44 protein-coding genes (2 of these 44 cut by a window edge) are annotated in these 57671 nt (G+C 45.1%); 11 read left to right on the top strand and 33 right to left on the bottom strand.

Annotated elements, in window-relative coordinates:
* Positions 1–673, bottom strand: partial view of a helix-turn-helix transcriptional regulator gene (locus ASD40_RS26185; protein WP_057306054.1) — the 5' portion only. The gene continues 173 nt to the left of window position 1, outside the view; 673 of the gene's 846 nt are visible here — the first part of the coding sequence; its start codon is at positions 671–673; the stop codon falls past the left edge of the window.
* 133 nt (positions 674–806) lie between these two features.
* Here ASD40_RS26185 and ASD40_RS26190 point away from each other — a divergent pair, with 133 nt between their 5' ends.
* The 3 genes from ASD40_RS26190 to ASD40_RS26200 all read left to right on the top strand — a co-directional run bounded on the left by ASD40_RS26190 (position 807) and on the right by ASD40_RS26200 (position 5502).
* Complete coding sequence (locus ASD40_RS26190; protein WP_057306055.1) at positions 807–1808, top strand: Gfo/Idh/MocA family protein; 1002 nt, start codon at positions 807–809, stop codon at positions 1806–1808.
* A 33-nt stretch (positions 1809–1841) separates the two neighbouring features.
* A complete protein-coding gene (locus ASD40_RS26195; RefSeq protein ID WP_057306056.1) occupies positions 1842–2780 on the top strand; it encodes an aldo/keto reductase in 939 nt (312 codons plus the stop codon).
* Positions 2781–4746: 1966 nt separating this feature from the next.
* Positions 4747–5502: a DeoR/GlpR family DNA-binding transcription regulator gene (locus ASD40_RS26200; protein WP_057306057.1), complete on the top strand. Its 756-nt coding sequence runs from the start codon at positions 4747–4749 to the stop codon at positions 5500–5502.
* A 56-nt stretch (positions 5503–5558) separates the two neighbouring features.
* On the opposite strand, the gene ASD40_RS26205 is transcribed toward ASD40_RS26200, so the two are convergent.
* From ASD40_RS26205 to ASD40_RS26270, 14 genes are all read right to left on the bottom strand, one after another.
* Positions 5559–5753 (bottom strand): CstA-like transporter-associated (seleno)protein, encoded by a 195-nt coding sequence (locus tag ASD40_RS26205; RefSeq protein WP_057306058.1) that lies wholly within the window; start codon positions 5751–5753, stop codon positions 5559–5561.
* A gap of 4 nt (positions 5754–5757) precedes the next feature.
* On the bottom strand, positions 5758–7749 hold the full coding sequence (locus ASD40_RS26210) for a carbon starvation CstA family protein (RefSeq protein WP_235549417.1): 1992 nt from the start codon (positions 7747–7749) through the stop codon (positions 5758–5760).
* 199 nt (positions 7750–7948) lie between these two features.
* The gene (locus ASD40_RS26215) at positions 7949–8692 is read right to left on the bottom strand and encodes a LytR/AlgR family response regulator transcription factor (RefSeq protein WP_057306060.1); all 744 of its coding nucleotides are present in this window, start codon (positions 8690–8692) and stop codon (positions 7949–7951) included.
* Between the two features lie 6 nt (positions 8693–8698).
* Positions 8699–10303 (bottom strand): LytS/YhcK type 5TM receptor domain-containing protein, encoded by a 1605-nt coding sequence (locus ASD40_RS26220; protein ID WP_057306061.1) that lies wholly within the window; start codon positions 10301–10303, stop codon positions 8699–8701.
* Positions 10304–10562: 259 nt separating this feature from the next.
* Complete coding sequence (locus ASD40_RS26225; protein ID WP_057306062.1) at positions 10563–11819, bottom strand: MFS transporter; 1257 nt, start codon at positions 11817–11819, stop codon at positions 10563–10565.
* Positions 11820–11981: 162 nt separating this feature from the next.
* Positions 11982–13061, bottom strand: coding sequence for an ROK family protein (locus tag ASD40_RS26230; RefSeq protein ID WP_082562458.1), 1080 nt, complete (start codon positions 13059–13061; stop codon positions 11982–11984).
* On the bottom strand, positions 13061–14692 hold the full coding sequence (nagZ, locus tag ASD40_RS26235; RefSeq protein WP_057306063.1) for a beta-N-acetylhexosaminidase: 1632 nt from the start codon (positions 14690–14692) through the stop codon (positions 13061–13063). Before nagZ ends, ASD40_RS26230 begins: the two co-directional genes overlap by 1 nt.
* A 26-nt stretch (positions 14693–14718) precedes the next feature.
* A complete protein-coding gene (locus ASD40_RS26240) occupies positions 14719–15534 on the bottom strand; it encodes a carbohydrate ABC transporter permease (protein ID WP_235549385.1) in 816 nt (271 codons plus the stop codon).
* Positions 15531–16415, bottom strand: a complete 885-nt coding sequence (locus tag ASD40_RS26245) for a carbohydrate ABC transporter permease (RefSeq protein WP_057306064.1) — start codon at positions 16413–16415, stop codon at positions 15531–15533. Before ASD40_RS26245 ends, ASD40_RS26240 begins: the two co-directional genes overlap by 4 nt.
* 11 nt (positions 16416–16426) lie before the next feature.
* The gene (locus tag ASD40_RS26250) at positions 16427–17782 is read right to left on the bottom strand and encodes an extracellular solute-binding protein (protein WP_057306065.1); all 1356 of its coding nucleotides are present in this window, start codon (positions 17780–17782) and stop codon (positions 16427–16429) included.
* 94 nt (positions 17783–17876) lie between these two features.
* Positions 17877–19475 carry a response regulator gene (locus tag ASD40_RS26255; RefSeq protein WP_057306066.1) on the bottom strand — a complete coding sequence of 533 codons (1599 nt, stop codon included), beginning with the start codon at positions 19473–19475 and terminating at the stop codon, positions 17877–17879.
* Positions 19472–21286 carry a cache domain-containing sensor histidine kinase gene (locus tag ASD40_RS26260; protein WP_057306067.1) on the bottom strand — a complete coding sequence of 605 codons (1815 nt, stop codon included), beginning with the start codon at positions 21284–21286 and terminating at the stop codon, positions 19472–19474. The genes ASD40_RS26255 and ASD40_RS26260 overlap by 4 nt, the downstream gene beginning before the upstream one ends.
* 137 nt (positions 21287–21423) lie before the next feature.
* Positions 21424–21867 carry an OsmC family protein gene (locus tag ASD40_RS26265; protein ID WP_057306068.1) on the bottom strand — a complete coding sequence of 148 codons (444 nt, stop codon included), beginning with the start codon at positions 21865–21867 and terminating at the stop codon, positions 21424–21426.
* 23 nt (positions 21868–21890) lie between these two features.
* Positions 21891–22292 (bottom strand): DMT family transporter, encoded by a 402-nt coding sequence (locus ASD40_RS26270; RefSeq protein ID WP_235549386.1) that lies wholly within the window; start codon positions 22290–22292, stop codon positions 21891–21893.
* Positions 22293–23285: 993 nt separating this feature from the next.
* On the opposite strand from ASD40_RS26270, the gene ASD40_RS26275 reads away from it, so the two are divergent.
* On the top strand, positions 23286–23972 hold the full coding sequence (locus ASD40_RS26275; protein WP_235549387.1) for a DUF559 domain-containing protein: 687 nt from the start codon (positions 23286–23288) through the stop codon (positions 23970–23972).
* 668 nt (positions 23973–24640) lie between these two features.
* Here the strand turns inward: ASD40_RS26275 and ASD40_RS26285 are convergent.
* Positions 24641–25195 carry a TetR/AcrR family transcriptional regulator gene (locus ASD40_RS26285; protein WP_057306070.1) on the bottom strand — a complete coding sequence of 185 codons (555 nt, stop codon included), beginning with the start codon at positions 25193–25195 and terminating at the stop codon, positions 24641–24643.
* Positions 25196–25382: 187 nt separating this feature from the next.
* On the opposite strand from ASD40_RS26285, the gene ASD40_RS26290 reads away from it, so the two are divergent.
* A complete protein-coding gene (locus ASD40_RS26290) occupies positions 25383–26648 on the top strand; it encodes an MFS transporter (RefSeq protein WP_057306071.1) in 1266 nt (421 codons plus the stop codon).
* Between the two features lie 223 nt (positions 26649–26871).
* Here the strand turns inward: ASD40_RS26290 and ASD40_RS26295 are convergent, their stop codons facing one another.
* Positions 26872–28644, bottom strand: a complete 1773-nt coding sequence (locus ASD40_RS26295; RefSeq protein ID WP_057306072.1) for a methyl-accepting chemotaxis protein — start codon at positions 28642–28644, stop codon at positions 26872–26874.
* A 202-nt stretch (positions 28645–28846) separates the two neighbouring features.
* On the opposite strand from ASD40_RS26295, the gene ASD40_RS26300 reads away from it, so the two are divergent.
* Complete coding sequence (locus ASD40_RS26300; protein WP_057306073.1) at positions 28847–29782, top strand: diacylglycerol/lipid kinase family protein; 936 nt, start codon at positions 28847–28849, stop codon at positions 29780–29782.
* On the opposite strand, the gene lplT is transcribed toward ASD40_RS26300, so the two are convergent.
* From lplT to ASD40_RS26320, 4 genes are all read right to left on the bottom strand, one after another.
* Positions 29783–30952: a lysophospholipid transporter LplT gene (gene lplT, locus ASD40_RS26305; RefSeq protein WP_235549388.1), complete on the bottom strand. Its 1170-nt coding sequence runs from the start codon at positions 30950–30952 to the stop codon at positions 29783–29785. It abuts the gene before it with no gap.
* Between the two features lie 15 nt (positions 30953–30967).
* Complete coding sequence (locus tag ASD40_RS26310; RefSeq protein WP_057306075.1) at positions 30968–33127, bottom strand: AMP-binding protein; 2160 nt, start codon at positions 33125–33127, stop codon at positions 30968–30970.
* A gap of 752 nt (positions 33128–33879) precedes the next feature.
* Positions 33880–34263 (bottom strand): VOC family protein, encoded by a 384-nt coding sequence (locus ASD40_RS26315; protein ID WP_057306076.1) that lies wholly within the window; start codon positions 34261–34263, stop codon positions 33880–33882.
* Positions 34264–34304: 41 nt separating this feature from the next.
* Positions 34305–35036 carry a glycerophosphodiester phosphodiesterase gene (locus tag ASD40_RS26320; RefSeq protein WP_057306077.1) on the bottom strand — a complete coding sequence of 244 codons (732 nt, stop codon included), beginning with the start codon at positions 35034–35036 and terminating at the stop codon, positions 34305–34307.
* A 209-nt stretch (positions 35037–35245) separates the two neighbouring features.
* Here ASD40_RS26320 and ASD40_RS26325 point away from each other — a divergent pair, with 209 nt between their 5' ends.
* From ASD40_RS26325 to ASD40_RS26335, 3 genes are all read left to right on the top strand, one after another.
* A complete protein-coding gene (locus tag ASD40_RS26325) occupies positions 35246–36202 on the top strand; it encodes a carbohydrate ABC transporter permease (RefSeq protein WP_057306078.1) in 957 nt (318 codons plus the stop codon).
* Entirely contained in the window at positions 36199–37020 is an 822-nt protein-coding gene (locus ASD40_RS26330) for a carbohydrate ABC transporter permease (protein WP_057306079.1), read from the top strand. The genes ASD40_RS26325 and ASD40_RS26330 overlap by 4 nt, the downstream gene beginning before the upstream one ends.
* A gap of 95 nt (positions 37021–37115) precedes the next feature.
* Entirely contained in the window at positions 37116–38507 is a 1392-nt protein-coding gene (locus ASD40_RS26335; RefSeq protein WP_057306080.1) for an ABC transporter substrate-binding protein, read from the top strand.
* A 536-nt stretch (positions 38508–39043) separates the two neighbouring features.
* Here the strand turns inward: ASD40_RS26335 and ASD40_RS26340 are convergent.
* The 8 genes from ASD40_RS26340 to ASD40_RS26375 all read right to left on the bottom strand — a co-directional run bounded on the left by ASD40_RS26340 (position 39044) and on the right by ASD40_RS26375 (position 50476).
* Positions 39044–40744, bottom strand: coding sequence for a methyl-accepting chemotaxis protein (locus tag ASD40_RS26340; protein WP_057306081.1), 1701 nt, complete (start codon positions 40742–40744; stop codon positions 39044–39046).
* Positions 40745–40779: 35 nt separating this feature from the next.
* On the bottom strand, positions 40780–41637 hold the full coding sequence (locus tag ASD40_RS26345; RefSeq protein ID WP_057306082.1) for a protein phosphatase 2C domain-containing protein: 858 nt from the start codon (positions 41635–41637) through the stop codon (positions 40780–40782).
* Between the two features lie 41 nt (positions 41638–41678).
* On the bottom strand, positions 41679–42917 hold the full coding sequence (locus tag ASD40_RS26350) for an extracellular solute-binding protein (RefSeq protein WP_057306083.1): 1239 nt from the start codon (positions 42915–42917) through the stop codon (positions 41679–41681).
* 102 nt (positions 42918–43019) lie between these two features.
* Positions 43020–44687: an ABC transporter permease gene (locus ASD40_RS26355; RefSeq protein ID WP_235549389.1), complete on the bottom strand. Its 1668-nt coding sequence runs from the start codon at positions 44685–44687 to the stop codon at positions 43020–43022.
* On the bottom strand, positions 44674–45774 hold the full coding sequence (locus ASD40_RS26360; RefSeq protein WP_057306085.1) for an ABC transporter ATP-binding protein: 1101 nt from the start codon (positions 45772–45774) through the stop codon (positions 44674–44676). Before ASD40_RS26360 ends, ASD40_RS26355 begins: the two co-directional genes overlap by 14 nt.
* Positions 45775–45848: 74 nt before the next feature.
* Positions 45849–46910 (bottom strand): ABC transporter substrate-binding protein, encoded by a 1062-nt coding sequence (locus ASD40_RS26365; protein ID WP_057306086.1) that lies wholly within the window; start codon positions 46908–46910, stop codon positions 45849–45851.
* Positions 46911–47067: 157 nt separating this feature from the next.
* Positions 47068–48669: a helix-turn-helix domain-containing protein gene (locus ASD40_RS26370; RefSeq protein ID WP_057306087.1), complete on the bottom strand. Its 1602-nt coding sequence runs from the start codon at positions 48667–48669 to the stop codon at positions 47068–47070.
* Positions 48662–50476, bottom strand: a complete 1815-nt coding sequence (locus tag ASD40_RS26375; RefSeq protein WP_057306088.1) for a sensor histidine kinase — start codon at positions 50474–50476, stop codon at positions 48662–48664. Before ASD40_RS26375 ends, ASD40_RS26370 begins: the two co-directional genes overlap by 8 nt.
* A 501-nt stretch (positions 50477–50977) precedes the next feature.
* Here ASD40_RS26375 and serC point away from each other — a divergent pair.
* On the top strand, positions 50978–52066 hold the full coding sequence (gene serC / locus ASD40_RS26380) for a 3-phosphoserine/phosphohydroxythreonine transaminase (RefSeq protein ID WP_057306089.1): 1089 nt from the start codon (positions 50978–50980) through the stop codon (positions 52064–52066).
* A gap of 24 nt (positions 52067–52090) precedes the next feature.
* On the top strand, positions 52091–52759 hold the full coding sequence (locus ASD40_RS37990; protein WP_063860409.1) for a YdeI/OmpD-associated family protein: 669 nt from the start codon (positions 52091–52093) through the stop codon (positions 52757–52759).
* 82 nt (positions 52760–52841) lie between these two features.
* Here the strand turns inward: ASD40_RS37990 and lpdA are convergent, their stop codons facing one another.
* From lpdA to pdhA, 4 genes are all read right to left on the bottom strand, one after another.
* A complete protein-coding gene (gene lpdA, locus ASD40_RS26390) occupies positions 52842–54257 on the bottom strand; it encodes a dihydrolipoyl dehydrogenase (protein ID WP_057306090.1) in 1416 nt (471 codons plus the stop codon).
* A 4-nt stretch (positions 54258–54261) separates the two neighbouring features.
* Positions 54262–55602 (bottom strand): dihydrolipoamide acetyltransferase family protein, encoded by a 1341-nt coding sequence (locus ASD40_RS26395; RefSeq protein ID WP_057306091.1) that lies wholly within the window; start codon positions 55600–55602, stop codon positions 54262–54264.
* Positions 55603–55633: 31 nt separating this feature from the next.
* Positions 55634–56614, bottom strand: coding sequence for an alpha-ketoacid dehydrogenase subunit beta (locus tag ASD40_RS26400; protein ID WP_057306092.1), 981 nt, complete (start codon positions 56612–56614; stop codon positions 55634–55636).
* A 96-nt stretch (positions 56615–56710) separates the two neighbouring features.
* A protein-coding gene (gene pdhA / locus ASD40_RS26405) for a pyruvate dehydrogenase (acetyl-transferring) E1 component subunit alpha (protein ID WP_057306093.1) crosses the window boundary here: on the bottom strand, positions 56711–57671 show its 3' portion. The gene runs 122 nt beyond the window's last position; the window shows 961 of its 1083 coding nt (coding positions 123–1083); its start codon lies off the right edge, out of view — the gene reads right to left on this strand; it ends in the stop codon at positions 56711–56713.

Here is a 57671-nt window from a genome sequence, read left to right on the forward strand (position 1 = left end):
GGCAAAGTGTAATGAAGGAGAGTGGCGTCATAGACATGGCTTTACGAAACAATTTGCAGAAATAGTACGTACTTACGCCTGTGAGCTCCGCCCATTCTTCCAAGATGAACGGTTCACAGGCTTTTTGCTGCATGGAGGGAAGTAAGGCGAGAATGCGATCCACGGATTCCATCCCGCGATTTCCCGTTAAAGGCGCCGCATAGCTTATGAATTCGCACAATATCTTATACGTCAGCGTCGAGAGATTCGTTGTCCGAAGAATGCTATTCGTCTCTGCCTCCAGCAGCAGCTCGTGAAACGCTTCTTCAAGCTCATTCCAACGCTTTAACGTCCACAAGGTACGTAGAAATCCTCGTTCCAGCATAAACTCCTTGATATGATTTCCATAAAAATGAAACCACCGGACATCCCAAGGATCTTCCTTCGAGCTGTAGTATTTTTGTTCTTGGTACGGAAAATACAGAAAAGCATCCCCTTTTTGAATAGGATACTGTTCCCCCTCAATTTCGACGTACCCTTTACCTGAAACGATGAAATGCAAGCTAAATGTCTCGCACAACCCTTCGGGTCGATAGACAGAATGATTGGAGAGATCCTGATACCAGCCAACAGATTCTGGAAAAATGAAATGAGAAGATTGCTGCAATCTTGGCAGCATGACATGCCTTTGCATCTTTACGCCTCCTCTTCTAAATGACAATATTCCGATACTGGGTGCAATATATTATCATATTCATTTTAAATAACTCGTTTTATAATAACAATATACCGTTATCAAATATTTTACAAAAAGGAGAAGTGCTGTAATGACAAAGCTTCGTTGGGGAATTTTAGGTTGCGCCAATATAGCCATAAGGGCTTGTATTCCTGGTATCAAGCAGTCTCAAACTGGAATTGTAAGCGCTATTGCCAGCCGCAATTTACAGAAGTCACAGGAAACTGCGGCTAAGCTTGATATTCCTAAGGCTTATGGCAGTTATGAAGAATTGATCGAGGATCCAGATATTGATGCCTTGTACATACCGCTTCCGAACCATCTGCACAAAGAGTGGACGATTCGCGCTGCCCAGGCTGGAAAGCATGTACTTTGCGAGAAGCCAGCTTCTCTTACTTCAGATGATGTTCAAGAAATGGTCACGGCATGCGAACAAGCAGGGGTGCTTTTTGCCGAAGCCTTCATGTATAGACACCACCCGCGGTACGAGCGGATCAAAGCTATTATGGACTCCGGTGAAATCGGTGATATTCGCGGCATTCATGGAGTTTTTACCTTCAGTAATCCGGGAGATAGCAAAAATGTTCGCTTCGTACGCGAATGGGGAGGCGGCGCGCTCTATGACGTAGGCTGTTACCCATTAAGTGCAGCTAGAATGCTGTTAGGCAGAGAACCTGAGGCTGTAACCACCCATGCTTTCTTCTCACCTGAGCATGATAACGTCGATATGATGATGTCCGGCTTAGTTGAATTTAGCGGCAATGTCGCGCTAACCTTTGACTGCGGGATGTGGGCGGCTTTCAGAAATAATATTGAAGTGCTAGGCACACTGGGGCGCATTGAAATCCCTTCGGCTTTTATAACGCCAACTGAAGAATCTGGTCACTTTAAAGTATTTGTTGGAAATGAACAACGTGATGAAGAGGTTCCGTTCCTGAACCAATATTCCCTGCAAGCTGACGACATGGCTTATACTGCTTGGGGTGAGAAAGCTCCTCGCTTCCCAGCGAGTGATGCTGTTAGCAATATGAAAGTGATTGATGCGTGTCTGAAGTCAGCTAGAGAGCGTTCTAGAATTGTGATTAATCAATAATCATTCATACAAAGAAAGCAGGGATGATGTCATATGAAGCACATTCAAATTAAAGGATTAGATAAACCCGTATCTAAACTGATCATGGGATCGGACTTTTTTAGACTGGACAATGGTCAAGAAGTCAACGATATCCTTGGACATTATTTATCTATTGGCGGAAACACGATTGACACTGCCTTCATCTATTGCGGCGGCCAGAGCGAGCAAGCGCTTGGGATTTGGCTGGATGAAATGGGCAATCGCGATGATATCAATATCTTTACCAAGGGTGCACATCATGATGCTAACGGGCCCCGAGTGAATCCGGAAGCGATTCGCAGTGACCTGTTCACAAGTCTTGAGAGACTGCGCACTGACTATATTGATCTCTATGCGCTTCATCGCGATGACCCGGCAACACCTGTCGGCGTTATCCTCGAAGCACTGAATGAACATGTGGAAGCTGGAAGAATCCGCGCCTTTGGCGGGTCCAACTGGACACATGAACGTCTGCAAGAAGCTGCAGATTATGCCGAGCAGCACGGTCTGATTGGCTTCAGCTTTAGCAGCCCTAACCTGAGCCTCGCCAAAGCGAACGAGCCATTCTGGGCCGGCTGCGTCTCAACCGATGAAGAGGCGCTGCGCTGGCACGAAGCCAAGCAGTTTCCGCTGCTGTCCTGGTCTTCGCAGGCACGCGGATTTTTCACTGGACGGTTCACACCGGAGAACCGCGAAAACGCCGACCTCGTCCGTGTCTTCTACAGCGACGAGAACTGGACGCGGCTGCGCCGCGCCGAACAGCTGGCACAGGAAAAAGGCGTCAGCGCTATCCAAATCGCGCTCGCCTATGTGCTGAGCCAGCCGTTCCCGGCCTGCGCGCTCATTGGCCCGCGCAGCGAAGCCGAAATGCACTCATGCCGTGACGGCGCGCAGCTTGTGCTGACTCCGCAGGAGCTGGCATGGCTTGATCTGACCGCAGCTACTGTGTAGCAGCTGCGCACCTTTGCGGCACCGTTTGTGTGCCGCTTGAAACCCTCTCCCCCGGCCGATATATGGCCGGGGGAGAGGGTTTTATGTATGTACCCACATAATGGATATCAGCCGCTCGCCCTTCCAAACTCTCAAACTATTCACTTTCCACTTCCGCCTCCCACTCACTTTAGCGATGTAAATCATCGTTAACACAACCCATGACAATCAAACTACCCACTGCACGCTACTTTAACGCTATAAATCATCGCTACCGCAGCAAATTTCGCACTCCCACTCGCTTTAGCGATGTAAATCATCGTTAACACAACCCATGACAATCAAACTATCCACTGCAAGCTACTTTAACGCTATAAATCATCGCTACCACAGCAAATTTCGCACTCCCACTCACTTTAGCGATGTAAATCATCGTTAACACAACCCATAACAATCAAACTATCCACTGCAAGCTACTTTAACGCTATAAATCATCGCTACCGCAGCAAATTTCGTACTCCCACTTACTTTAGCGATGTAAATCATCGTTAAAGTAACCCATGATAACCAAACTACCCACTGCAAGCTACTTTAACACTATAAATCATCGCTACCGCAGCAAATTTCGCACTCCCACTCACTTTAGCGATGTAAATCATCGCTAAAGTAACACATGACAACCAAACTACCCACTGCTAGCTACTTTAACGCTATAAATCATCGCTACCGCAGCATATTTCGCACTCCCACTCACTTTAGCGATGTAAATCAACGTTAAAGCAACCCATGATAACCAAACTACCCACTGCAAGCTACTTTAACGCTGTAAATCATCACTACCGCAGCAAATTTCGCACTCCCACCCACTTTAGCGATGTAAATCATCGTTAAAGAAACCCATGATAACCAAACTACCCACTGCAAGTTACTTTAACACTATAAATCATCGCTATCGCAGCAAATTTCGCACTCCCACTCACTTTAGCGATGTAAATCAACGTTAAAGCAACCCATGATAACCAAACTACCCACTGCAAGCTACTTTAACACTATAAATCATCGCTATCGCAGCAAATTTCGCACTCCCACCCACTTTAGCGATGTAAATCATCGTTAACACAACCCATGACAATCAAACTACCCACTGCAAGCTACTTTAACGCTATAAATCATCGCTACCGCAGCAAATTTCGCACTCCCACTCACTTTAGCGATGTAAATCATCGCTAAAGTAACACATGACAAAACAACTACTCAAATAAGAGTCTCGGGGACTCTTATTTGAGTAGATTGAGCTTAAATTGGATTAAATCTGAGCAAATAAGAGCCTCTAGAGACTGCTATTTTTGCTTTTCTGGCACATTCCACTCAAATAAGAGTCTCTGAAAACTCTTATTTAGCAAATTGAGCTCAAATTGGATTAATTCTGAGCAGATAAGAGCCTCTAGAGACTGCTATTATTGCAATTCTGGCACTTTCCACTCAAATAAGAGTCTCTGAAGACTCTTATTTAGCAGATTGAGCTTAAATTGGATTAATTCTGAGCAGATATGAGCCTCTAGAGACTGCTATTATTGCAATTCTGGCACTTTCCACTCAAATAAGAGTCTCTGAAAACTCTTATTTAGCAAATTGAGCTCAAATTGGATTGAATCCGAGCAAATAAGAGCCTCTAGAGACTGCTAATTTTGCTATTCTGGCACTTTCCAATCAAATAAGAGTCTCTGAAAACTCTTATTTAGCAAATTGAGCTCAAATTGGATTAATTCTGAGCAGATAAGAGCCTCTAGAGACTGCTATTATTACAATTCTGGCACTTTCTACTCAAATATGAGCCTCTAGAGACTGCTATTAATGCTGTTCTGGCGCATTACGCTCCGCGCCTCCAATCTTCGACGCCATCCGATGGACGGCTTATCCATTGAATGATAAGATATAAGTAAGCGTTATCTACAGGAAGAATAAGGATCTGCTTTTAGGAGGTACCATGGGAAAGACAGACATTCGCCGCGATGCGATTATGCAAGCCATTAAAGATAAAGGCTCCATTGCCTTGACCGATATCGTCAAGCAGTTTGCTGTATCGGAAGCAACGGCTAGACGGGATCTTGAGATACTCGAACAAGAAAAGCGCTGCATCCGCACCTTTGGAGGCGCCGTGCTTGAAAGCTTGAAGGTCGAAGTCCCTTTTTTCAACAAAATGGACCTCTACACGGATGAGAAAAAAGAAATCGCCGACAAGGCGCTGCGCTATATTGAAGATGGCGATATTATCGGTTTAACCGGTGGAACGACAACGACATTTATCGCTAAAAAACTTAACCAATTCAAGAACCTAACCGTTATCACGAATGCGGTGAATATCGCCTATGAACTGATCGGAACGCCAGGGCTTCAGCTCATTCTAACGGGTGGAGTGATTCGCACCCAAACCTTCGAGCTGTCGGGACCACTCGCCAATGCAACGTTAGAAAATCTCAGCATTCGCAAAACTTTCATGGGTGTGGATGGTGTCTCGCTATCCCGCGGTATGATGATTTATAATGAGCTGGAAGCCGAGACCAATCGGCGCATGATGAAGCAGTCCATGGAAACTTACCTCGTTGCCGATCATTCCAAGTTCAGCAGAAGCTCCCTATTTGTGATAGGAGAAGTCCAAGAGACCATTGGGATTATAAGCGATTCAGCTATAACACCAGAAATGAAGCTTGCTTTCAAAGAAGCCGGAGCGCCATTTCTATAAAGAAATAAAAACGGAGCATCTTGGGATCATTCCTCCCGTAATGCTCCGTTTCTCTTTTAACAGCAGCGATTAATTTTGCCGCTTTCATAACGTTCATGAAGGGAAAGCATGTAAAACTCCTTTTCCGTCAATGGTGTCTCATTGGGATGATGATCCTGTTGATGCTTCAAGTATCTTTCATAGTCCGGGATATTGAAAATGACCTTGATTGTGGTGCTGACCTTGTTTGTAAAGCTTGTTATTTTTTTCATGGCATCAGGCTCCAAATGTGGATTGTACAAAAGGCGCTTCATTCAAGTGAGGTTTCTGCTTTTGAATCAAGATATTGTACCAAACCCGTAAAGAGATGATGATCATTAGAATGACTACAATACCGAAGAAGATCGTCAGCCCTGCATCGATATAGTTATTCGTCACAATCTGATGCATGACATCCATGTTCTTAGCAGGTGCGATGATTTGACCTTTGTCAATTCCTGCTTGGTATTTCTTCGCTGCCGCTATAAATCCTATTGCTGCATTATCCGAGAAAGCTTTTTGGAAGCCGGCGGTCAATGTCGTCACGGAGAGGAACGCAAAGGGAAGGATACCTACCCAAGCGTACCGGGCTTTGCCCATTTTAACTATAATCGTTACGGCTACGGCTAAGGCGATGGCAGCTAGCATTTGATTCGCGATTCCAAATAAAGCCCATAAGGAATTGATACCTCCGAACGGATCAATCGCCCCTTGATACAAGAAGTATCCCCAAGCCGAGCAAACAAGCAGCGAAGCAATGAAATTGTATTTGAAATCTTTCGTTTGGCCAAATGGCTTGTAGAAGTTACCTATCAAATCCTGCAGCATAAAACGTCCAACGCGCGTTCCAGCATCCACAGCTGTTAAGATAAAGACAGCTTCAAATAATATAGCGAAATGGTACCAGAATGCTTTGGCTCCATTTAGGAATGTTGAAAAAATCTCAGCCATACCTACGGCAAGCGTTGGTGCCCCGCCTGTTCTCGAAAGAATCGTTTTTTCACCGATTGCTTTTGCTGTGCTTGTAATCTGATCAGGAGTCAACGTGAAGCCCCATGATGAGATTTTGGCCGCGACGGCAGCCGGATCTGTTCCAATCGCAGCAGGTGAAGAGTTCATCGCGAAGTAAATTCCGGGCTCTAAGGAGCACGCAGCGATCAGTGCCATAACAGCGACGAAGGATTCTGCAGCCATACCAGCAAATCCGATAAAAGGGGCATGACTTTCTCTATCGATCATTTTCGGAGTCGTACCGGAAGAAATCAAAGAATGGAATCCGGAAACTGCGCCGCAAGCTATCGTAATGAATAAGAACGGGAATAAATTGCCGGAAAATACAGGACCTGTTCCATCAATAAATTTGGTCACAGCCGGCATTTTTAGATCCGGTAAAAGGACCATGATGCCGCCAGCAAGTAAGATGATAACACCGATTTTCAGAAAAGAGCTCAAATAGTCACGCGGTGCAAGAAGGACCCAAACCGGCAAAATGGAAGCTATTAGGCCATAAACGACCATTAAAATGGCGATTTGCGGAGCTGTGAAGGTAAACATTTGGGACAGCATGGGACTCTCCGCTACATACTGTCCTGACCATAAAGCAATCATCAATAAGACAAAACCAATGATGGAGCCCTCGATTACTTTACCAGGTCGAATATAACGCATATAAAAGCCCATAAATATGGCAATCGGCATGGTCATGGCAATCGTAAACAAGCCCCATGGTGATTCTGCTAGCGCTTTCACTACGACGAGCCCAAGAACAGCAACGATAATAATGAGGATCGCTAACGTTGCAATGGACGCTAACGTACCGCTGAATCGACCGACTTCGTCTTTGGCCATTTGACCCAGTGACTTTCCATCCCGACGCATGGATCCGACAAGGGTCACAAAGTCTTGTACGCAGCCAGCAAGAACGGCCCCGATAATAATCCAGAGAATGCTGGGTAAATACCCCATTTGCGCAGCTAATATCGGACCAACTAGCGGTCCTGCTCCAGCGATGGCCGCGAAATGGTGGCCAAAGAGAACATATTTATTCGTCGGGACGAAATCTTTGGAATCGTTATGAACATGTGCTGGGGTTGCCCGTTTGTCATTTAACTCGTAAATTTTCTTAGCAATGAACCGACTGTAAAAACGATAACCAAAAGCATACGTACAGATCGCCGCAATGATTAACCACACGGCCGAAATCTTCTCGCCACTCGAAAGCGCGAGCATAGCAAAACCTGCTGCACCTAGTGCCGCAATCGCTCCCCATATCACATACGAAGTAAACTTGTTTTTCAATGCCATCACTCCTAGTAAGTGTTTTTTCTTCAATTGACTCTTGGTTGATAACGCTTACAAGGAGTATAGCTTGTTTGGATTCCGAGTGAAACATCTGGAGCGCATCATGCCATAATGGGGCCTTATGATGTTAAATTTCGAGTTTCAAACGCAGCAGTTTCACATAATTTCGACTAACAGGTATGCTGCTTCGCAGCGCATCATCCATCCTCAGATTGTAGGCTCCGTTCACCCAGGTCTTCATCTCAACAATCGATGCCAGGTTGACAAGATAGCTTTTGTGGCAGCGAAAAAAACCAAATGGCTCCAGCTTTTGTTCCAGCTCTGCTAATGTATAGGAAACGTTATAGGTTTTATCGTGAAGATGAACCTGTACATGTTTGATTTCTTTGCTAATATACGTGATGTCTTTTGGGGGCACATAGATAATGCCATCATCCAATTCTAGTGCTAGCTTTGCACTGGTCATTCCAGTAGAAGGTTGGAACAAGGCGTCCTGTCCACTCTGTATTCGAATTTTACGCAGCTCTCGGAAGACGATAGCTAAATCTTCTTCGTCGTACGGCTTGAGCATATAGTGAAAAGCACGAAGCTTAAATGCATGGACGGCATATTGATCGTACGCAGTGGAGAACACTATCTTCACCTGCGGATTGATCTCTCCTACGATTTCTGCCACTTGAAGCCCGCTAAGATCCGGCATGTTCATATCGAGAAATAAGACATCCGGCGCTTGTTCTTTTACCTTCTTAATTGCATCCATTCCGCTGGTCGCCGGTGTCACCTTTTCTACATCTTCGCATTGCTCTAAGAGATATACTAATTCTTCCCTTGCCGGCGCTTCATCATCTGCGATCACGATATTCCAACCCACCAACCATCACCTCACCCAGAATCTAATTTTTGTACCTTCACCTGGCTTGCTCTCGATTTCAAGCGGATGCTCTCTTCCGTAATGGTAATTTAGACGCTGTTCAATATTTCGCAAAGCCATACCTGCGTGTTCCCCATGACTGTGAAGCCGGACAGTTTCTAGGCCAACACCATTGTCCTCGACGGTAATCCGCGCATGCAGCTTTCCGTCGTTTAGCTCCTCCTTCACAGCAAGCTTGATAACTCCGATTCCCTTTCTATTATTGATCCCGTGAACAATGGCGTTCTCGACAAGAGGTTGAATTGTAAACGGAGGTATCTGATGATCCAGTAACCTTTCATCAATATCAGCATAAAATTCCAGTTGATCCCCAAGACGTGATTTAATCAAACTGAGGTAAGACATGACCAATTCGTATTCGTCACGTATCGTGATCATGCGTTGGTTACCATGGCTCATGTTTTTACGTAAAAATTTAGATAAATGCATCACCATCTGACGGGCTTCTTCCGGCTTAGTGCGAATAAACGATTTGACTGTATTCAGCACATTAAACAGGAAGTGAGGATTCATCTGCGCCTGCAGCGAACGAATCTCCGCATCGGCCAGCAGCTGCGACTGTCTCTCGGACTCGACAAATGCATACTGCTGAGAAAGCAGACCAGCAAGCGAGGACAACATTCGTCTGCGAGATGGATTATCATCCTGCTCTCGTTCGAAATACAAGCGAAATTGCCCAATCGGATGCTGATTCGGAATATGAATGGACAGGTCGATCCAATGCTTTGTTTTTCTTCCCTCCGCTACCCATGCCGAGCCGTTCTTGCTGAAAAATGCACCGACTGCCTTCATCTCCTCATTCAAAACCTTCGCAATTTCACGTACCGCCTTCTCGAATTCCAATCGCCAAAGCGGCATCGTCATATCCGCGATTTGCAGTGCTTTGTGAGCATGCTCTGCGCCGATGCGATCCTCTTCGCGCTCCATCGTATTGTACAGCACGAAGTAAAGGGCTACCCCAATGCTGTTAGCAAGTGTCTGAGGTAAACCTATGAGCGAAACCAGGTTTAAAGCGTCCCCCCAGGGCTTAGCGAGTGCAAGAATGAGTGCCATTTGCAGCGCTTCAGCCATGAAGCCTACAAGAAACGCGAGTTGAATGGACGCCACCTTGCGGAAACGTTTCTTGAACGCATTGCGGCAGAGTCCAGCCAAGACACCTTGCAGAATAGGCGCAATCATACAGGCTACGGCTACGAATCCACCCAAGCTGTATCGATGAAGGCCGGCCGCTACACCAACGATGAGCCCGCTTTTCACACCGCCAAGTAAGCCCGCAATGACGACGCCAACGGTTCGTGCATTGGCAATGGCCGCTGTTGGGGAAACTTCACCGATCCATGGAGCCGGTCGATACGTATAGTCGGAAACCGTCACACCAGAGTAGGTGGCGAGAATCGCATAAGCAGTGAAAAAGAAAAGAAAACGCCACTGATAGGTCCTGTTACCTTGATAGCTCATATAACTTCGCATCCAACGGCTCCGAGAAAAGGCAAATGCAAGCGCTATCAGGAATCCAACCCTTTCAATCATATCGACGAACAACTGAAGCATCGTTCACACACCTTTTAATATCTTTTAAAGTAATCCTAGCAGAAATCGGGTGTCCTTGCAGTAAATTTAAACCTTATTACCCCTACTCCAACTATTCCCACGTGTAATCCTCAACCTTTCTTAATTCATTGATTGTAAACGTAAAAAGACCCGAGAGAAACCACTTTTTTCAAAGTGTCCATCTTCCGGGTCTTTGCTCGGTTTGTAGAAAACATGGTCTTTATTCCGTGCACTCCCGAATATCGGGAGGGTTAATACATCACTCACTACTAGCTTGCGGCACCACATTTTGCTTATATTTCAACGAAGGCACCATAATGAAGACCCCAACTAAAAATAAAGCAGCACTCACTAGATAAATCGTTTCAAGCGAGAAGGAAGCCTTAATACTTCCGGCCAAACTCATCGTGATGACCATAGCTCCCATAAACAAAGGATTTAGAATACCATTCACGCGACCCACGAATGATTCCTCTGTGTTGCCAAGAATCATCGTATTGATACCAATTTGGATAGCGGGCATGACGAGACCGGACAGGAATTGCATAACAAGTGCTACCCATAACAGATGTGTCATACCAATGACTGCAAACGCCACGACACTTACGGACATCCCGAGTATAAGCAGCGCTTGCGACGACATTTTTTTGGAAAAGCCCATCGTCACGCCTCCGCCGATAATCATCGCGACACCGTTTGTGGCCATAAACCATTGTAAGTTCTCTTTAGGCAAGCCTAGATTTTCTGTAACCAGAAAGATGCCAAGCGGACTGATTAGTCCAATAGCAAGACCGGCAACGGCAAAGCAGCCTCCCAATGTGACTAGCATTTTATTCTTCAGCACATAGCGGAAGCCTTCGCCCATCTCAGCAAAAATATGCGTGGAGGGTCCTGCTGATCCTTTTTCAGCTTTACGGTCAGATGGTAGAAACGTTAGTACAAGAGCTGAAAGCAAGAAGCAAACTCCCATAATCGCTATCGCGACTTCGATTCCAAAGGTATAGTACACGAAAGTCCCCATAATTGGGCCCAAAATCATAAAGATAGCCATCATCGATTGAAACAATGACATCCCCATTTGCATTTGAGATTCGTGCACATGAACCTTGAACAGTTTCATCCCGGACGGTTGAGAGAATTGAGACAGAATGGACGACACTAATGTGGCAAAAAAGATCGCCTTCCATGAACCATAATACAGGGTAACCATAATGACAAACACCGAGGCAGCGCTGAGAATATCGCACCAGACCATCGTAAGCTTAGGTCTCCATCGATCCGCAAAGGCACCGCCAATGAAAGAGAAAATAAATATCGGTGCAAACTCGGCAACGGAAATCAAAGAAACCGAGTAAGGATCGTTATTCGTCATGTCAGTAACATAGAGGAGAATCGCGAAGTTACGAATCCAAATCCCGATTTGGAGGAAAAGACCCGATAACATAATGGACTGCACGAAACGATTGGCAAAGAAAGAACGCATCGTTGGCGCAGAATTAGATACAGCTTGTGACATAGAAAAAAACACCCCTTCGTCAATAGATTGGTCATTAAAACGTCAACTGCATTCCGACGTAACCGGAACCAAGAATGTTTCATGAACCTCATCAAATGTAACGAAAAAGGTGCCTAACGTCTAGTGCAATTTGTCATATGACCGGTCATAAATTGAAATGACTTAGCGTCCATCCCTCGACATGAGCAGTGCCGCGCCTACAGCTCCTGCGGAGGAACCAAGAGCGGATGTTACGAATCGGACCGGGCTAAGAATCGAAGGCAGGCAGCGATCCTCGATGACTTCACGCATCGGACCTAGAAGCGGCTCGCCGATGTGCGAAGCTCCGCCGCCAAGGATGACCACCTGCGGATTGAGCAGGTGGAGGATGCTCACGAGCCCGATGCCGAGGGCTCGTCCCGCTTCACGCAGGATGCCGCTCGCATCGGCATCCCCTTCCGCGGCTGCGGCCGCGACTAACCGCGCATCAACGCGGTCTGGGTCGCCTCCCGCAAGCCTCGTAAGGGCGCCGGCAGCGTCGCCGTCGCCTCCCGCAACGCGGCGCACGTGCTCAGCGCCGCGGCGGCCTATGGCAGTGCCTGACGCGTAGAGCTCCAGGCACCCCACATTCCCGCAGAGGCAGCGCGGCCCATTTCCATCTATGGAAATGTGGCCGAGCTCCCCTGCGTTATGGTTGACTCCGGCGATCAAGCGGCCGCCGGAGATGATGCCCCCGCCGATCCCCGTGGAGATCGTCACGAAGATACAGTCCGGCGCGCCCTCGCCCGCGCCGGCCAGCCATTCGCCGACCGCTGCGGCGGTGGCGTCGTTCTCGAGCCGGACCTCGCAAGCGAAGCGGTCCGACAACACGGCGGCGACGGCAACGTCGCGCCAGCCGAGATTCGTGGCGAAGGTGACGACGCCGTTCGCCGTATCAAGCGTGCCCGCGGTGGCGACGCCAATACCGCGGAGAGCGCTGCGGCTGCCGGGCACAGCCGCGAGAATCCCCTCGATCAGGTTACCCAGTCGATCGAGTACAGCTACCTCACCCTGCTGCGCAAGGGTGGGGATCTCTTCTCTTGCGATGATGCTGCCATCGTACGCAACCAAGGCGGCCAACATCTTCGTGCCTCCAAGATCTACCCCAACAAAATATTCTCGAACGAAGACATCTTGTTCTTCTCCGATGTTGCTGTTATCCTTTACAAAAACATCCTGCTTATTGTCTTGCTCCAATGTCATCTCTTTTTCCCCTTTCCCCATCAATCCAGTCTCCAACCAAGCGGATACTCCTCCGACAATGTCACAGGCAGCCTTCCAACCGCTTTCTCTTTCCCAAGAAGCACATTCGCCAGAGAAACCATCGCAAGCGGACGGTTTTCATAACAAGCATAATAAGTCTTTACCTCAGGAAATTCAAGTAAATCATAAGGATTTCTCCCGGCAGCCACGATAACATACGGCTCTTTCCTTTGAACTAATTCTTTAACCAACCTGGTTTGTCCTGCTGAGAATGTTGCATTATATGTGACAATGACAATTTGCTTGTTACCCTCACAAGCTTCCAGAACCGATGCTATCTCCGTATCCGAAGGATATAGCCCCAAGTAAACCTCCTTAATAGGCTTTCCGGCTATCTCAGATAAGACACTGCCCAGTGTCCCGCTCCGTTCCACAACTTCATCAATCTCAGTTCCCGTTTGTACTTCCGTCCAAATGACCAAGGTTGGCTCGTTCAGATCCAGCACTTTGCCTACTTCATCCTTAACCCGTGTAATACTTTTACGGCTCAATTCTTTGGCGAGCAGTTGATGCTCGGGTGTAGAGATAGGTTCGGTCGGGATGGGTTCTAACGTATCATATCGAATCTCTCGCTTATATTTATAGGTCATAATCCGCAGCACGGACTCATCAATTCGCGACTCCGGAATCCGTCCACTTTCCACCGCAGCAATAACCGCTTCAATGGCAGACACTTGACGATCCAGTGAATGACTAACCAGAATAAGATCCGAACCAGCCTCAATGGCACGAACAGCGCCTTCCGCCACACCAATCCCTTCTGAGATCGCCTTCATCTCCAGGCAGTCTGTTACAATTAACCCTTTGAAACGAAGCTTCTCACGAAGCAGCTCCGTTAAAATGCGATAAGACAACGTCGATGGAACGCCATTCTCTTCTAGTGCCGCGAAGACAACATGTGCCGTCATAATCGCGTCTACACCCCCTTCAATCGCTTTAATGAAAGGGGCTAGCTCAAGCTCCATCAATCGCTCCATACTATGCGGAACAACGGGAAGATCATGATGAGAATCCTCTGACGTATCACCGTGCCCTGGGAAATGCTTGACTGTGGCTATAACACCCATATCCTGCAAGCCTTTCACCGCATGTGTGCCCATATCACCCACTAGCGCAGCTGTTTCACCATAAGAGCGTACGCCGATAACAGGGTTTAATCGATTATTATTGATATCTAAACAAGGGGCAAAGTTCATGTTCACGCCCATTTGGCGTAGTTCTTTACCCATCACTTTTGAACTGGCATAAACACCTGCTGGCGCAAAAGCAGCCCCTAAAGCCATGTTCCCCGGCAGCAGAGTTGCTCCTTTTTCAATACGGGAAACCATACCTCCCTCTTGATCTACGGCTATGAATAACGGCTGTCCGCCGCTGCGGAGACTCATCGCTTGCAATTCGGCTGACAAATGAGCCAATTGGTGTGCATCTTTTACATTTCGACGAAAATAGATGACTCCGCCAATTCCGTATTTCTCAATTAATAGGGTAATGGACGCATTTGGTTCCAAAGATTCAAAACCGCAAATAAACATTTGACCCACTTTTTGACGCAAGGTTAAAGGATGTTGGTTATTGCGCGATGAAGATGACATGAATACACGCTCCTTGAATGAGTGAGTTAAGATTTAATGCTTTCAATGATACGTTTCTGCAAAATAAAATAGATCAGCACGACGGGAATAACACTAAACATAATTGCCGCACAGAGCGAACCGTAGTTCATATTCAATTGGTCGTAAAAGGCTACCATGCTCACAGGAAGCGTCCTAAACTTTTCCTTCGCTAGAAACAGATTGGCCATCATAAACTCATTCCAATTGCTGAGGAAATTGAGCATAAAAACCGTGACGAGTGAAGGAATCGTAATTGGCATAATGACTCGCCACAAAAGTCCATAGATCGATAATCCATCCATGATTCCCGCTTCTTCTAACTCACTCGGTATGGATTTCAAAAATGCACTAAAAATAAACACAGTCAAAGGTAAACCCATCGTTATATAGGGCAGGATTAAGGCTAGCGGTGTATTGTATAAGTGCATGCTGCGAAGCAGCATATATAAAGGAACAAGCAAGGAACCCGCGGGAACTAGCAATGCGAGCATTAATATACGCTGCAAGAACTTGCTTAATCGTGGGAATTCCATTCGAGTTATGGCGTACGCCGTTGCCGTACCAAGAAACAGAGTTGCCATGGCGGATATCACAGAAATCACCAAACTATTCGTAAAATAGTGACTTACATGGGCTCCAGTCCAGGCATTCCAATAATTCGAAAAGGAGAGTTGTTCTGGAAGGGACCACGGCGAGGCAATGATTTCTTTATTTGTTTTAAAAGAGGAGTTCAATACCCAAAGAAGAGGAAACAAAATAACGCTTATGTACAGCATGAGAACAACATGCAGGAAAACACGGCGATAGGGAATTCCCTTCAATATTGCACCTCCTCCTGCTTCCTTATGAACCAGCCAAACAAGGAAGTTAACATGCCGGTTAAAAGGAGAATAAGTACGGCAATACCGTTTGCATACCCATATTCACCAATGCGATAAGCTTTTTTATACATATACGTGGCCATCACTTCTGTAATCCCATACGGATTGCCGCCAGTCATCACAAAGACAATATCTAAAGCCTTCATAGCTCCAGTAATCGATAGCAAAATCATGACCATGATAACAGGACGCAGCATCGGAAGCGTAATCGACCAAGCCTCACGCAGGCTTGTCGCCCCATCTAACTCAGCGGCTTCCAAGATATTTTTGGGGATCCCATAGATCGCCGATAAAACCAGCACGACATAGAATCCAACCCATTGCCATGCGTTGGTAACAAGCACAGAGAGCATCGCTGTCGCTTCCTCTGCTAACCAAACGTGCTGCCAAGTTATTAACCCTACAGCTTCTAATGCTTGATTGAGCAGCCCCGCCTGTGGGTGATAGATGAACCCCCATAATACGCCGACCACAGCTGTAGAAAGAACTGTCGGGAGGAAAATCATCGTTTTGTAGAAGCTAGTCCATCGCCTAACTTTGCTTACCAGCAGGGCTAAACCGAGTATAAAGGGGATTTGCAATCCAACAGAAAAACCAATGAAATACAGATTATTCCGCACAGCCATCCAGAAATATTTGTCCTGAAAAGCAGTAACGAAATTATCCAAGCCATTAAATCTCGCCGGCGATACTCCGTTCCACTCCGTGAAACCGTAGCGCAGCGACATGATCATGGGATATAGGAAAAAGATCACGAATAGCAGCAGTGTCGGTAACGTAAAAAGCGCATAAGCAAAAGGGTTTCTTCCTATCTTATTCATGTCTCATCCTACTATTTCGTATGGGTTTCTTCCTTGTTCGAAGCCTCTTGCTGCTTCTGTATGTCTGCCATTAAGGTGGCTGGGTCAGTTCTTCCGCCTATTAATTCTTGCATACCGCGCTCCAATTTTTCTCGAACTTTCGTTTGAATGCGTGAGTCGAATGCGGGGAAAGCACCTTTACTGCTTGCAAATACATTCAAAATTTCCGTTATGAGCGGGTTTACATTGCTCGTATCCTGCAGCTTCATGGCAGGTGGCATACCTTCTTCGACAAGCTGTCTTTTTTGCATGGATTCGTTATACATTTGCCTGATAAACTCCTTGATGGCCACCAGCTGATCTGGCGTCACTTTTTTAGAGAATCCATAGGCATTAGACCATCCTCCATTGATATAACCATCTCCTGGCCCCCCCATATCTGGGAAACTCATGAAGCCTACATCCTTTACGATGGATGACTTCTCAGGGTCAAGCAGCGGCGTATTCGCCCAACTGCCATCGAACATGAATGCCGCTTCACCGCTGCTAAATTTATTTTGTTGCTCGGCATAGGCCAGTGCTAAGCTGCCTTCTTGGAGATACCCCTTTTGAATCAACGTATGATATTTCTCAAAAGCATCCACAACATCCAGATCTGTCCATCGCTTGCTTCCATCCAATAAGCCCTGAATAGAATCTGGCCCTGCCGTACGTACCCACATCGTATTGCTCATCATGTTAATGACCCATGAATCTTTAGCCGCCATTGCAAAAGGCGTTATTCTTTGAGCTTTTAGTATCGCGGCAGCAGCGAGCAGTTCCTCCCACGTTTGAGGTGGTTTTATGTGATGATCCGCCAAAATCCTTTTGTTATAGTACAAGCCCTCGACGTACCCTGCCATAGGAATGCCATAAATTTTACCGTTAACCGTAAACTCCTCGAAGCTATAAAACTTATTGATTAATCCAAGCTCATTCAGTATTGGCGTAAGATCAAGCAGCCTGCCCGCTTTGACGTAATCCTTCGTATCCGTTCCGCCAAACAAGTCGAATATTTCCGGTGGATTCCCAGCTGCCATCTCCGCTCTCAGCTTTTCGAAGCGATTGACCTTATCCTCTACTCCATCTAATGTAATCGATAAGCCTGGCACCTTCGACTCCGTTGCTTTCACTACATCCTGCAGCATTGCGAAGCGCTTCTTCTGCGTATCTTTCACCTGCGTATGACGAAGTGTCAGTAGGATTGGCTCTCCTTTGGTCCCCGCGGGGTCGGGAGTCTCGCCAGCATGAAGGTTTTGTTCATTGTTCGAAGTTAAGCTGTTGCAAGCAGACACGATGAACGTTATAGCCACTATCGCTGCTACCGAAATCAACGTTCCTTTTCTCATCTTTATTGATCTCCTTTTTGCTTGCCATCTAAGTATAAAATAATGGTTGTTTGTCCTAAAGACCCACAAATTCCTAATAAAGGGGCAAAATCCTCTACTTAGCTTCTTTGCGCTTTTCACGAAACTCCGATGGAATCTCGCCGGTAAACTTTTGAAATACTTTGGTAAAATATCGCCGTTCGATGTATCCTACTGATTTTCCGATGTCCGTAATACTTTTATCACTATGGAGCAGCATCGATTTCGCCAATTCCATCCGATGTTTCGTGACATATTCAACGAAGGTTTCTCCAAAATGCTGCTTAAATAATAAACTAAAATAACTGGAGCTAATCCCTAGGGTACTCGCTATATCCTCGATCCCGAAATCATTTGAATAGTGAGTTCTTATGTATTCCTTCGCCGCTGTCATAAGCAGCTCGCTGTTTTTCTTCTTATTCGACCCTTCCAGCCCAATTGCTACAAGCTGTACCATAACCTGAAGCAAATGTTGAATGCTCTCGCTCTTGTCCAGCTGACACCAGATCTGTTCTTCCTCCTGATAATCAAGGGAATTCATTTCTCGCAGTTCGCGGAGTAGATGAAGAATAAGGAAATGCAGCATCTGATAGGCCCTGGCAAAAGAGCTGTCAGACAAACCTTCAAGCAGTAATCTCAAGCGCTTTAAGGCATCCTCCGTTTTGAGACGGTTTAGCTGTTTAAGTCCTGTTACAATTTCTTCTACCAAATACCATAAGGAGATGTTCGCATCAGCGGGCTCTTTGGACTCTTTATACAACAGCACGGATTCCTGCTTCCCCAGATTAAGCTGCATGAATCGCTGAAGCTTCCGATAGGCCTCAGAGAGCTGACGGAGTCCAACAGCTGCCGGGAAGATGCCGACACTAATGTCTAATTTAACCGATTGGGAAACGTTATGCTGAAGTTGAGCTGCTATTTCATTTAACTTCACCAATGCGGCGCTTTCGCCCTTATCGTCCCATTGTATGATGACACACCACTCGCCTTCGCGGATCTGGAGTACCGTAAACTTCAATTTTTCATCCGCTAACGAATCTTGCAATACATTTCGTACCGCGAAATTCCATAGCTTCCGCTCCTGCTCCGTCCAAGGCAGTGATTTCTGTGAGTAATCATCGACATCGATCATCGCAAATAAATAGGTCAACATTTCAAGGTCCATATCATCAATCGGAAGCAGCGTCTTCGGCGTAATTTCCGTATAATTCATCAAAACGTCCTGCAGGATCTTCTCATAGGCCAAATTTTTCATTTTGCCCCACTTTTGCTGCTCCTCTTGCTCACTTCGCTTCTTAACCCTGATTTCATTCGCCAACTTGCTTATAGAATTCTCTAACTCTTCATAGTTAATAGGCTTCAGTATATAATCGCTCACGCCAACTCGCATCAACGTGCGTACATATTCGAAATCCTGATAACCCGTCACCATAAGCACCGTACAATCGTAATTAATATCACGCAGCTTCTGAACGAACGTAATGCCATCCATTAGCGGCATACGAATATCACTCATAACCAGATCCGGTATATGCTGGCAGCTAAGCTCCAGTGCTTCCACTCCGTTTTTGGCCGTTCCAACGATATCAATCCCTAGTTCATTCCAAGGAATAACCGCCTGCAAATTACGCAAAATGTTAGGCTCATCATCTGCCAATATCGCTTTTAGCCTCATAAGCCTTCCCCCTTATTTTTTGGGATCAATATCTTCATCGTCGTACCGTGACCTTCTTGACTGCAGATGAACATGCCATAATGAGCGCCATATTGGATCCTTATACGATCAGCTACATTGCTGACACCAAGTCCTCTTCGCTCTTCATTCGCGCCCAATATTTCGTGAAATGGCGTCTCTAGCTCTGTTTTATAATGAAATTTAGCTAATTTCTCCGCACTTATACCGACGCCGTTATCCGTGACATAAAGAGCAATCCGTTCTCCTTCATCCACAACCTTTATGGCGATCATGCCCATATAAGCAATAGGTTCAAAACCATGCTGCAAACTATTCTCTACCAATGGTTGAAGAGTAAGCTTGAGAATGCAATAATCCAACAGCTCAGGCGGAGCTTGAATGTCATATTGAAATTGATCTTCAAAGCGGAATTCCTGAATTTCGAGGTAGCTTTTCAGATGCTCAAGCTCTTGCTTTAGTGAAATTTCTTCTCTATTTTCCATTCCAATCCGTAACAGATTCCCAAGTCGATACACCATTTGGCTGACTTTCTTCCCTTGGTTTTGGATCGCTAACACATTGATGGATTCCAGTGTATTAAAAAGAAAATGCGGCTTGATCTGGGCTTGCAGCAGCATAAGCTCAGCCTTATTTTTACGGTCCTGCTGACGTTTGACTTCTTCCAGAAGATCCTCTACACGCACAACCAAGCTGTTGAATCCTCTCGCGAGAGCGGAGGTTTCATCCTTACCGCTTTCCTCCATGCGAGTCGTCAAATCGCCGCGTTCAACCTTTTTCATTGAGGAAAGCATTCGTAGAATCAACTGAACAATTCGTCTTACGAAAACCAGATTGTACACAAGTGCAAAAAATAAACAGACGAACGTAATCCCAGCGACCAGCTTCATAATCGTCTCAATTTCCCCAGCCACATACTTCCATGAGGTGATCGACACAACGCTCCAATCCTGAACACCCATCTGGTTAATATTTAAATGATAGAGGGAAATTAAGCTTTTTTCATTCTGAAAATTAGCCTGGAAACTGTTATTGTTTAGCTGCAAATCCAATTTGCCAGGCAGCAGCTGCAGCACATTGGCACCTTCTAAATTTTGCTTATTATCATAAAAAATTAGTCCGTTTTTGTTGACGAGTAAATAACGCTTAGAGCTTTCCTCATTCGTGTTGAAAGATTTGAAAATTTGATCAAGCTCATTGAATCTGAACTTCAGCAGCATGAACCCCAGGTTGTCCATCGTCCAGAAATCTTTGACCAATCTCGCTTGATAGAATTCCCCGCGGCCCGTCCCGAACTCCTTATATTCGGAAGGTCCAATCCAGAGTGGACTTCCGTTCAATTCCTGTATGTGCTGGAATGCGGTACTTTGCGTCAGCGCTGTCCACGGCAAAGCGTTTCCACCCCCGCGCCCCGCACTAAACGATTTGCCTGCATTATTATAAATCGCGACGGATTGCACAGGTGAATAAGTCAATATAGAGCCGCGCAGCAAGGTATCAAAGGTATTCAAGTCATAAGACGAGAGCGTGTTTTCATTCGGCTTCACCTCATCGATCGTTCGATAAATCCCCTGAATGCTCTCCTTTACCATCCAAAAGTCCGAAAAATAATTGGCTTCCTTGAACATGTAATAAATATTACGGGAAATCGCCTGTAAAGTGACCTCGGTTAAATCGCCGTACTTCTTCTCAATTAGCTGCTGAGATACCGTATAAACAGCGGAACCTAGTACGAACAAAGGAATAATAATGAACATTAAAAAACCGATAAACACTTTTTTGTTCAAATTCATCGACGAGGCAGACTCCTTCCAAACCGAATCAGGCACCATCCTAGTGTTGGCGCCTTTACACTGCTTACTATTGATTATAAATGCCCCGCATTTTATGCTCCTAGGGATAGGTTTGGATGCTATAGGGATAAAATCCTCTACTCATTTAATAAATGAATCTCAGGTTCCACGATGACCTCAACATTTCCTTTTAAAGCTTTACTGATCATACAAGTCTGCTCAGCACGATAGGTCGCTTTGCTTATTTTATCCGTAATCTCTTGTGAAGGTTGAGCTGGGATACTGATTCGCGGTCGGTGAATAATTTTATCCACCTTCATCGCCGGACTGTTATGGACGAATATCTCTGAGTTTAGCTCGATTGTTATAATGCCTTGACGCTTCAGCAGCATGCCCAGTGTAATTAAATAGCAGGTCGCTGCCGCGCCAAGCAGCATCTCCTCCGGATTCGTCCCTATGCCAGGACCATCTAATTGGCTTGGCACTGAGATAGCCGAGACTAGGTTACCTGCTCGGATGTGACCTGTGCCGTCTAAGCCTCCGGACCACTGCGCTTTTAGTTCAAAACGATGCTCGCTCATAGGTTTTTGCGCCTCACTTTCATCTATTCCTTCGTGTCTGAGTTTATTGCCGTTGAAGAATTTTGCGCTTGCGTGGCCTTCGACTGACTTTCTTCCCCGCTGCTGCTTATATGTAGACCAATAACCCCTAAGATGATGAGAACAATAGAAAGCACCTTTAGAGTGGAAACTGATTCATTGAACCACCAAATGCCGATAATCGTGATGAGTGCTGTCCCCACACCAGACCATATGGCGTAAGCCAAACTGACATCGAGCTGCTTTAGAGCCAGCGTCAATAAGGTGAAGCATAGAATATAGCAGATGCCCATAACAATAGCCGGACCTATTCTTGTAAAGCCAGACGACATCTTCATAGCCGTCGTTCCCACGGTTTCAAATAGTATGGCCAGCAGTAAAAAAGTCCAATTCATATTCCAAATCATCGCAATCATCCTTTACGTATAAACTGTTAATTATAATTGTAAAGGAATGCATTGGGTTTCACCAGTAAGCAAAAAATCGCTCTCATTCCTGGTGTCAGGACGGGAACGATTTTATTTTTTGGCAATAGAAAAAGGCCATCCTTATCCCTAAATTAGATAAAAACAGCCTTATACTTGCTATCATTGATATCTATGAAAATGCATAATTAATGTGTTGGAATCAAAACAATGAAAGCCCTACCTCTCTTCCATCCTTGCGGCTCCAATGACCGCGCCAGTACGAATTGCTTAACAAACACCTGCTGCCGAAACACTTGACGTAGCCTCGGGTTTACCATAAATGAGCTGATTTTTACTGCACATTGGGAGAAAAACAAACAAGGAGAGGGGGTTACTTTCTTCTCGCTAATCGTTCGTGTGGGGTAAATGAGGTTTGGTTTTAAGTGTTTATATGGTTCATTTCAATCAATTCATAAATTATATATGGAATTAGATATAATGTCAACATATAAATATTCATATTTTTCAACATTTTTTCTTTTAGCATTCGTACACGCCTCTCCACGGGGATACGCTTTTGCTTAGCCCATCAAAATGCAAACCCTAACTTCACCATCAAACAAGTTAACCTAAACTCACAATCACAGCATATAACCTAACTTCACAATCACAGCATATAACCTAACTTCACAATCAAAGCATGAAACCTGACTTCACCACTTAAAACGTGAAAGCCTAACCTCATACTTAAGACAGAGTTACCTGCCATCGGCCAACGTAAATTCTAAAGTTTAAGGCTGCTACTATCTCTTTAAAGAGTCTTATGATATTATCTGTTTAAGTAAGCAGACAGGGAATACATAGAACAATTGGTTACACAAGACTCATTCACTTACACACTAATATACGGCTGTGAAGCACACGCCGCTTTTCAAGTTCAGCACTTCGCTGATCTCGAGAAGCGGCTTATTTATTTCTTTGGGAGGTTATTTAATGAACGAACTTATGTACACTGCACATGAAAATTACCTATCTCAACATCTAGCTATCAGAAAAGGGGAACGATTGCGAAGGCTCAAAGAAGGACATGGCCATGCGGAAAAAGCATTTCTTCATCAGGTTTGGTGGCCAGCATTCGGTAACTTCAACGACCTGCACCCCGAATATGAAGTAAAAGACTTTCGCGATGGCACCCGATTCCTCGACTTCGCTTTTCTACGTCATTCCCTCAAACTAGCCATCGAAATTGATGGTTATGGTACACATTCTTCCCAAATAAGCCGCACTCAATTTGCCGACCAATGCAATCGCCAAAACCACCTCATTATCGATGGATGGAAGATTCTACGCTTCTCATACGATGATGTCAAAGATCGCCCCCGTATGTGTGAGCAAACCCTGCAGCAGTTTATGGGTCGATACCTTGGCGGGACGTCACCACAAAATTTCAGGATGAATTACATAGAAAAAGAAATGTTTCGGTTTGCTCTTGCACTAAGTAGATCATTTACACCTCAAGATGTATGCGATGTTCTTTCCATAAAAAAACAAAAGGCCCGGCTGATTTTGAAAGATATGCTAGAAAAAGAATTGATCCAAGTCGCAGGTAAAGGAATACAGCGAATTCGTACTTACCATCTTACGCCCTCAGTGCTTCAAAACTTACATACTTTTAATTAACTCCTGCTTTAAGCATGTTTTACATCGCTATGGAGTCACTTTCTCGCGCTTCCCTCACTTTTAACGATGAAATTCATCGTCTCAGCACGCTTCTCGGAGGTTCCGGACGTATTCTCCTGCTTTAAGCATGTTTTTCATCGCTATGGAGTCACTTACTCGCGCTTCCCTCACTTTAACGTGAAATTCATCGTCTCAGCAGACATTCGGCTGATTCTGGTCGAAATCTCTTACTTTAAGCATGTTTTTCACCGCTATGGAGTCACTTTCTCGCGCTTCCCTCACTTTAACGATGAAATTCATCGTTTCAGCACGCTTCTCGGACGTTCCGGACGTATTCTCTTACTTTAAGCATGTTTTTCATCGCTATGGAGTCACTTTCTCGCACTTCCCTCACTTTAACGATGAAATTCATCGTTTCAGCACGCTTCTCGGAGGTTCCGGACGTATTCTCTTGATTTAAGCATGTTTTTCATCGCTATGCAGTCACTTTCTCGCGCTTCCCTCACTTTAACGATGAAATTCATCGTCTCAGCACGCTTCTCGGAGGTTCCGGACGAAACCTTACCTAAGGTAAAAAAAAGCAAAAAGACACGGGGATACCGTTCCTTTTTGCTTTACATTTATAACATATGACCACAGTTCTCGATTGGTTCTAGCGTTTATTAGGCTCAAATTCTTTTAACAAAAAGCCGATTTATTTGATTTATAACTTGGGGATATATATCTTTTCCCAAAACACGTCTATACTGTAAAATCCCCTTGATGCAGGCCAAAATGGTCAGAGCCAGTGATTCAATATCCTCAGAATCTTGAACAAAATCTTCATTTATTCCCTCTTGAAGGATTGTAATCAGCAGGGATACCTCAAGTTGACTAACCGCTTGTACCTTTTGTTGAAGGATATCTGGTAGAGATTCGAAATCAGTTTGAAAAGATGAAATTGGGCATATTTCATTGCAGCCTATTTTTTCAGTTCGGTAAGCAATGTAGTGTTTCAGCTTTTCTTCAGCTGTTCCTGAAGAGTTTACTATATTTTGAAGATTATTTAGTATCCGTTCTAACACGGCAATTCCTAAATCCTCCTTTTTTTCAAAATGATAATGAATACTTGCCTTGGTTACGCCCAGTTGTTTCGAAAAATCATCATAACTAATGGCAACATAACCTTTTTCTCGGATGAGTTTAAGCGCCAGATCAACGATTTGTGTTTTTCTATTTTCCATAAGGATATATTAAATTAACTAGTAGGTAAGTGTCAAATGTTTGGAAAAAAGATGAATTGACACTTATTTACTAGTAAGTTAACATATGATTATTGAATTTTAAAAAATAAAGGAGGGTTATCTATTCTTCATGCGTGGGTCCGCACAGATCTAATAGTTGATCATTAAAAGGAAAGGTTTGAAATAGATGCTGAAAGAACAAAAGGTCTCCAAATTACATTACGGTTGGGTTGTCATCTTTATTGTGTTCTTAACGTTGTTAGTTTCCGCGGGCATCAGCTCTTTTCCGAGTGTTTTAATACAATCTCTGGAGAAAGAATATGGCTGGAATCGCGCAGCAATATCCGGGGTTATCTCTATCCGCATTCTATTGTACGGCTTAATAGGACCCTTCTCGGCCGCTATGTTGGCCAAATTCGGTATTCGCCGAATGATGGTATCTGCCATTATTTTAATGCTCATTAGCTTAGGATTGACTCCATTTATTAAGGAAATTTGGCAGCTTATGCTGCTATGGGGCGTCCTAGGTGGTCTCAGTACAGGTGCATTGGCCAATGTTTTGGGTATAACTGTTGCGAATCGTTGGTTCGTTAAGCATAAAGGATTAGTCATAGGCTTGCTAACGGCAAGCGCCGCGACAGGCCAACTGCTTTTCCTGCCTTTACTAGCTAAAATAACAAGTGAAAACGGCTGGCGATATGCCGTTTACTTGATAATGGCTGCTCTGATTCTGCTTGTACCTATTATCGCAATCTGGATGAGAAATCATCCTTATGATGTAGGGGTTGCCCCTCTCGGCAGCACAGAAATCACCAAACCAATTCCTTTCCAAGGGAATCTGTTTCTTACACCGATACGCACACTAGTCGCAGCCATGCGAAATGGAACGTTCTGGCTTCTTGCAGGAACCTTTTTCTTTTGCGGCTTCTCTACAAATGGCTTAATTGGCACACATTTAATTCCTGCATGTGGAGATTATAATATTCCAATCATAGCAGCTGCAGGACTGCTTGCATTAATGGGAGTGTTCGATCTCGTGGGCACTACGATGTCAGGTTGGTTATCAGACAGATTCGATAGCAGATGGTTGCTTTTCTGGTATTATGGCCTTCGAGGGTTATCGCTTATCTTTCTTCCCTACGCGCTTGGAACTGGGGTTACGCAGCTTACGATTTTCGCTGTCTTCTACGGGTTAGACTGGATTGCCACTGTACCTCCTACCGCAAAACTCACCTCTGATACATTTGGTCGGGAGAAAGCCGGAATGATTTTCGGTTGGATCTTAGTGGCACACCAAGCAGGCGCATCCTTCGCAGCCTATGGCGCTGGATTCATGCGCGATTTGCTTGGCAGTTATACCGTACCGTTCGTAGCTGCTGGTTTCGTCTGCCTGATTGCAGCGATCATAGCATTGAAAATTCGGAATAGCAAAACAGTGGCAGCTGCCGTTTAATAGTCATTTCTTTTGCCCATAACAGACTAGCTGAAGCCTGGTCGCCAGAATGGCTGGCTGCCTCAAGAAGACGCCGGGCTTAATAAGTTCAATTGGTCTGTTCACATTCTTCTCCAAATCAAAAAATCCAAAAAAAGCTGACCTCGACCATCTTTGAATGGGTTAAGGTCAGCTTATTTATATTGCAGCTTATCGTCCTTTTTGGCTATACCGCGAGATCTTTCTACACCGTAAATTTCTGCAAGGAAAGTTGTAATTCCTCGGCCAGTCCTGCCAAGGATTTGGCGGAATTCTCAATTTCCTCGGTCGTCGACATTTGCTGTTGGCTGGCAGCCGATGTCTCTTGACTGACGGAAATTCCTGTTTCCGAAACAGCACTCACGATACCCATTACTTGTTCTATGCGTAAATTAGCATCAACAAGTTGGTGAATATTCGTGTTCACACTTTCCACTTTCGCATTCACTTTCTCAACGGATGATTCGATATGGACGAAGGATTCTTGCGCCTTCCCCGAAATCGATAATCCAACTTCCACTTTGCCTGCTCCGGCATGCATGGAGCTTACAGCGTGATTGATTTGTCTTTGAATCGTGGAAACAAGCTGTGTTATGTTGCGTGCGGAGGAAGATGATTGCTCAGCAAGCTTACGCACTTCTCCTGCTACAACCGCGAACCCGCGACCCGCTTCTCCAGCACGAGCTGCTTCAATAGCAGCATTCAAAGAGAGCAGATTTGTTTGAGTAGAAATTTCGTTGATCACATTGACAATCTCACCGATTTTGTGCGCATTTTTACCTAATGCCTCAATCACATCGTTTACTTCGCGAACAGCATCGGAGATTTCTGTCATTTGACCAGCAATTGAGACAACGGATTGTTTGCCGTTTTGTGCTGCTTGAGTTGCTTGTTCTGCTAGCTCAGCAACCTCTTGGGCTGACTCATCAATGAGCTTCGTACTTGTAAGCATTTGCTGAACAGCCTCGTTCGCTTGATTCACGCCAGCAAACTGCTTATCGAAATCTTCGGATAGCTTCTGACTGGATGTCGCTACCTGCTTCGCAGCGAGGGAGCTTTGCTCCGAACTCGCTAGAAGTTCTTCTGAACTCGCCGAGAGTGTCAACGCATTGTCAGCGATCTGTTTGACTAAGCTGCGCAGACTTTCGGTCATGACATTAAAGGAGCCGGTCAATTTACCAACCTCATCCTCATAAGGGTAGTCACCTTTTACAGAGAGATCACCTCTCGCCGCTTTCTCCATATGATCCTGTAATCTGCGAATTGGCACCGTAATAATCATATTTAAAGCTAGTGCATTTGCTGTCATTACGATGATTGCGATAACAAAGGTAAGGATAATGACCCAGTGTGACGTCTTTGAGTCTGCACTGCTTGAGCGCTGAAATTGTTCTGCAGCAAACTCTTTGAGCAGTACCAATTTGTCCAGTGCTTCAATCGTTTTATCACCTTGAGGTGAAACCTCATTGTTATACACTTGATAGGCTACTTGATTATTTTGGGTCGCATGTTCAATCGTTCTGACGATAACATCGCGGTACTTCAGATTCAGTTCCTCAAAGCTTTTAAAAGCGTCAGTTTCCTCTTGATTTAAGGCAATTCCCTCTATTTTAGTAACCAGTTCTTTATTCTTGGCACTGTTTTCATCTAATTTCACTTTTAATTTGACCTTGTATTTCACATCAGTCGAAAGCATCATCTCTAGCAGATTGGCTTCGGTTTCATTAAAATTTGATTTCAGTTGATTAATCCATTTGACAGATAGCAGACTTTCCTCGTACATTCTAGTAGAATTACTAGACATCTTATCCATATAATAATAACCCGTAATACCTACAATTAGTAGGAATAAAATAGCGATAGCGTTCATAAGCAGCAGTTTAAAGCGTAGTTTAAGGTTTCGAAGGATGGACAGGTTAGCTCTCATATTTCTTACGTTCTTCAAGTTGCTCACTTTCAATTTCGTTTTGAATTTCAAAGTCTCCCGTTCTCCTCCCGAGTGATAGATCTTGTAGTCATGATGTGATAAAACCTTACACGAAATATTTTTAATTAACCTACGGTTTATTCTACAAAACAGCGTTCACGATGTAAAGACAAAATTAGGTAAAAAGTATCATAAATCAAGAAATTACGCATACAATTTATTCCATTTTCATGATAGTTCGGAGGTATTTAAAATGAAGTTGATCGGAATTATCGTGAATCCTCTTTCGGGGGATGGTAGAGGAGCTAGCATTTGGAAAGAAATTGAGACTTATTTACAGTTAAATCATATCTCTTATATGGTAAAAATAACAACAAAGGCAGGAGAAGCCACGGAACACGCCATCACACTTGTTCAAGAAAACCGTGTCGATAAGCTGATCGTGATCGGCGGGGATGGAACGATTCATGAGGCTGCCGGAGGGTTATGGCACATACAAAAGACCGGGCTAAACTGTCCACTTGCGGTCATCCCTGCGGGAACAGGTAACGATTTCTCCAAGGCTTACGGCATTCCTACTCATTCGATACAAGCACTAGAAGCCGCCATATCGGAGACTAAGAAAGTTCAAATTGATCTTCTGCGTACTAAGAACGGAATGATTGCTGTGAATAGCATTGGGGCAGGTTTCGATGGTATGGTGGCTAAATTGACAAACGAGGCTAGCTACAAAAAATTTCTCAATCGCATTGGACTCGGTAAGCTGTCCTACTTGATCTCGATCCTTAGAGTGTTCGCCACTTATCAACCCTGCACAGCTTGGTTAGAAGTTGACGGCACGGTTCATGAATTGCCTGACATGTGGTTGGCAGCTGTCGCCAATATTCCCTTTTACGGTGGCTCCATACAAATATGCCCTGCTGCCTCTCCTCACGACGGCATAGCCGATATTGTCGTGATTCAAAGCAGAGGGCGATTCCGACTGCTGCCTATTCTTTTCACCGTTTATCAAGGCAAGCATATTCAACATCCCGCAGTTTCTTTCTATAAAGGGACGTCGATTTCACTTCGTACCCAAATTTCTTTACTCGTCCAAGCGGACGGGGAATTCGCCGGATCAACACCGCTCCAAGTCGAGATTGTACCCTCTGCCTTAACCGTTATCGGGTCATCTCTGTATGAAGGTTAACTACACGACTATTTTCAATCGTTGACGCTGTATAATCAGGTATCCTACGAAGCCAGCTAGTATAACGGCAATTCCCGTGATCGAGATATCTGGTGATAAACCATCCTTGGATATTTGTGTATATATGCCTACACCTGCGAGCATCATAGAATTTTCGAGGAAATTTTGAACAGCGATTGTTTTTCCAGCCCCTACCATTATCTGTCCTTTATCTTGCAGCACGGTATTCATCGGTACGATAAATACGCCGCCGCTGAAGCCTATGAGAAGCAGAAGACCTATGGTCACATATAAGTTAGAAATAAGCGGGAATAACAATATGCTGATGATCATAACAATCCCAAAAACATAGGAATTATAATATTTGCGTGCCGGAATCAATTTGGGCGTCATAAGTGCGCCAACCATAATGCCTATGCCCGTTACGGCAACGAGCATCGAAATCTGATCGACAGACTGTATGCCTAAATGTGCCGGTACCCATGCGATAATCGCAAGTCGGACGACGGAGGAAGTCATCCAGAATGAGCCCGTACCTACCAGAGAAAAGCGAGTCGTGCGATCTTTTAACAAGAGCATCATATCCGTTAGGAATGCCTTGGCCTCTTTGACGTAACGTATACTCGAATTGCCTGAAATTCTAGGAATTTGCAGCGTTAAAAGTAATGAAATCAAGTATAGCGCGAAGCAAGCAATAATAGAGCCAGTAAGCGAGATTTTGGCCAAAACTCCGCCACACACAGAACCAATAAGAATAGCCATAATCGTATAGCCCTCAATCCGTGCATTGGCTCTCAGCAGTTCGCTTTCCGAATGCGTAAGCGAGGGCAGGATACCATATTTGGCAGGTGAATAGACCGCGGCTCCTATCCCGACAATTCCGTAGCTGACAGCAGGATCAAGATGCAGGAACAGAGCTATAATTCCAATGGCTTTAATAGCATTTCCGACGAGAAGGACCTGGGATTTCGCATTCTTATCTGCAAAAGCCCCAACGAACGGAGCGAAAATGACGAAGGCAATAAGAAAGCAGGCTTGCACAACGCCAATATAGTAATCAGGGAATGCATTTTGTTTAATGATCGCCAGAGTAATGAAGAGAATCATATTATCGGCAAAAGCGGAAAGAAATTGCGTCACATACAGTGTCTGAAGTGGATTCATTTTCATAACAATTCGCTCCCTTTAGGTTTCATGGTCATCCTTTAGCGCCGATCGTTTGAGCGTCACATAGTCTACTTTCCCGCTTCCTAGAAGTGGCAATTTTTCGGTATAACGAAGCTCCGAAGGCATGTAAAATGAGGGATGACCCTGCTGTTTCATCGACTCTCTGATTTGTTGAAGCTGAAGATCGGGGATATTATGATACACAACAATCCGCTCCCCTTTTCGCGCATCAGGCACACTAACCGCGGCACATATCGCTTGAGGCGGCATGCTTGCAGTCACAAGCTCCTCCACCATCGGCAGTGACACTTTCTCCCCTCCAATTTTGGCAAAAGACTGCAGCCTTGCTTGAATCGAGATATACCCTTGATCATCCATTTGAACAACATCTCCGCAGCTATACCACTCTGGGCAAGGGACGAAGCCTTGACCATGAATGAGATAACCTTTCATCACATTCGGCCCCTTCACCAACAAGTTACCGCCAAGCTCAATGCCTTCCACCTTTTCCAAACGGTAATCAATACCTGGCAGCATTCGCCCCACTGTACCTTTCTTTGCGTACATAGGTGTGTTAAGCGAAATGACGGGCGCTGTCTCCGTTGTGCCATACCCCTCCAGAATACGAATCCCGAATTTATCAGACCAGGTTTGACGTACTTCCTCCTTCAACTTCTCAGCACCAGCCACGACATATTTCAGCGAGTGGGCAAAATCATACGGATGCGCGGTTCTTGCATAAGCCGATAGAAAAGTTGAAGTCCCAAATAGAATCGTAATATTGCGATCGTAGACTAGCTCCGGAATGACTTTATAATGTAAGGGATTAGGGTAAAGTACTACTTTCATACCGGAAAGGATGGGCAGCATCGTTCCTGCGGTTAGTCCAAAGGAGTGAAACATCGGCATCGCGCCAAGTACAATATCCGACCCGTTAAAGGCAATTACAGCCTTGGCTTGCTGAATATTAGCAAATACATTGCGGTGAGTGAGGACGACCCCCTTCGGTTTACTCTCACTTCCTGATGTAAAAAGAACAACCTCGTTTTTTCCGGAACCAACAGGTCCCTTTACTTTCCGTATATAGTGAAAAATCCCGACACATTTATGTTTAAAATTGATCCTTTGTTTAACATCTTCAAGATATACAATCTTGAAAGCACCGTTAGCAGTCTCGATAAAATCAGCAAGTCCCGCTTTGTCGACGAACGCTTTGGACGTAATAATCGTCTTCACAGCGGCTGTTTCGCAAGCATCCAGCATCGTCTGCTTACCAGCCGAATAATTCAATACCGCCGGTGTTACTCCTAATCGGAATAATGAAAATAAAGTGACTACATGTGCCGCAGCATTAGGCAGTAAAACTGCGGCACGGTTTTGTTCCTTAAGAAGCTGCTTTAGAAGCCCCGCCATCGTATACGTTGTGAGCAGTAATTTGCGGTAGGTTAATGCGGAATCACTTATGATATCTTCACAAATTACCGTAGAATTGCCATGAAGTTTGGCAGCTATCAGCATCTCGTTGAATAAATTAATTTCAGGCTTCATTCGACTTTCCAGCAAATGATTCTGCATGCGGCTGCGAATGATATCCGTTGCCCGCTCCTTCTGAATTCGCCTCGAGATATGTTCACTCATGGGCACTTGAAAAGCTTCACCAAACGTGATGCTCACTGCCGGAAACCAGAACTGCTTCAATTTGCCGCGAAGATAAGATAATTTCGAATGCTCTAGTCCATTAATCGCTATTGGCAGCATGCGGGCCTGTGATCTCAGTGCAATGTAACCAATCCCACCATACACTTTCATCATGCCACCGGTTGTTGTGATTCGTCCTTCTGGAAAAACAACAAGCGGTGTTCCGTTTTGAACTGTTCTGAGCATCGTTCGTACCGAGTAGGGATTCAAAGGATCTACCGCGATATTCGCCCGAAAAAGGAGCAGCCAAGCAAACCGCTTTGCAATCTTGGTGTTAACAACAAATGCCACATCCTTCGGCAGTATCAGCGCTAAAAGAACAGCATCCAGTAAAGATACGTGATTAGGAATAAGCACCGTTTTCTCCGTCAAATCGAGCCGCTCCATCCCCCTAACTTTGACCTTAAAGCTTGCCATCAAAACTGGACGCAATAGGGGAAGTAACAGCTTTAACAGAGCAACAAACAACCATTTGATCATTGGAACTCCTCCTAAGAGCTTTGCTTTAGCAAAGCTATCTTCGTAAGCATGGGCTGAGCTTTGCTTTAGCAAAGCTCTCTTCGTAGGCATCGGCTGAGCTTTGCTTGTGCTAAACTGGATTTGTACGCATAAGCTTTTGGGCTTCTCTTAATACCTGATCATAATTCCATTGTATGCATCTGCCTGGAATCTGATAGTACTAACTTTGCGTAGTACCCGCTCTTGGAGGATTTAATTTCAATGCGTTAACGTCTTGAAGATGAGGCGTTATTTGCTTATATCCATGCAAACTTCGCTTCTTGGAAGGAACGAAGCTCTATTATAGATCAAATCCCTTGTTATGCGGAACGTCAGTTCGCTATTTGTGTATTAATAGCCGTTTTCCGGCTCGAAAAGGAACGACGATTCGCTATTTCCCCTTTTTCCGCTTGATTGAACAGGTTTTGAGCAAAATAACGGCCTGTCGTTCCGCAAGTTGGTTGTTTTCGTCAAAAACATCAAAATAGCGAACCCTCGTTCCTCTAATTGTAGCAAAAATCAACTTCTCAGCTCACTTCCCCCAACCTCACCACCGCTCCCGCTTACTTTAGGCTCGGATTCCGTGCTTATCTTAACCAACTCTAGCCGAAAGCTTGAAAACCGAGCCTATCGCCAAAAAACATCAAAATAGCGAATGGGAGTTCCTATAATAAACGATCTCAATAATAAAAGACCCATGCATCCAACTATGCATAGGTCTCTCTAACAACTTTTTAATTTCCATTAGGGACGTCACTGGTAATCGCCAAAGTATTTCCCTCTGTATCGCGGAAGAAAGCCATCCAAATATCGAAGCTTCCCATATTAGCTACCACATGCGGCTCACTAATAAAGGACACACCTCGTTCTAGAAAAGCCTCATAGACCTGCTTAATGTCCCCAACCTTATAATAAATGACAGACCCAGGATGATTAAATTCAGGATTTTCAGGAAGGCTTAGCATCAATCGAATGCCATTGCAATCAAAAAAAGCCATTTGAGAAGCTTGAAACAAAAACTTCATGCCTAATGTGTCGCGGTAAAAAGCAACAGCTCTAGGAATGTCAGCTGCATTTACGGAGATTTGCCCAATTTGAGTTAAGCTGTTTTCGCTCATACGTTTCCCCTTCCAAACTATGATACCCATATTCTACCATACTACTGGTTCAATAGCTCCCTAAGTCTAGATGGGTAATCGGTAATTATTCCGGAAACACCTGAAGCAATCATCCTATGATAATCGCCCAAGTCATTTACCGTATAAGGATAAATAGCAAGCCCAGAGGCTACTGCCGCTGCAACATCTTCTTGTTCTATGCAGTGGTGATGAGGATGTAACGAAAATACATCTACACCCATTTGCCCTGCATAAGCAGTATGGTCAATAAGGTTTGCTGCGTACAACAAACCTACCTTCACCCCAGACTCGGCCTGCTTAATTCGGCGAATCACTTTGTGATCGAAAGAAGAAATGACCACATCTTCCATTCTTCTGCTTTCACGCAAAAATGTTAGAAGCGACTTCTCCATTCGCCCTTCATAAGCATGCTTCACTTCCACATTAATGAAGAACCCTCGCGGCAATAAATCGAATACTTCACACAGAAGCGGTAACCGTTCCCCCGTGAACGCCTCTGAAAACCAAGCCCCAGCATCCAACGACTTCAATTCACTCCAACTGTGATCACAAATAAGTCCGGAACCATTCGTCGTACGATCCAATGTAGCATCATGACAGACGACAATCTCTCCATCTTTCGTTATATGTACATCTAGTTCGATGCCTTCTGCCCCTTGCTCCAAAGCCAATGCAAAAGAAGCTAGCGTATTCTCCGGCGCTTCCCCAGCGGCTCCGCGATGTCCAATTACAATCGGTTTATGCTTGTTCATTGTTAATACTCCCAACGTGTAAGCTTCGTCTACTATGCTCAAATTATAGATGAAATGACTTGCCCTTGCCCAGTATTTATTCGTAAAGGTTACGTAAATATGTTGGAAAAATACACAATAAGTTAATCTCTATTTAACACGGGTCAAATAAAGCATCGTTAAGCTAATAACATAGTACTAGTCTAATAACGTTCGTGAAGGAGCGCCACATGAATACGATGGATAGAGATTTACCGCTTTCAACAACCAAGCCAAAAGTAAAAGTGCAGCAACCTCCCCGCGCGCTTCTCAATCAGAAATTGGCGGAAACGCTGCTTGGTTATGTTTTCTTAGTCCCTTCGCTTTTGCTGTTTGCTATTTTTCTTTTTTACCCCTTGCTTCAAACCTTTTATTTGAGTTTTCACGAGACGGATCCGCGAGGAAGAGTTGCTTCTTACGTTGGTTTCGATAACTTCATTGCTATCTTCACTTCCGAGCGATTCTATAAAAGTTTGGAAGTCACAGGTCTTTTTACACTTCTTACCGTGCCAACCGGTATTGTTCTTGCTCTTTTGCTTGCCGCACTTACACATAATCACTTGAAAGGTATGCGAATCTTCCAATTCATCTTCTCGCTGCCTGTTGTTCTGTCCGTAGGAACCTCTGCAGTGATCTGGATGATGTTATTTCACCCAAGTGTCGGCATGTTGAATTATTTGCTGAGCATTGTCGGCTTAGAGCCAGTGGCTTGGTTAACAGATCCAAGTTGGGCACTGCTTTCCGTTTCTATGATGACGGTCTGGATGAATCTTGGCTTTACTTACATCGTTCTTCTAAGTGGCCTACAAGGAATTCCAGAAGAGATCTATGATAGCGCCAAAATCGACGGATCAGGTCCACTCCGTACCTTTATCCAAATCATATTCCCCTTGCTTTCACCGACGGTGTTCTTCGTCACCATTGTGTCGATTATAGGTGCATTTCAGTCCTTCGGACAGATTCACATTTTGACCAAAGGCGGTCCTGTTAATTCCACAGATGTCCTTGTATACAGCTTGTATCAGGATGCTTTCATTAACTTCCGATTCGGGACGGGTAGTGCTCAAGCCCTTGTCCTGTTCACTATCATCCTTATTTTCACCGTTGTGCAATTTAAAGTTTTTGAAAGGAATGTGCATTATCAATGACCCATCGATTACTAAATACCTTCGTTTATGTTCTGCTTGTCATATTCGCTGCACTCGTTCTGTATCCTATTTTCTATACGTTTACCGCAGCATTCATGACACCTGAGGAAGCTTCGGCCTATCCGCCCCGCTTCTGGCCGAGCAGCTTTTATATGGGCAGTATAGTCGCCGTGTTCCAACTAGTCCCCATTGGCAAATTTATTGCCAACAGTTTAGTCGTCTCGATCATCATTACGGCTGGACAGCTCATTACATCCAGCATGGCCGCTTATGCTTTTGCAAATATTCGATTCAAGGGTAAAGCCGCCATCTTCGCGATATTCATGGCTACCATGATGATTCCTTGGGAAGTCACCATCATTCCAAACTATTTGACGGTCAAAAAATGGGACTGGCTCGATAGCATTCAGGGCTTAACCGTTCCATTCCTGGCTACTGCTTTCGGCACGTTCTTGCTGCGCCAATTTTTCTTACAACTGCCTAAGGAGCTGTTCGAAGCAGCGCGTATTGATGGTTGTGGGCACTTCCGCTGCTTTTTCCGAATTGTGCTTCCCCTAGGTCGCCCTGCACTTGCAACACTAGCCGTCTATGCATTCCTTAGCTCGTGGAACAGTTACTTATGGCCGCTTCTCATCACGAACAGCGAGGCAATGCGAACGGTTCAAATTGGCATCGCCATGCTCCAATTCGAAGAATTAACCGTTTGGAACTTGGTCTTAGCAGGTGTAACTATCGTCTTGCTGCCTTCACTATTGCTTTTAGTACTCGGGTTGAAGCAGCTCGTTCGAGGGCTTACTGCTGGTGCTGTGAAAGGCTAGTCCCCATGTGTGATGGCTGCTCTGTTCAGCAATAAGCTGACCCAGATTTCCATAAATATAAAATAAAGAAACCAAAGGGAGAGAACCTAAAAAAAATGAAGACATTGAAAATGAGAAGTACATCTATCGCTTTAACAGCACTCATGGTGCTGCTGACTAGCGCTTGCGGCAAGGCTGAACCGACGACATCAGGCAGTACAGCAGATATCAAATCATCCGCTTCTCCTGCTGCCGCAGAAACGAAAAAATCGGCTGAACCGGTTAAAGTAATCTGGTGGCACTCGATGAGCGGTGAGCTCGGCAAAGCCGTAGATAAACTTGTTGCAGACTTCAACGCTACCCAAAAAGATGTGCAAGTTGAAGCTGTTTTTCAAGGCACATATGATGAAAGCTTAAATAAAATGAAAGCTTCTATGGATAGCAAAAGCGGTCCTTCTCTTATTCAAGTATACGAAATCGGCTCCCGTTTCATGATCGACTCCAAGGCCATTACGCCAGTCCAAAAGTATGTCGATGCTGATAAATTCGATCTCTCCCAACTAGAAGATAACATTCTAAATTACTATAAATTCGATGGCAAACTGTATTCCATGCCTTTCAACACTTCGAATCCGATCCTTTATTACAACAAAGATATGTTTAAAGCTGCCGGTCTAGATCCTGAAAAGCCGCCAACAACATTTGAAGATGTTGCCAAAGCTTCTCAAGCATTAACCAAAGACGGTAAAGCTGGCGCATCCTTTGCCATCTACGGTTGGTTCATGGAGCAATTCTTTGCTGGACAAGGTGCCGAATACCTTAACAATGGTAACGGTCGTACGGCCGCAGCTACGGAATCCATGGTTAATAGTGAGTCAGGCGTGAAGACTTTGACGTGGTGGAAGCAAATGGTCGACAGCAAAACAGCTACGAACCTAGGACGCAAGACAGATGATACGAAGAAAGCGTTCTTGGCTGGCCAAGTCGCTATGACTTTAGATTCCACAGCCTCACTACGCGGAATCGTGAGCGGTGCTGACGGTAAATTCCAAGTTGGAACCAGCACCCTGCCTAAACCAGCTGATGCGAAGGATGGCGGTGTTGTTGTCGGAGGTGCAAGTCTCTACATCCTAAACAACAAATCCGAAGCTGAGCAAAAAGGCGCATGGGAGTTCATTAAATTTCTGACAACCCCACAAACACAAGCTTGGTGGCACGTCAACACCGGCTACTTCCCAATTACGAAGAAAGCTTACGACGAGCAGCTGGTGAAGGATAACCTTGCCAAATATCCGCAATTCCAAACCGCAATTGATCAACTGCACAATACAAAAGCAAATAAAGCCACACAAGGGGCTGTAATGGGTGTATTTCCAGAAGCACGGCAGCTTGTAGAAACAGCTGTCGAAGAAGCTCTAACAGGTAAGAAGGCGCCGAAGGAAGCGCTGGATGCTGCTGCGAAGAGCATCACGGAGAAAATTGGCGCTTATAATAAGACAGTAAAATAATTGGAATTGGAACAACCTGTAGAAAAAGCACTTTGGGAGCTAACTGGCGTCGGTAATCCACCGACGCCAGTTTTTAATTTCTTATGTGAACGATCTTGTTATTCGTACAAACTCCCATGTTGTCGAATTTATACCTCCGATGAAATTGATGCAGCACCATACTCCCAGTACTTCTACTCCTTACTTATTGTGAGATAAACCTAGCCTGAGGCTAGGTTCTCTACAATTGTATACTCGGGGATGAATAAGCCAGCAAATTGTGCTTATTCCCGCGAACTTCGATGCATCTCGTGAGATAAGACCACAGAGCGTACTTATCTCTTGCATGTCCTTACTTTCAGAACGAATTAATTCACATTAAGCAACTGTACCTTGCTTATTCCTTCAAATCAGGATCAATTTGAATAAATAAGCAACCTCAGCTTACTTATTTTCCCAACCAAACAACATGGAAGGCTCCCTTATCGAAGACTTGGGGGATAGATACTCTCAGCACGTTTAACAGTTAGATCTTAGTCTCTTTTAAACAAATATAACTATAACTTAAACTTATGTATCAAGCGCTGCAAACTTTCAGCCATACCAGACAGATGTGAGGCAGATGAGGAAATACCTTCCATGGAAACCAACTGCAGATCTGATGCGCTGGCTACAGACTGGGTATTATCATTAGCATTTCTGGCAATCGATGCAGTTGAGATAATAGATGCAGTGATTTGCTCGGATGAGGCGGCCATTTGCTCTGAGATCGCTGAAATCTCTTGAATTTCGTTGTTGATATGCTGAATAGAATCGAGTATGGAACCGAACTTTTCACTAGTCGTTTCAGCCACTGAGATACCTACCGTAACTTCACGAGTAACGGATTGTATCGCTTCTACAGCATGCCTTGTTTCTGTTTGAATTTCATGGATTAACGCAGCAATTTCGTTAGCGGATGAACTGGATTGTGCAGATAATTTTTTCACTTCATTCGCGACAACCGCAAACCCTCTACCTCCTGCCCCCGCTCTTGCTGCTTCAATGGAAGCATTCAGTGCCAATAAGTTTGTCTGAGTTGCAATGTCAGATATCATCGATATAATCGCACCAATTTCTTCCGATCGCTGCCCCAGCCGACCAACAAAGTCTGCCGTTGTAGTTGCTGAATCTTTGATTAGACCCATTTGAGCAACGACTTGACGGATAGCTTCATTTCCTTGCTCGGCCTGCGTCGAGGTTTCAACGGACTTTTCCGAAACGACAGATGACGTTTCTGCAATTCGTCCGATTCCTATTGCCATTTCTTCCATGGCTTTTGCTGCTTCTTCCGTACTAATGAGCTGATCAGATGCCCCTCCAGCAACTTCTTGAACGGCAGCAGCAACTTGTCTCGAAGAAGCGGCTGTTTGATTAGCACTTGCTGCAAGCTCTTCGGATAAAGCAGCGACTTGAGCGGAGGTTGTTGCCGTTTGCTGCAGAGTTTCCCTCAAATGAACAACCATGTCGTTTGCTGCTTTGGCCAATTGCCCCAACTCATCCTTGCTTCTTACTTTTAATGGCTGGACATCTAGTTCTCCTTTGGCTACTTGAACGATATGGGAAGTAACCTTATGTAAGGTTTTGGAAACTAGCAGATGAACACTTACAATGACTGCTGCCGCTGTAACCAAGCTAAAGATCAATAATAAAGTTAGACCCGTCTTCGCGGAAGAAAAAGCATCGATGGCTTCATTAGTCGCATGGACGGCCTCGCCTTTATTATATATTTTCATTTTGTCAAAGATAGCCTGTACCGTCACATTCAGCTCTTCCGCTTGTGCGAGCAATTGCGCAGCCTTCGCGCTATTTTTAGATTGACTTGCTTCTAAAGTCTGCTTATTGACGTCTTTAAATTCGTTCCACTTGCCTTTAAATTCAGCCAGATTTTTGCGATCTTCCTCCATAACAGCCTTTTTTTCATACTCCGCCAATTTCTGATCGATTTTTCGGTATACGAGAGCAATACTGCTTTCCTGTCTGTCTTTACCGGTCTTAAGCGTCTCATCTAGATGCATGACGGTCAACCGCATGACATGCTCCACCTCGAAATTCAACTCATTGATTAACTCTACGCCAGGCAAAGTGACAGCCGTTATGGAATCAATCCGTTCCTTCATGATATTCATTCGATTGATTGAAAATATCGCCATGATAAGCATTAACACAAAAATGATGGCAATTCCGAGCATGATTTTTTTTCCGACAGATAATCTCATATATCAACTACCTTCTATTCAAATGGCTGCTCACTCTATTCAAATTGAATCCATATCCCTGTCTTATCATCCGATACCTTGAAACGAGGGTAACGCAGGCAATCCTTATCATCTAATTCAAGATTGAACAACCAATCCGCATAACCAGCCAATGTGCTATTTGTAATAGAAGTAGTCAACTCCTGAATGACGTCAATCGGCTCTCCTCCACGTTCTGTATGCGGGAAAAGACCGTCGGTAACAAGCAGCAAGGACTTCAACTGAATGCGGTTGATTCTACCGTATTCGATGAATTCGGCCAGATGCGGTTCACCGCTCATCACGGAGTAGCCGGCCATCGTATTCATCTTCGATTTATTTTGCAAAATGATCGGTTTAACGAGTTCCCAAAGGTCCTCTCTCTTCACAATGCCCTTCTCGATGCCTTGCTCCCAAATGCGTTTGGATTCAAGATCGATATGTGCGACCTGATCACGCGAAATCGTCCGAAGCGACCCGTCCTGATAAACAGCCACGATCATACAATCTCCAACCTGTGCATAATCGATATAATTATCCTCAATTCGGATAAGAGCGAGCGAACTCGTCCACAAAGCACCTTTATCTGATGTATGGATCCCGGCTGCTTCCATTTTCTCCCTCAACCGGATATTAGCTTGAACAACCAGCTGCTTGAGATCCAAATCAGCGACATCCTCCGCTTGAAGCGACTCCAAATACTGTTTGATCACTTGCGAGGCCAAGTACCCCCCCGTTTCGTTGTTAGGACCACGAAACGGATGCAGAGAAGTTGCACCGTCCAGTACCCCAAATAAATGTAACTGTTCATTGTCAACAAGTGCATCTTCATTCCATTCACCGCTGCCCGGTAAGGATATTTTTTCTACATGCATAGTTGTACGCCACCTTCATCTCATGTCTGTATATTCTTCGTCTATTTGCGAAGCCAAGTCTCGTATTCATCCTCAAAATGCTTTTCCTTCGTATCGTTTGGTTCTTGTTCTAATTGCTCCAGCATGGATTGGGTGTAGCTCCACCGTTCGAAATCCATCTTTGCGGGCCTCTTGACCGAGAACATCCGCACCGAATCAAGAATCATCTTTTGACTCGCATTCCACTGTCCTTCTTCTTGCAGCTTTAGTAGAACATCGGACCGCGAAGGAATTAAACCATTGCTGCGCAATAAAGCATTTTGCGTGTTCTCATTGATCATATAGGAAATAAAGCTGTTAGCCGCTTTCACTTTAGTTGGTGTTGAATTTAAAACAATCATCCCATCAACGCTAGGCACAATTCCCTGTTGCTCCAGCCCAGGCAGCAACTGAGCATTATATTGGAACTTACCGCCAATATATCGTTCTACCGTCATCAGTTGTTCAGAAGTACTTAGGAATAAACCGATTTTTCCATTAATAAAATCACTTGCAGCCCGACGGTGAGTGAGCGGCTTCATAATGTTCAAACTATGAACCCACTCTCCCCACATGGATATAGCAGAGTCGAACTTACCATATTCCTCGGTTTCGCCATGGCTTTCCTTTACGTTTAAGCTCTCCAGATACCAAGGCAATTCCTTGTCGATGGCAATTCCCCAATGCCCTTTGATACCTCCGTCGTTCCCAATCAAGTTTGTTTCCATTGCAGCATTCGACACTTCATTCCATCCAGTAAACGAGCCCTTCTGAGAGTTCTTTAACAGTTCCTCTCGGTAATATAGCATCGGTATGCTCCCACCGATCGGCACTGCCCAATCCAGGTCTGAATAATGAAAAGGCTCGGTAAACGCAGGCTGCAGCTTCTTCCATTCCGGAATGGATAGATTATCTACGGGAAGCACCGCACCTGCATCCACTAACTGGGTAATCCCATAATAACTTTTAATTTCAGCGAGCTGTGGCGCCGCATTAGCGGATATTGCCGCCATCAACTCTGTAAATAAATGATCACTTGAGCGGAAGTATCTCACATCCACATCAATGTTCGGATAAGTTTGATGAAACTCATTAATAGAGGTTTCCAAGTCTTGACTGTAAACCCAGATGGATAAAGCCGTTCCACGAACAGATTCTTCGTTTGTTTTAGTCGATTTCTTATAATTAAACATAAAAGAGGTTGCAATGATAAGGATCAGTTGTAATGCTATGCCCCAAATTATCCATTTATTTAGCTTCATGGTTCCTCCCGGTAAAAGCTCATCATGACAATCATTTTCATTGTAGCACGACAAGTTTCCGAAATCATGAGCCTTCATGAAAGACGTTTCTCACTCAAGCCGTTACAACTGCAGCCCCTTCTTGCTAAGCTTATTAGCTATGATCAAGGAAATTAACGTCGTGAGTGAAAGGATTGAGGCAAGAGCTGCACCTGTACCGTAGTTAGCTGTAAATACCTCGCTGTAGATCGTCACGGTAATGGTTGCTGTCGCCCCGTAATAAAGAACAATCGTAGAACTTAATTCATTAATGGTCGTGACCCAGCTCAGAATCGCTCCGGACAAAACACCGGGTGCCATCAAACGTCCCGTTGTCTTGAAGAATGTCTTCATAGGCGGTACGCCAAGGCTGATCGAAGCTTCCTCTACGCTGCGATCCAATTGATACAAGATCGCCGTACTGGAACGTATCGTGTATGGCAGCTTGCGCACCACATAAGCGATGACCAGAATGACCCATGTCCCCGTCAGCACTACAGGAGGCTTATTAAAAGCAATGATCATGCTGATCCCCAGAACTGTTCCCGGCATGACATAAGGTATCATGATCAAGGAATCGAGCATCGCCGTCAACTTCGATTTCCTGCGAACCAACACGTAGGCAACTAACATCCCCATTACTACCATGATCACGATGGATATTAAGGAGTAGGTGTACGTATTCAAGATCGCCTTGGGTACGCGGAACAAAATTTCTTTATAACTATCTAAACTAAATCCATTTTGAAATACCGGTCCCTTTGTCTTGATGAACGAGGTCACAATGACTGTCGCCTGAGGAATAATCGATACACATGCGACCAACAAAGCAAAGCCAGTAAACAGCCATTTCTTCAGCGGCCCCAGTATTTCTACTTTCGGTGTCCGCATACCCGTCATCGTATAATTTTTGCGGGAGACAAAGTATCGTTGAAGAAACAAAATACTCGTAGAACAAATGATAAGGATTACGCTTAACGTACTAGCCATGGCGGGGTTTCCACCCATCTCACTGATGAACTGCTCATAGGCTAAGATTGGCAATACCTTGAAACCTTGGCCAAGCAGCATCGGCGTGCCAAAATCTGCAAACGACGCCATAAACACCATTAAAGCGCCAGCTGAAAGTGTAGGAAAAATCAACGGAATCGTAACCGTACGCAGCCTGTGGAAGCTTGAACGTCCCAAGCTTTCTGCCGCTTCTTCGAGCGAAGTGTCAATCGTTTTCAGTGCACCAGAAACATATAAATAAATATGCGGATAGAACTGAAGTGTAAAGACGAATACAATACCTTTCCATCCGTAAATAGAGGAGAATGGAATCCCAATATCATGCAGGAATCGTGTTAGAAAACCGTTATTCCCTAACATCAAAATCCAAGAATACGCTCCGATAAAAGGAGGGGAAAGCAAGGACATAATTACAAGAATTTGAATAATGCCTTTAAATTTCACATTGTAGCGAGTTGTGATATACGCGAGTGGAACACCTATTAGGATAGAGAACACCGTTGTAAGTACGGATACCTTCAAACTGTTCCATAGGGCACTGTAATAATACTTCAGCTTGATGAAATTCGCGTAATTGGCTAACGAGAACATCCCTTGGTCATTAAAAAAACTGTTGAACAGCAAGGAGAATAAAGGGTATACGATAAAAGCGAATAGAAAGAGATACACAAACAATGTCACCCAAGACCAGAAGTCCCATTGTTTGAAGGAGAACCACCGGCTTCTCTTAACGGCTTGCACGGTAGACCGCCTCCTTGCCGCTTTCATCAAACATCGTTGCTTTATCTAACTGTAAATTCACATAAACAACCTGTTTCACTTTACGCAGCTGATGAGGTTCTACAGCATGCTCTTGAATGTCAATCACAAAACCATTTGGAAGCTCAATTAAATAGCTAACTTTTTCACCAAGAAAAGTAACGGACTCGACCGTACCTCGAATCAAATTCTCGCCTGTGTTCTCGGATTCAAGCCGAATACGCTCGGGACGCAGCGAAAACAGCGATTTCCCTTCGTATGGCTTCAAGAGCGGCAGTCGGAAAGACGTTCCAAGCAGTTGAATCTCAGCTTCACCTTGATCGCTTTTACTGCCTCGGCACTCGGCCTCGATAAAGTTCGATGTACCGATAAAGTTAGCTACAAATTGGTTTGCCGGATAAGCATAGATGTCCTCTGGAGGCGCAATTTGTTGAATGATACCTTCACTCATTACGGCAATGCGATCGGAAACAGCCAAAGCTTCTTCCTGATCATGCGTCACGTAAATCGTTGTGATGTTCAGTTCCTTTTGCAGTCGCCGGATGTCCGATCTCATCTTGATGCGTAACTTGGCGTCGAGGTTGGACAAAGGCTCGTCCATTAACAGCAAGCCTGGACGAATAACGATAGCCCGTGCCAATGCAATACGCTGCTGCTGACCGCCGCTCATATTAGAAGGAACACGATCTCGCAAGTGCTGCAGCTGAACCATCTCCAACGCTTCCATTACGCGCTGTTCCGTTTCTTTCTTATTCACATTCCGAGCCTTTAATCCATAAGCCACATTTTCAAACACGGTCATATGTGGAAAAATCGCATAGTTTTGAAAAACCATTCCAATGTTTCTTTCATGTGTCGGCACATCATTAATCTTACGATCGCCGAAGTAAATATCGCCTTCTTCTTGACGATAGAAACCAGCAATTGTCCGCAGCAGCGTTGTTTTTCCGCATCCGCTGGGTCCGAGTAAGGTGAAGAATTCCCCTTCTTGGATGGTTAAATGAGCATCATTGACCGCCTTGGCGGTTCCGAAATATTTGGTCACGTGGTCAAAGACGATTTTTTGCATGTTATTTACCTCCGATGTCTAAGAAAAAGGTGCCTAGACCATTAAAGTAAGGCACCGCTCATTTGATCAATTCATTATTCTTGTCCGGATACAATTTTGCCAAAACGTTTAATATTTTCGTCTTTCTTGCTGGAAGCCCAATCAAAATCATAGTCGACGAGCTTGATATCCTTGGCTTGTGCGATACCTTGAATCACTTCTGCATCCTTACGAACGGAACGGCGTTTGAATTCCTTTTGAATGAGAGACTGCACGTCTTTACTAACTAGGAAATCGATAAATTTCTTCGCATCTTCCATATTTTTAGCACCCTTGATGATTGCTGCTCCATCAGGTACAGCTGAAGTTCCTTCGGTAGGATAAATAATGCCGACTTTGGCGCCGCCTTCCACATAACGATACGCTGCTTCCTCAAGCGTAACTCCAAGCGCAAATTCTTTGTCAGCTACCCCTTTATATACCTGGCCAGAGCCTGACAATACTTTACCATCCAGGTTGGTTACAAACTTCTTAATAAAACCCCAACCTTGGTCTTTTCCGTTTGCTGTCAGCATGGTGATTAATTGCGTATAGGAAGAACCGGACTTTGCAGGATCCGCATAGGCAATCTTCCCTTTCCATTTCGGATCCAGTAGATCTGTCCAACCCTTTGGCTCCTCGCCTGCTTTAACCAGCTCTTTATTGTACATGATGATCATTGGCAGTGCGGCAAATGGTGTCCACACATTGTTTTTGTCTACATATTGCGAAGAAATATTGTCATATTCCTTTGTTTTGTAAGGTTCAAAATATTTTTTGTAGGCTTCAAGTGAATCAGCTCCTCCAGCCCAAAATACATCGCCCAGCGGATTGGTTGCCTCGGCTTGTACACGCTTCAGGAGGTCTCCTGTACCACCGGAAATCAACTGTACCTCAATGCCTGTACGATCCTGAAACTCCTTAATAATCGGGTTATTAAGCTCTGCTGCATTCGGGGAATACAAGGTAAGCTTACCACCCGTTTTTGATGAGGGTTGACTAGTCGCAGGTTGTCCAGAAGATTCGGCCGGTTTCGCCGTTGGGGTCTCTTTTGCACCGCATCCGATCAGAGAACCGACAAGCAGCAGGGATAAAAGACTCGTTAGTGATTTTTTCATTTTGTTAACCCTCCATATGATTTGTGTCTTTATCTTTCTAGTTTTACTATACGTTCAGATGAAAGCACTCTCAATGTGACGAATTTTCGTATTTGTTGAAATTTTTGCTCAAAATAAAAACTCCACCAAGTCATGAAGTGGAGAATTCCTATTATGCCTATAGCGGAAGGCTCTCAATCCCGAGCCGTTTACGAAACTCTGTAGGAGTTTCCCCTGTATACTTGCGAAATAGTTGGCTGAAATATCGCGGATCCTGGTAACCGACTTGTACGGATACCTCATAAATTTTAAGACGGGGATTCGTCAGAAGCTCCTTTGCTTGTTGTACTCGAATCAAAGTCACATATTCAAGAAAGCTGGTTCCAACCTGCTTTTTAAACAGTCTACTGAAGTAGCTTTCACTCATATGATAGCGCTCTGCGATACCTTGCAGAGATATATCTTCAGCGTAATGCTTTCGGATAAACTGCTCGATCTCTTCAAACCCGCTCTTCTTTTGAGGATCGGATTGCTCCGTACATTGCCGGTTCCACTCAAATAACGTTTCGTTTAAGCGAATCAGCCATTGTTCAAGCGAGTCATCCACTCGTTCAGCTGATGTTAGGAGTAACCCGCTATCGATGACGATGTTATGCAATTCGTTATCTCTCAGCAGGAGGGAATTTAACGTTACGATAAATTCGAAAAAGCTTCTTCTTGCCGTAAGTCCATCTTCATAGAGGTGTATGAGATGCGAATACCACAACCGAGTGTGGACTTCGATGGATGAAGGACTTCCCCATTTGACCAATTCGATCAATTCCTTCAGCATGGTGTGATTTACACTTACCGTTTCTTGCTGCCGTTCGATATCTTCAAACCATATCAATTTCTCGCCACCTAAAAAGACAGTTTGATACAAGGCACGCATGGCTTGAATATAGGCAGCCGGAATCAAATCGATCGTTGCAAACGAATGGCTGACCGTTAGAACGCATCTTTGCGCAAAGGAAGATAATAACAACATTAGGTTATCAAATAAGACGGCCAGATTATCTCGTTCAACTTGACGATTGACCAGAAGCGCATAACGCGTCTCGTTTATTCGTACCAAAGTAAGGGTGGACAGTTCTTTAATCCGTTCCTTGATCTGATCACGGAGATGGCTGCTATCCGTCCCCATATCTTTAAGACCGTCCATTTGCAGCAATAAAACGCGATATGGAGGGATAACAACTCCGTCTTCTTTGTTTTCTATCCCTGTGCCAAACTCTACAAACCATTCTTTTTCAAGCGTTCCCGCATAATCCAGCATAAGATCATAGAGAACCTTTTCTTCAATCAGCGGCTGCTCCCATCCATACTTAAGCTTCAATCGCTCCTGCTGTGATTGCAATCGGCGTTCCTCATCAAGCTTGGATGTAATGCGTCCAATAACTTGGATGAGCTCGTCCGGATTGGTAGGCTTAAGCACAAAATCAGCAGCCCCCAGCTTAACTGCCTTCTGGGCATATATAAAATCATCGAAACCTGTCAGAAATACAATTTTCACTTGTGGCAGCATCTCCGCCACTTTCTCAGCAAGCTGAATGCCGTCCATTGCAGGCATCCGAATATCCGTCAGCAGGATGTCTGGCGGGTTAGCTATAACTCCTTCTAAACCTGCTTGTCCATCCCTTGCTTCGCCAATCACGGTACAGCGCATTTCTTCCCAAGGAATTGTCAATTTCAGCCCTTGCAAGACGAGCCACTCATCCTCCACTATGAATAGTTTATACACGATGATCCTCTCCTGAGCGCATAATGGGAATTTCGATAAGAATAGTCGTTCCTTGCATGATCTCACTCTCGATTTCAAAGCGATAGTTCGAGCCGAAGTATAGCTGAAGCCGTTTGATCGAGTTTTCCAGTCCAATACCTGTATTCTGCTCACTATCCGATACGTATTTGCCGCTAAGAATACGTTCCACCATTTCTGATGACATACCTACACCGTTGTCTCGGATTTCGAAGCGTACACATTCCCGGCTCCGCCATCCCCTAATGGAAAGCAGCCCTTTTCCCGGTTTGATCTCTAATCCATGTGTGATGGCATTTTCGACGATCGGTTGAATCAACAGTTTGAGCGTATATAAGGACTCGATTTCTTCATCAATATGAATCTCGACTTCCAACTTGTCCCCATAGCGCATCTGTTGAATGATTAGAAAATTGCGGATTTGATGCATATCTTCCTTTACTTGGATGAAGGGTTGACCTTTGCGGATACTAAACCGCAGCAACTCTCCAAGCGAAATAACCGTTTGACTAATATCCGTCATTTTATGAATTCGTGCCATCCAATTGATCGAATCCAGAGCATTATAGAGAAAATGCGGGTTGAATTGAGCATGAATCGCCTTGATCTCTGCTTCCTTCAACATCAATTGCTTCTTGTAGACCTCATCGATCAACTGCTTGATCCGCTGTACCATTTTATTAAAACTGAGACCTAACTGCCCGACCTCATCCCTATATTTGGAAGAAAATGCAACGTCCATGTTGCCGTTTTCCACCAGATACATCAGTGATTTCAGCTTCCGCAGCGGATTCGTAATCGTCACCGATAACACATAGGCAACCCAGCAGGACACAACACCGAACAAGATCATAATAAATAACATCAAATTTCGGATGCTGATGCTTTCCTTTGTCAAAACGGCAACTGGCACAATACTAACCAGCTTGAATCCCGTAATCTCAGAAGTATCGTAAATGACCATAACAGGGGCAGAACCTTTGCTGGGTGGTTCGAAAAATCCTTTGTTACCTGATAATACTTTATCTAAATAAGGTTCGTTTAACTTCGTGCCCACGATATGCTTGGAAGGCGTACTCGAAATGACATACCCATTTCGATCCAACAGCAGCATTTGTCCGCCAGGCTGTAAATGGGCCTTATTATACTTGTCAGCCAAAGCGTTCTCCATAATATCCACGATCATGAAACCGAGCGGTTTGTTCGTTTCAATCTTCTTCAGCAGCCTGCCGCTGCTTAACACAATGCCGAAGTCCTCTGTCTTCTTCATGCTGTAATGCGTATCCCATATGATATTGCCGCCTGCCAGCCGCATTTTACGAAACAATCCCCAATTCAGGTTATAATCGTCGTACTGACTAGGAAGAAGGTTGCCTGTAAAATAACGATCCCCGTTCTCCCCAAGCAGGTAGATGGCGATATTCCAGTTTTTGAAACCCAGGAAGGTATCGAGAATATCATTGACCCTCTTCTCATCCTGCTGCTTCTCCGCTAATGTTCTGCCCTGATCTTTAGACAGTATATCTTGTATTTCTCTATTACTATAAATGTACATGGTCAACTGTTCGATATCTTTAACGAAATAATTCAAGCTGTAATTCACTTGAGACAAGCTTTCAAGAATCGTCTTGCTCACTTGCGTTTGTACGACCTGTGACGATTTGTAATAGGAGAAAGTTCCCAGAATGGATAAGGGAATTATAGCCAACGGAAGGAATAGGATAATGAGCTTTTTCTGAAGGCTTGTTCCAAGTAAATAGTTCTGTACTCGATTTCGAAAATTGGACATAACCTCACTCCCTCCGTTTATTTCAATCGTCATTATCTTTATCTAATGAATTCTCTTCAATGACAAGAGTACAGGACAATAGTATGAACTTCAACCCCTACATGAAAAACGGAACGACTGGAAACTCACCAAAATGATTGACCTTTTCTACAAATAAGCTTATACTTCTACTCAATATACATACTTGATCGTGCCTATGATGAGATTCCAACTCGGAGGCGTTTTCGCCAAGAACAACCCTTTGCGCTCAGCAAAGTGAGTCATTCTAAGTTAACCGGCACCGCCCGTTACCGCGGAACCAAGTGGAGAAGCATTCACCAGAATGTTTCTTAAATTGGGTGGCACCGCGAGCAAACGCTCCTCGTCCCAATCGGATGAGGGCGTTTTTTGTGTTTTTTTCGGGGCCCCCGCAAAGTAATTGGTATATGCTTCGAAGGGTACACATCACTTTGTGGGGTAATTGCGTTCGTTTTACCACATTCATACGGGAGGTAATTAGAAATGACGAAACGACGGTACAATTTTAACCCAGGACCCGCTGCACTGCCTTTGGAGGTACTTGAAGAGGCACAAGAGCAATTTGTGGACTATCAAGGGACAGGTATTTCACTGCTTGAAATGTCTCACCGAAGCCAAACGGTTGAGGATCTGAATCAGGAAACCCAACAGCTTCTTCTGAAACTACTTGGCCTGCCTAGCGGGTATGAGGTGCTTTTTATGGGTGGTGGGGCGAGCACACAGTTCGCTCTCCTTCCGTTAAACTTTTTAAACACGAATCAGACGGCCAACTATGCATTGACGGGGAGCTTTTCGGAAAAAGCTTATAAAGAGGCTTCTTTTGTTGGCCACACACGTGTAGTAGCAAGCTCCAAAGACCAGCATTGGCGTAGTATTCCTGAGTTATCTGCAGCCCAACTAGCACCTGATTCAGCATACATTCACATCACTATGAATAACACGATTGAAGGTTCCCGTTACAATGAAATTCCAGAGGTGGGCAGCACGCCCCTCGTAGCCGATTTAACGAGTGAAATCCTCGGCAGAAAGCTGGATCTAGAGCGGTTTTCGATGATTTATGCCGGCGCTCAGAAAAATCTGGGACCAGCAGGCGTTACAGTTGCCATCATCCGCGAAGACTGGCTGGAGAAAGCTTCCAAGAAGATCCCTGAGATCATGCGCTATGAAACATTCGCCAAAAACAAGTCACTGTTCAATACGCCGCCTGTTCACGCCATTTACATGATGAATTTAGTGCTAAAATGGGCAGTGAACAAAGGCGGCGTAGAGCAATTAGAACAACTTAATCGCATAAAGTCTGGCCTAATTTATGATGTTATTGATCATAGCGGCGGATTCTACAACGGAATTATCGAAGTTAGCGATCGCTCGCATATGAATATCACTTGGCGTATGGCGAATGAAGAAATCGAGCGTCAGTTTATCAAAGAATCAGAGGCTAACGGCTTTGAAGGTTTGGCCGGTCATCGAAGTGTAGGGGGTCTGCGCGCTTCGGCATACAATGCTGTTCCATTTGAAGCCTGTCAGGCTTTAGCTGATTTCATGGTAGATTTTGCACGAGGAAATGGTTAAATGATAAAGAAATGAGGAGGTTCAATGGAAAACGCACTCGCTAAGAAGCTACGTTTAGGAAGTTGTAAACGAGCACTCATCATGAACGCGCCGGAGGGTTATCTTGATATGCTGAATCCCCTCCCTGAAGGCGTTCTGCTGACGGACCGATTAGAAGGCACTGAGGCTTATGACTTTGTCCAAGTATTCGTCCATACGCTTACTGAGGTCCAGCAGCTGGCTCCCAAAGCCATTGAGGCCGTAACACCTGAGGGTATGTTATGGATTAACTATCCCAAAGGAACCTCTAAAATAAAAACGGACATTAATCGCGACTCTGGCTGGCAAACGGTCACCGATTTGCATTTTGAAGGCGTTAGTCTGGTGTCCATTGACGAGACGTGGTCAGCTATGCGGTTTCGCCCTATCGGCCTCGTGAAGACGCCGCGCAGCGAACGATTAGCTGACCGGGCAAATGTTAAAGCAGAATCAGCCCCCGGTGAGAAAGTGGTTATTGTACCGGATGATCTCGCAGAAACTTTTCGCGTGAATCCTTCGGCTGCTGATTTCTTTGCAACGCTTTCCTACAGCAACCGCAAGGAATACGCGCAGTGGATTACGGAAGCCAAACGTGAGGAAACACGCAGCACGCGAGTCGTCAAGACGGTAGAGAAGCTGCAGCAGGGTATCAAAAATCCTAGATTCAAAGAATAAAAAAAGAGTCCCGTAGAGCGGCAAATGCCAAACTCTCGGGACTTTTTATCTAAAGGTGTGGAAACTAAAGGAATAAAGCTAATTATTTACCAAGTTGGTGAATCGGGTGACCAAGCGCACCTTCCGCGGCATCCATGATCATTTCTGTCAATGTTGGATGTGCATGAATCGTAAGTGCGATGTCCTCCAAGTTAGCGCCCATCTCAACGGCAAGAGCAAGCTCACCGATCAAGTTAGATGCTTCCGGACCAACGATTTGACCACCAAGCAGTTGGCCTGTTTCTTTGTCGCCGACAAGCTTCACAAAACCTTGACCTGCATTCAAAGAGTTAGCGCGACCGTTAGCGGCATAAGGGAATTTACCAATTGTAACATTGATGCCTTGTGCTTTGGCTTCTGTTTCACTTAGACCTACGCCAGCAATTTCCGGATCCGAGAATACAACAGCAGGCATTGCTTTGTAATCTACGATGCTGGAGTGACCTGCGATCACCTCAGCAGCCACTTTAGCTTCATAGGAAGCTTTGTGTGCCAATGAAAGACCAGGTACAACATCACCAATCGCGAAGATATGCGGAATGCTCGTTCTGCCTTGGTTATCCACTTCAATCAAACCGCGGTCCGTCATTTTCAAGTTGATGAGATCAAGACCAAGCTCGCCATCTGTATTCGGACGACGACCAACGGTGACTAATACGTAATCCGCTGTTACTTGCTTCTCTTCGCCTTTTACAGTGAACGTGACAGTAACGTCGTTTTCTGTCTTTGTGCATGATTGTGCCAAAGCTTCAGTATGAACCTCTACGCCAACTTTATCCAGACTGCGTGCAACAAGCTTCGTAAATTCTTTCTCGAAGCCTGGAAGCACATGATCGGAGCCTTCAAGCACGGTTACTTTTGTACCGAACTTCGCATACGTTTGACCTAGCTCAATTCCGATGTAGCCGCCGCCGATAACGACCATGCTTTTCGGAATTTCAGGCAAGTTCAACGCTTCCGTGGAAGAAATGATTCTTCCGCCGTAAGGGAATGCTTTCAGCTCGATCGGACGGGAACCCGTCGCGATAATGCAGTGCTTGAAGCGGTAGCGAGGAGCTTCTGCATCATTGAACACACGTGCTTCATGCTCATTGATGAACATCACTTCGCCTTGGAACGTTTGAATCTTGTTGCCTTTGAGCAGCGCGCCAACGCCGCCCGTTTGTTTGGCAACAATGCTGTTTTTCCATGCTTGTACCTTTGCAAAGTCCACCTTCACGTTCTCTACAGAGATACCCATGCTGTCAGCGTGCTGAGCATGCTCATACGTGTGAGCAGCGGAGATCAAAGCTTTGGATGGGATACAGCCGCGGTTCAAGCACACGCCGCCCCATTCCGCTTTATCAACAATCAGAACGCTTTGACCAAGCTGAGCAGCACGGATGGCCGCTACGTAACCGCCGGGACCTGCACCAATGACCAACAAATCAATATCTAAAGAAGCATCTCCTACTACCATATTGTTACACCTCCAAGACGAGAAGCTCTGGATCAGCCAGAAGCTGTTTGATGTAGTTCAGGAAGCTTTGTGCTGTCGCTCCATCCACGATACGGTGGTCGAAGCTCAAGGAAAGCGCCATTACCGATGCTGCAACGATTTGTCCATTTTTCACAACTGGTTTCTCTGTGATACGGCCTGCACCCAGGATCGCAACTTCAGGGAAGTTGATAACCGGTGTGAAGAACATACCGCCTACGGAACCGATGTTCGTAATGGAGATCGTGCCGCCTTTCATTTCGTTCGGAGCCAATTTGCCTTCGCGTCCGCGAACGGCCAGATCTTTAATCGAAGAAGCGATCGACCATATATTCTTGCGGTCTGCATCATGGATAACAGGAACGAGCAATCCGTTATCTGTATCTGTTGCAATTCCGATATTGTAGTACTTTTTGTAGACGATTTCTTGTTTCTCTTCGTCGATCATCGCATTGAGCGCTGGGAATTGGCGACAAGCCGCAACCAATGCTTTTACGATGAAAGGCAGGTAAGTCAGCTTCACGCCTTTTTTCTCGGCGAGTGGCTTCGTGCGCTCACGCAGTGCGACAAGTGCCGATACGTCGATTTCGTCCATCAATGTCACGTGCGGAGCCGTGTACACGGATTTAACCATAGCGTTCGCGATAATTTTACGGATTCCTTTGAACGGAACCCGTTCTTCGACGCGATCGCCTACGACAACCTGCTGCGCAGCCACTGATGACGGTGTCGTTCCGCCAGCTGCTACTGATGACGCAGCTGGTTCTGCTGCTTCCGGAGCCGCGGCAGCGCCGTCATCAGTGTTAAAGCCGAGCACGTCCTCGCGTGTTACGCGGCCGTGCTTACCTGTAGGCGTCACCTCTGCGAGTGTGATGCCTTGCTCTCTTGCGAGCTTGCGTACGCTTGGCGTCGCAAGCACTTCGCGGCCTGCGCCAGCGCTTGGCGCGGCTGCTGCTGGAGCAGCAACTGCAGGCGCTGCTGTAGGTGCCGGTGCTGCCGCCGCTGGGGCAGCAGTTGGAACCGCTGCAGCTGCAGTCGCAGCATGGCTGTCGGTCTTATGATGCATGGATTCAGCAGGCAGTTCGCCTGTCACTTCAATTGTCATAACGAGCTCGCCAATATTACAAACTTGTCCTTCCTTTACGGCAACGGAAACGACTTTACCTTCAACCGGACAAGGAACTTCAACTACTGCTTTATCATTCTGTACTTCCATAAGAATCGATTCGTCTGTTACGGTGTCACCCGCTTTAACCAACAGCTTTACGATCTCGCCTTCATGAATGCCTTCACCAAGCTCTGGAAACTTGTATTCAAACAAAGCCACGTGCACAACCTCCTATTACCTTCGACTGTGATTAGAATTCGAGTACTTGATTAATGCCTGCAATGACACTTGCTGGACTAGGCAACCAAGCGTCTTCGATTTGAGCGAACGGATAGATTGTATCTGGCGGTGCAATACGCAAGACTGGAGCTTCCAGATGCAGGATCGCTTTTTCATTAATCTGTGCAATAACCTCTGCCGCTACACCGGATGTTTTTTGTGCTTCTTGTACGATAATCGCACGGTTTGTTTTCTTGATCGAAGCTACAATTGTTTCGATATCAAGAGGAATCAGTGTACGCAAGTCGATAACTTCAACTTTCACACCTTGTGTTTTCTCGATCTCTTCCGCTGCTTTCACAGATGTGTGAACCATAGCGCCGTAAGTAATAACCGTCACATCTGAGCCCTCGCGAACAACATTTGCTTTACCAAGCTCAATGGTATATTCGCCTTCTGGTACTTCTGCGCGGAATGCACGGTATAAGTTCAGATGCTCCATGAAGAAGACAGGGTCATTATCGCGAATCGCGGAAATGAGCAGTCCCTTCGCATCGTAAGGGTTGGAAGGAACAACAACTTTAATACCTGGAGTTTGAACAAGCAAACCTTCGAGTGCATCCGTGTGAAGCTCAGCCGCTTTAACACCGCCACCAAAAGGTGTACGGAATACGATTGGAGCGTTGTAACGGCCGCCGGAACGGTAACGCATACGAGCTGCTTGCACGCAAATTTGGTCCAGCGCTTCATAAATAAAACCTACGAATTGAATTTCTGCAATCGGACGAAAGCCTTGAACTCCTAGACCAACCGCAAGTCCGCCGATAGCTGATTCAGCAAGAGGCGTATCGAATACGCGCTCTTCGCCGAATTCTTTCTGTAAACCTTCCGTAGCACGGAATACGCCACCAACATGGCCAACGTCTTCGCCGAACAAAATTACATTAGGATCTCTTTCCAGTTCAACGCGCATTGCGTCTTTTATCGCTTGAATCATCGTCATTTGTGCCATGACTTCTCCGTGCCTCCTAATTGTTTTCGTGAGAAAACTTGCTTCGTAAGCTTAAGCTGAGTTTTTCGCTAGAAAAACTGGCATCGTAAGCCTGATTTATTTAAACGCTTGCTTCTGTTCTTCGAGATGTGCCGGTGTTACTTCGAACATAGAGTCAATTAGGCCTGGAACCGTCATTTTCTCTGTTTCTTCCGCTTTTTTGATATGTTCAGCAACCGTTGCTTTCGCTTCTTCTTTCACTTGAGCTTCTTCTTCTTCGCTCCAAAGACCTTTTTTAGTCAAGAACAGACGCATGCGCGTAAGCGGATCCTTAGGCTCCCAGTCACTCTCTTCATCTTTGGTTCGGTATTTCGTCGTATCATCCGCCAAGGAATGCGGACGGTAACGGTAAGTTAATGCTTCAATCAACGTAGCGCCTTCGCCTCTGCGTCCTCTTTCAGCAGCTTCGGTAACAGCTTGAACAACAGCCAATACGTCCATTCCGTCAACTTGCACGCCTTTGATACCGGCAGCAAGTGCTTTATGCGCCACAGAAAGCGCACCTGTTTGCTTCGAATAAGGAGTCGTAATTGCATAACCGTTGTTTTGTACAAAATAAATGACAGGCAGCTTGAATGCTCCTGCAAAGTTCATGCCTTCGTAGAAATCGCCCTCGGAGCTTCCTCCGTCGCCTGTGTACGTAATCGCAACACGCGGTTGGTTACGTTTCTTGAATGCCATAGCTACACCGGTAGCATGCAAAATTTGAGCTCCGATGATGATTTGCGGCATAAGCACGTGTACATCCTGCGGAATTTGTCCGCCATGCTGATGACCGCGGGAATACAAAAATGCTTGATAAAGCGGAAGTCCGTGCCAAACGAGCTGCGGCATATCGCGGTAACCCGGGCAAATGAAATCGTCTTTATTTAATGCAAATTCACTACCGATCATCGAAGCTTCTTGTCCGGATACCGGAGCATAGAAACCAAGACGTCCTTGGCGACCAAGATTAACTGCTCTTTCGTCCCATACGCGGGTGAATACCATTCTTCTCATTAGTTCTTTCAATTGGTCG

This window comes from Paenibacillus sp. Root444D2 (assembly GCF_001426375.1).
Lineage (GTDB): Bacteria > Bacillota > Bacilli > Paenibacillales > NBRC-103111 > Paenibacillus_E.

What these genes read in the sequence shown, in the direction of transcription:
- ASD40_RS26190 (WP_057306055.1), top strand. Translation starts at nt 807, where the DNA reads ATGACAAAGCTTCGTTGGGGAATTTTAGGTTGCGCCAATATAGCCATA.
- ASD40_RS26195 (WP_057306056.1), top strand. Translation starts at nt 1,842, where the DNA reads ATGAAGCACATTCAAATTAAAGGATTAGATAAACCCGTATCTAAACTG.
- ASD40_RS26200 (WP_057306057.1), top strand. Translation starts at nt 4,747, where the DNA reads ATGGGAAAGACAGACATTCGCCGCGATGCGATTATGCAAGCCATTAAA.
- ASD40_RS26205 (WP_057306058.1), bottom strand. Translation starts at nt 5,753, where the DNA reads ATGAAAAAAATAACAAGCTTTACAAACAAGGTCAGCACCACAATCAAG.
- ASD40_RS26210 (WP_235549417.1), bottom strand. Translation starts at nt 7,749, where the DNA reads ATGCTCGCGCTTTCGAGTGGCGAGAAGATTTCGGCCGTGTGGTTAATC.
- ASD40_RS26220 (WP_057306061.1), bottom strand. Translation starts at nt 10,303, where the DNA reads ATGCTTCAGTTGTTCGTCGATATGATTGAAAGGGTTGGATTCCTGATA.
- ASD40_RS26225 (WP_057306062.1), bottom strand. Translation starts at nt 11,819, where the DNA reads ATGTCACAAGCTGTATCTAATTCTGCGCCAACGATGCGTTCTTTCTTT.
- ASD40_RS26230 (WP_082562458.1), bottom strand. Translation starts at nt 13,061, where the DNA reads ATGGGGAAAGGGGAAAAAGAGATGACATTGGAGCAAGACAATAAGCAG.
- nagZ (WP_057306063.1), bottom strand. Translation starts at nt 14,692, where the DNA reads ATGTCATCTTCATCGCGCAATAACCAACATCCTTTAACCTTGCGTCAA.
- ASD40_RS26245 (WP_057306064.1), bottom strand. Translation starts at nt 16,415, where the DNA reads ATGAATAAGATAGGAAGAAACCCTTTTGCTTATGCGCTTTTTACGTTA.
- ASD40_RS26250 (WP_057306065.1), bottom strand. Translation starts at nt 17,782, where the DNA reads ATGAGAAAAGGAACGTTGATTTCGGTAGCAGCGATAGTGGCTATAACG.
- ASD40_RS26255 (WP_057306066.1), bottom strand. Translation starts at nt 19,475, where the DNA reads ATGAGGCTAAAAGCGATATTGGCAGATGATGAGCCTAACATTTTGCGT.
- ASD40_RS26260 (WP_057306067.1), bottom strand. Translation starts at nt 21,286, where the DNA reads ATGAATTTGAACAAAAAAGTGTTTATCGGTTTTTTAATGTTCATTATT.
- ASD40_RS26265 (WP_057306068.1), bottom strand. Translation starts at nt 21,867, where the DNA reads ATGAGCGAGCATCGTTTTGAACTAAAAGCGCAGTGGTCCGGAGGCTTA.
- ASD40_RS26270 (WP_235549386.1), bottom strand. Translation starts at nt 22,292, where the DNA reads ATGATTTGGAATATGAATTGGACTTTTTTACTGCTGGCCATACTATTT.
- ASD40_RS26275 (WP_235549387.1), top strand. Translation starts at nt 23,286, where the DNA reads ATGAACGAACTTATGTACACTGCACATGAAAATTACCTATCTCAACAT.
- ASD40_RS26285 (WP_057306070.1), bottom strand. Translation starts at nt 25,195, where the DNA reads ATGGAAAATAGAAAAACACAAATCGTTGATCTGGCGCTTAAACTCATC.
- ASD40_RS26290 (WP_057306071.1), top strand. Translation starts at nt 25,383, where the DNA reads ATGCTGAAAGAACAAAAGGTCTCCAAATTACATTACGGTTGGGTTGTC.
- ASD40_RS26300 (WP_057306073.1), top strand. Translation starts at nt 28,847, where the DNA reads ATGAAGTTGATCGGAATTATCGTGAATCCTCTTTCGGGGGATGGTAGA.
- lplT (WP_235549388.1), bottom strand. Translation starts at nt 30,952, where the DNA reads ATGAAAATGAATCCACTTCAGACACTGTATGTGACGCAATTTCTTTCC.
- ASD40_RS26310 (WP_057306075.1), bottom strand. Translation starts at nt 33,127, where the DNA reads ATGATCAAATGGTTGTTTGTTGCTCTGTTAAAGCTGTTACTTCCCCTA.
- ASD40_RS26315 (WP_057306076.1), bottom strand. Translation starts at nt 34,263, where the DNA reads ATGAGCGAAAACAGCTTAACTCAAATTGGGCAAATCTCCGTAAATGCA.
- ASD40_RS26320 (WP_057306077.1), bottom strand. Translation starts at nt 35,036, where the DNA reads ATGAACAAGCATAAACCGATTGTAATTGGACATCGCGGAGCCGCTGGG.
- ASD40_RS26325 (WP_057306078.1), top strand. Translation starts at nt 35,246, where the DNA reads ATGAATACGATGGATAGAGATTTACCGCTTTCAACAACCAAGCCAAAA.
- ASD40_RS26330 (WP_057306079.1), top strand. Translation starts at nt 36,199, where the DNA reads ATGACCCATCGATTACTAAATACCTTCGTTTATGTTCTGCTTGTCATA.
- ASD40_RS26335 (WP_057306080.1), top strand. Translation starts at nt 37,116, where the DNA reads ATGAAGACATTGAAAATGAGAAGTACATCTATCGCTTTAACAGCACTC.
- ASD40_RS26340 (WP_057306081.1), bottom strand. Translation starts at nt 40,744, where the DNA reads ATGAGATTATCTGTCGGAAAAAAAATCATGCTCGGAATTGCCATCATT.
- ASD40_RS26345 (WP_057306082.1), bottom strand. Translation starts at nt 41,637, where the DNA reads ATGCATGTAGAAAAAATATCCTTACCGGGCAGCGGTGAATGGAATGAA.
- ASD40_RS26350 (WP_057306083.1), bottom strand. Translation starts at nt 42,917, where the DNA reads ATGAAGCTAAATAAATGGATAATTTGGGGCATAGCATTACAACTGATC.
- ASD40_RS26360 (WP_057306085.1), bottom strand. Translation starts at nt 45,774, where the DNA reads ATGCAAAAAATCGTCTTTGACCACGTGACCAAATATTTCGGAACCGCC.
- ASD40_RS26365 (WP_057306086.1), bottom strand. Translation starts at nt 46,910, where the DNA reads ATGAAAAAATCACTAACGAGTCTTTTATCCCTGCTGCTTGTCGGTTCT.
- ASD40_RS26375 (WP_057306088.1), bottom strand. Translation starts at nt 50,476, where the DNA reads ATGTCCAATTTTCGAAATCGAGTACAGAACTATTTACTTGGAACAAGC.
- serC (WP_057306089.1), top strand. Translation starts at nt 50,978, where the DNA reads ATGACGAAACGACGGTACAATTTTAACCCAGGACCCGCTGCACTGCCT.
- ASD40_RS37990 (WP_063860409.1), top strand. Translation starts at nt 52,091, where the DNA reads ATGGAAAACGCACTCGCTAAGAAGCTACGTTTAGGAAGTTGTAAACGA.
- lpdA (WP_057306090.1), bottom strand. Translation starts at nt 54,257, where the DNA reads ATGGTAGTAGGAGATGCTTCTTTAGATATTGATTTGTTGGTCATTGGT.
- ASD40_RS26400 (WP_057306092.1), bottom strand. Translation starts at nt 56,614, where the DNA reads ATGGCACAAATGACGATGATTCAAGCGATAAAAGACGCAATGCGCGTT.